The organism is Spirochaeta thermophila DSM 6192 (genome assembly GCF_000147075.1).
Classification (GTDB): domain Bacteria; phylum Spirochaetota; class Spirochaetia; order Winmispirales; family Winmispiraceae; genus Winmispira; species Winmispira thermophila_A.
The window spans coordinates 1,609,195-1,664,461 of the sequence record NC_014484.1 but is presented as its reverse complement, the minus strand read 5'-3'; the positions used below and the strand labels follow the sequence as shown (position 1 = coordinate 1,664,461).

The 55,267-nt window shown below is 62.8% G+C and carries 56 protein-coding genes and 1 pseudogene (2 of these 57 running past the window's edge); 28 read left to right on the top strand and 29 right to left on the bottom strand.

Annotated features, from left to right (window positions below):
• Both STHERM_RS07595 and STHERM_RS07590 read left to right on the top strand, forming a co-directional pair.
• On the top strand, positions 1-119 hold the final stretch of the coding sequence (locus tag STHERM_RS07595) for a hypothetical protein (protein WP_237223219.1). The gene continues 1,333 nt to the left of window position 1, outside the view; only the last 119 of its 1,452 coding nucleotides appear in the window; the start codon falls outside the window, past its left edge; it ends in the stop codon at positions 117-119.
• A gap of 10 nt (positions 120-129) precedes the next feature.
• Entirely contained in the window at positions 130-699 is a 570-nt protein-coding gene (locus tag STHERM_RS07590; RefSeq protein ID WP_013314307.1) for a discoidin domain-containing protein, read from the top strand.
• Positions 700-777: 78 nt separating this feature from the next.
• On the opposite strand, the gene STHERM_RS07585 is transcribed toward STHERM_RS07590, so the two are convergent.
• From STHERM_RS07585 to STHERM_RS07555, 8 genes are all read right to left on the bottom strand, one after another.
• Positions 778-1,731: a SufB/SufD family protein gene (locus STHERM_RS07585; protein ID WP_013314306.1), complete on the bottom strand. Its 954-nt coding sequence runs from the start codon at positions 1,729-1,731 to the stop codon at positions 778-780.
• Positions 1,728-2,468: an ATP-binding cassette domain-containing protein gene (locus STHERM_RS07580; protein WP_013314305.1), complete on the bottom strand. Its 741-nt coding sequence runs from the start codon at positions 2,466-2,468 to the stop codon at positions 1,728-1,730. Before STHERM_RS07580 ends, STHERM_RS07585 begins: the two co-directional genes overlap by 4 nt.
• A 133-nt stretch (positions 2,469-2,601) precedes the next feature.
• On the bottom strand, positions 2,602-2,994 hold the full coding sequence (locus tag STHERM_RS07575) for a nucleotidyltransferase domain-containing protein (RefSeq protein WP_041623433.1): 393 nt from the start codon (positions 2,992-2,994) through the stop codon (positions 2,602-2,604).
• Positions 2,939-3,286, bottom strand: coding sequence for a HEPN domain-containing protein (locus STHERM_RS11490; RefSeq protein ID WP_071650359.1), 348 nt, complete (start codon positions 3,284-3,286; stop codon positions 2,939-2,941). The genes STHERM_RS07575 and STHERM_RS11490 overlap by 56 nt, the downstream gene beginning before the upstream one ends.
• Entirely contained in the window at positions 3,177-3,749 is a 573-nt protein-coding gene (locus STHERM_RS11955; RefSeq protein WP_041623432.1) for a hypothetical protein, read from the bottom strand. Before STHERM_RS11955 ends, STHERM_RS11490 begins: the two co-directional genes overlap by 110 nt.
• Before the next feature lie 80 nt (positions 3,750-3,829).
• Complete coding sequence (locus STHERM_RS07565) at positions 3,830-4,474, bottom strand: AAA family ATPase (protein ID WP_013314301.1); 645 nt, start codon at positions 4,472-4,474, stop codon at positions 3,830-3,832.
• A 15-nt stretch (positions 4,475-4,489) separates the two neighbouring features.
• Positions 4,490-5,380, bottom strand: coding sequence for a nickel/cobalt transporter (locus STHERM_RS07560; protein WP_013314300.1), 891 nt, complete (start codon positions 5,378-5,380; stop codon positions 4,490-4,492).
• Between the two features lie 3 nt (positions 5,381-5,383).
• The gene (locus STHERM_RS07555) at positions 5,384-6,037 is read right to left on the bottom strand and encodes a DUF1007 family protein (RefSeq protein ID WP_041623429.1); all 654 of its coding nucleotides are present in this window, start codon (positions 6,035-6,037) and stop codon (positions 5,384-5,386) included.
• Positions 6,038-6,147: 110 nt separating this feature from the next.
• Here STHERM_RS07555 and STHERM_RS07550 point away from each other — a divergent pair, with 110 nt between their 5' ends.
• The 6 genes from STHERM_RS07550 (at position 6,148) to STHERM_RS07525 (ending at position 10,183) form a co-directional block, all read left to right on the top strand.
• The gene (locus STHERM_RS07550) at positions 6,148-6,558 is read left to right on the top strand and encodes a DUF134 domain-containing protein (protein ID WP_013314298.1); all 411 of its coding nucleotides are present in this window, start codon (positions 6,148-6,150) and stop codon (positions 6,556-6,558) included.
• Positions 6,559-6,602: 44 nt separating this feature from the next.
• Positions 6,603-7,976, top strand: a complete 1,374-nt coding sequence (locus tag STHERM_RS07545; RefSeq protein WP_013314297.1) for a sigma-54 interaction domain-containing protein — start codon at positions 6,603-6,605, stop codon at positions 7,974-7,976.
• Positions 7,977-8,142: 166 nt separating this feature from the next.
• Entirely contained in the window at positions 8,143-8,508 is a 366-nt protein-coding gene (locus tag STHERM_RS07540; RefSeq protein WP_013314296.1) for a NifB/NifX family molybdenum-iron cluster-binding protein, read from the top strand.
• Positions 8,509-8,556: 48 nt separating this feature from the next.
• Positions 8,557-8,892 carry a DUF5320 domain-containing protein gene (locus STHERM_RS07535; RefSeq protein WP_013314295.1) on the top strand — a complete coding sequence of 112 codons (336 nt, stop codon included), beginning with the start codon at positions 8,557-8,559 and terminating at the stop codon, positions 8,890-8,892.
• 98 nt (positions 8,893-8,990) lie between these two features.
• Complete coding sequence (locus STHERM_RS07530; protein WP_013314294.1) at positions 8,991-9,365, top strand: NifB/NifX family molybdenum-iron cluster-binding protein; 375 nt, start codon at positions 8,991-8,993, stop codon at positions 9,363-9,365.
• A 2-nt stretch (positions 9,366-9,367) separates the two neighbouring features.
• The gene (locus tag STHERM_RS07525; protein WP_013314293.1) at positions 9,368-10,183 is read left to right on the top strand and encodes an MBL fold metallo-hydrolase; all 816 of its coding nucleotides are present in this window, start codon (positions 9,368-9,370) and stop codon (positions 10,181-10,183) included.
• Between the two features lie 6 nt (positions 10,184-10,189).
• Here the strand turns inward: STHERM_RS07525 and STHERM_RS07520 are convergent, their stop codons facing one another.
• Positions 10,190-10,387: a DUF6485 family protein gene (locus STHERM_RS07520; RefSeq protein ID WP_013314292.1), complete on the bottom strand. Its 198-nt coding sequence runs from the start codon at positions 10,385-10,387 to the stop codon at positions 10,190-10,192.
• A 113-nt stretch (positions 10,388-10,500) separates the two neighbouring features.
• On the opposite strand from STHERM_RS07520, the gene STHERM_RS07515 reads away from it, so the two are divergent.
• Positions 10,501-11,409, top strand: coding sequence for a DMT family transporter (locus STHERM_RS07515; protein ID WP_013314291.1), 909 nt, complete (start codon positions 10,501-10,503; stop codon positions 11,407-11,409).
• Between the two features lie 14 nt (positions 11,410-11,423).
• Here STHERM_RS07515 and STHERM_RS07510 read toward each other — a convergent pair whose 3' ends face one another.
• Entirely contained in the window at positions 11,424-13,892 is a 2,469-nt protein-coding gene (locus STHERM_RS07510; RefSeq protein ID WP_013314290.1) for an FAD-dependent oxidoreductase, read from the bottom strand.
• Between the two features lie 189 nt (positions 13,893-14,081).
• Here STHERM_RS07510 and STHERM_RS07505 point away from each other — a divergent pair, with 189 nt between their 5' ends.
• Positions 14,082-16,496 carry an endo-1,4-beta-xylanase gene (locus STHERM_RS07505; protein WP_013314289.1) on the top strand — a complete coding sequence of 805 codons (2,415 nt, stop codon included), beginning with the start codon at positions 14,082-14,084 and terminating at the stop codon, positions 16,494-16,496.
• A gap of 70 nt (positions 16,497-16,566) precedes the next feature.
• Here STHERM_RS07505 and STHERM_RS07500 read toward each other — a convergent pair whose 3' ends face one another.
• Positions 16,567-17,151 carry a septal ring lytic transglycosylase RlpA family protein gene (locus STHERM_RS07500; protein WP_148223890.1) on the bottom strand — a complete coding sequence of 195 codons (585 nt, stop codon included), beginning with the start codon at positions 17,149-17,151 and terminating at the stop codon, positions 16,567-16,569.
• Positions 17,152-17,252: 101 nt separating this feature from the next.
• Positions 17,253-18,422, bottom strand: a complete 1,170-nt coding sequence (locus tag STHERM_RS07495; protein WP_013314287.1) for an iron-containing alcohol dehydrogenase — start codon at positions 18,420-18,422, stop codon at positions 17,253-17,255.
• A gap of 150 nt (positions 18,423-18,572) precedes the next feature.
• Here STHERM_RS07495 and STHERM_RS07490 point away from each other — a divergent pair, with 150 nt between their 5' ends.
• The 6 genes from STHERM_RS07490 (at position 18,573) to STHERM_RS07465 (ending at position 25,006) form a co-directional block, all read left to right on the top strand.
• On the top strand, positions 18,573-18,779 hold the full coding sequence (locus STHERM_RS07490; protein ID WP_013314286.1) for a hypothetical protein: 207 nt from the start codon (positions 18,573-18,575) through the stop codon (positions 18,777-18,779).
• 166 nt (positions 18,780-18,945) lie between these two features.
• On the top strand, positions 18,946-19,917 hold the full coding sequence (locus STHERM_RS07485; protein ID WP_237223216.1) for a LacI family DNA-binding transcriptional regulator: 972 nt from the start codon (positions 18,946-18,948) through the stop codon (positions 19,915-19,917).
• 48 nt (positions 19,918-19,965) lie between these two features.
• Entirely contained in the window at positions 19,966-21,240 is a 1,275-nt protein-coding gene (locus STHERM_RS07480; protein WP_013314284.1) for an ABC transporter substrate-binding protein, read from the top strand.
• 72 nt (positions 21,241-21,312) lie between these two features.
• Positions 21,313-22,407, top strand: a complete 1,095-nt coding sequence (locus STHERM_RS07475; RefSeq protein WP_013314283.1) for a carbohydrate ABC transporter permease — start codon at positions 21,313-21,315, stop codon at positions 22,405-22,407.
• A complete protein-coding gene (locus STHERM_RS07470; protein ID WP_013314282.1) occupies positions 22,404-23,303 on the top strand; it encodes a carbohydrate ABC transporter permease in 900 nt (299 codons plus the stop codon). The genes STHERM_RS07475 and STHERM_RS07470 overlap by 4 nt, the downstream gene beginning before the upstream one ends.
• A gap of 62 nt (positions 23,304-23,365) precedes the next feature.
• Complete coding sequence (locus STHERM_RS07465) at positions 23,366-25,006, top strand: alpha-glucosidase (RefSeq protein ID WP_013314281.1); 1,641 nt, start codon at positions 23,366-23,368, stop codon at positions 25,004-25,006.
• A gap of 64 nt (positions 25,007-25,070) precedes the next feature.
• Here STHERM_RS07465 and STHERM_RS07460 read toward each other — a convergent pair whose 3' ends face one another.
• The 6 genes from STHERM_RS07460 to STHERM_RS07435 form a co-directional block, all read right to left on the bottom strand.
• Entirely contained in the window at positions 25,071-27,533 is a 2,463-nt protein-coding gene (locus STHERM_RS07460; RefSeq protein ID WP_013314280.1) for a heavy metal translocating P-type ATPase, read from the bottom strand.
• Between the two features lie 117 nt (positions 27,534-27,650).
• Complete coding sequence (locus STHERM_RS07455; protein WP_013314279.1) at positions 27,651-28,106, bottom strand: cation transporter; 456 nt, start codon at positions 28,104-28,106, stop codon at positions 27,651-27,653.
• 53 nt (positions 28,107-28,159) lie between these two features.
• Positions 28,160-28,810 carry an SHOCT domain-containing protein gene (locus STHERM_RS12710; RefSeq protein ID WP_013314278.1) on the bottom strand — a complete coding sequence of 217 codons (651 nt, stop codon included), beginning with the start codon at positions 28,808-28,810 and terminating at the stop codon, positions 28,160-28,162.
• 93 nt (positions 28,811-28,903) lie between these two features.
• A complete protein-coding gene (locus STHERM_RS07445; RefSeq protein WP_013314277.1) occupies positions 28,904-31,150 on the bottom strand; it encodes a methyltransferase domain-containing protein in 2,247 nt (748 codons plus the stop codon).
• A 47-nt stretch (positions 31,151-31,197) separates the two neighbouring features.
• Positions 31,198-32,133, bottom strand: coding sequence for a hypothetical protein (locus STHERM_RS07440; RefSeq protein ID WP_013314276.1), 936 nt, complete (start codon positions 32,131-32,133; stop codon positions 31,198-31,200).
• Complete coding sequence (locus tag STHERM_RS07435; protein WP_013314275.1) at positions 32,123-32,416, bottom strand: hypothetical protein; 294 nt, start codon at positions 32,414-32,416, stop codon at positions 32,123-32,125. The genes STHERM_RS07440 and STHERM_RS07435 overlap by 11 nt, the downstream gene beginning before the upstream one ends.
• Positions 32,417-32,555: 139 nt before the next feature.
• On the opposite strand from STHERM_RS07435, the gene STHERM_RS07430 reads away from it, so the two are divergent.
• A complete protein-coding gene (locus tag STHERM_RS07430; protein WP_013314274.1) occupies positions 32,556-32,948 on the top strand; it encodes a DUF302 domain-containing protein in 393 nt (130 codons plus the stop codon).
• Positions 32,938-33,561, top strand: a complete 624-nt coding sequence (locus STHERM_RS07425) for a class I SAM-dependent methyltransferase (protein WP_013314273.1) — start codon at positions 32,938-32,940, stop codon at positions 33,559-33,561. Before STHERM_RS07430 ends, STHERM_RS07425 begins: the two co-directional genes overlap by 11 nt.
• A gap of 14 nt (positions 33,562-33,575) precedes the next feature.
• Here the strand turns inward: STHERM_RS07425 and STHERM_RS12035 are convergent, their stop codons facing one another.
• Positions 33,576-33,953, bottom strand: a complete 378-nt coding sequence (locus tag STHERM_RS12035; protein ID WP_237223214.1) for a hypothetical protein — start codon at positions 33,951-33,953, stop codon at positions 33,576-33,578.
• Positions 33,954-33,962: 9 nt separating this feature from the next.
• Between STHERM_RS12035 and STHERM_RS07420 the strand changes: the two genes are divergently transcribed.
• A complete protein-coding gene (locus STHERM_RS07420) occupies positions 33,963-35,882 on the top strand; it encodes a copper-translocating P-type ATPase (RefSeq protein WP_202795451.1) in 1,920 nt (639 codons plus the stop codon).
• A 103-nt stretch (positions 35,883-35,985) separates the two neighbouring features.
• Here the strand turns inward: STHERM_RS07420 and STHERM_RS12560 are convergent, their stop codons facing one another.
• Complete coding sequence (locus STHERM_RS12560; protein WP_257719902.1) at positions 35,986-36,114, bottom strand: hypothetical protein; 129 nt, start codon at positions 36,112-36,114, stop codon at positions 35,986-35,988.
• Between the two features lie 184 nt (positions 36,115-36,298).
• Between STHERM_RS12560 and STHERM_RS07415 the strand changes: the two genes are divergently transcribed.
• From STHERM_RS07415 to STHERM_RS07400, 4 genes are all read left to right on the top strand, one after another.
• Positions 36,299-36,700, top strand: a complete 402-nt coding sequence (locus tag STHERM_RS07415; protein ID WP_013314271.1) for a cytochrome b5 domain-containing protein — start codon at positions 36,299-36,301, stop codon at positions 36,698-36,700.
• Positions 36,700-36,912 carry a hypothetical protein gene (locus tag STHERM_RS07410; protein WP_013314270.1) on the top strand — a complete coding sequence of 71 codons (213 nt, stop codon included), beginning with the start codon at positions 36,700-36,702 and terminating at the stop codon, positions 36,910-36,912. Before STHERM_RS07415 ends, STHERM_RS07410 begins: the two co-directional genes overlap by 1 nt.
• 93 nt (positions 36,913-37,005) lie before the next feature.
• Positions 37,006-38,394, top strand: coding sequence for a dihydrolipoyl dehydrogenase (gene lpdA, locus STHERM_RS07405; protein ID WP_013314269.1), 1,389 nt, complete (start codon positions 37,006-37,008; stop codon positions 38,392-38,394).
• Positions 38,395-38,504: 110 nt separating this feature from the next.
• Positions 38,505-39,734 carry a glycerol-3-phosphate acyltransferase gene (locus tag STHERM_RS07400; protein WP_013314268.1) on the top strand — a complete coding sequence of 410 codons (1,230 nt, stop codon included), beginning with the start codon at positions 38,505-38,507 and terminating at the stop codon, positions 39,732-39,734.
• Here STHERM_RS07400 and STHERM_RS07395 read toward each other — a convergent pair.
• On the bottom strand, positions 39,731-40,486 hold the full coding sequence (locus tag STHERM_RS07395; RefSeq protein ID WP_013314267.1) for a glycosyltransferase family 2 protein: 756 nt from the start codon (positions 40,484-40,486) through the stop codon (positions 39,731-39,733). The two genes, STHERM_RS07400 and STHERM_RS07395, sit on opposite strands and share 4 nt — an antisense overlap.
• Positions 40,487-40,537: 51 nt before the next feature.
• Positions 40,538-40,915, bottom strand: a complete 378-nt coding sequence (locus tag STHERM_RS07390; protein WP_013314266.1) for a response regulator — start codon at positions 40,913-40,915, stop codon at positions 40,538-40,540.
• 129 nt (positions 40,916-41,044) lie between these two features.
• On the opposite strand from STHERM_RS07390, the pseudogene rsgA reads away from it, so the two are divergent.
• Positions 41,045-41,497 (top strand): annotated as a pseudogene (rsgA, locus tag STHERM_RS11485) (GTPase RsgA); the annotation flags it as partial.
• Positions 41,498-41,614: 117 nt separating this feature from the next.
• On the opposite strand, the gene STHERM_RS07385 reads toward rsgA, so the two are convergent.
• Genes STHERM_RS07385 through STHERM_RS07365 form a run of 6 tightly spaced genes read right to left on the bottom strand, consistent with a single transcriptional unit; the run spans position 41,615 to position 49,015 of the window.
• The gene (locus STHERM_RS07385; RefSeq protein WP_013314264.1) at positions 41,615-42,211 is read right to left on the bottom strand and encodes a LysE family translocator; all 597 of its coding nucleotides are present in this window, start codon (positions 42,209-42,211) and stop codon (positions 41,615-41,617) included.
• 56 nt (positions 42,212-42,267) lie between these two features.
• Positions 42,268-43,866, bottom strand: a complete 1,599-nt coding sequence (locus tag STHERM_RS07380; protein WP_013314263.1) for a 6-hydroxymethylpterin diphosphokinase MptE-like protein — start codon at positions 43,864-43,866, stop codon at positions 42,268-42,270.
• Positions 43,863-44,369, bottom strand: coding sequence for a hypothetical protein (locus STHERM_RS11875; protein ID WP_052295673.1), 507 nt, complete (start codon positions 44,367-44,369; stop codon positions 43,863-43,865). Before STHERM_RS11875 ends, STHERM_RS07380 begins: the two co-directional genes overlap by 4 nt.
• Entirely contained in the window at positions 44,357-45,325 is a 969-nt protein-coding gene (locus tag STHERM_RS11870; protein ID WP_052295672.1) for a hypothetical protein, read from the bottom strand. The genes STHERM_RS11875 and STHERM_RS11870 overlap by 13 nt, the downstream gene beginning before the upstream one ends.
• Positions 45,326-45,331: 6 nt before the next feature.
• Positions 45,332-46,384 carry a hypothetical protein gene (locus STHERM_RS07370; RefSeq protein ID WP_013314261.1) on the bottom strand — a complete coding sequence of 351 codons (1,053 nt, stop codon included), beginning with the start codon at positions 46,382-46,384 and terminating at the stop codon, positions 45,332-45,334.
• A gap of 3 nt (positions 46,385-46,387) precedes the next feature.
• On the bottom strand, positions 46,388-49,015 hold the full coding sequence (locus STHERM_RS07365) for a hypothetical protein (protein WP_013314260.1): 2,628 nt from the start codon (positions 49,013-49,015) through the stop codon (positions 46,388-46,390).
• Positions 49,016-49,173: 158 nt separating this feature from the next.
• Here STHERM_RS07365 and STHERM_RS07360 point away from each other — a divergent pair, with 158 nt between their 5' ends.
• Entirely contained in the window at positions 49,174-49,647 is a 474-nt protein-coding gene (locus tag STHERM_RS07360) for an FtsB family cell division protein (protein ID WP_237223212.1), read from the top strand.
• Here the strand turns inward: STHERM_RS07360 and STHERM_RS07355 are convergent.
• Positions 49,620-50,879 (bottom strand): DUF1015 domain-containing protein, encoded by a 1,260-nt coding sequence (locus STHERM_RS07355; RefSeq protein ID WP_257719901.1) that lies wholly within the window; start codon positions 50,877-50,879, stop codon positions 49,620-49,622. The genes STHERM_RS07360 and STHERM_RS07355 overlap by 28 nt on opposite strands.
• A gap of 448 nt (positions 50,880-51,327) precedes the next feature.
• Between STHERM_RS07355 and STHERM_RS07350 the strand changes: the two genes are divergently transcribed.
• The 3 genes from STHERM_RS07350 to STHERM_RS07340 form a co-directional block, all read left to right on the top strand.
• Complete coding sequence (locus STHERM_RS07350; protein ID WP_013314257.1) at positions 51,328-52,833, top strand: alpha-N-arabinofuranosidase; 1,506 nt, start codon at positions 51,328-51,330, stop codon at positions 52,831-52,833.
• Positions 52,826-54,316 carry an alpha-N-arabinofuranosidase gene (locus tag STHERM_RS07345; protein ID WP_013314256.1) on the top strand — a complete coding sequence of 497 codons (1,491 nt, stop codon included), beginning with the start codon at positions 52,826-52,828 and terminating at the stop codon, positions 54,314-54,316. Before STHERM_RS07350 ends, STHERM_RS07345 begins: the two co-directional genes overlap by 8 nt.
• A 136-nt stretch (positions 54,317-54,452) precedes the next feature.
• Positions 54,453-55,267 carry the 5' portion of a sn-glycerol-1-phosphate dehydrogenase gene (locus STHERM_RS07340; RefSeq protein WP_237223210.1) on the top strand. Its footprint extends 250 nt past the window's final position, so the window shows 815 of its 1,065 coding nt (coding positions 1-815); its start codon is at positions 54,453-54,455; its stop codon lies off the right edge, out of view.

Below are 55,267 nucleotides of genomic sequence, written 5' to 3'. Positions count from 1 at the left end.
TAGAGAACGTCATCCGGAACACCACTCTGGGGCTCACCTGGGAGTCGAGGAACCTCCTCGACGAAGAGGAAGGACCCGGACTGGGTTCCGCCTATGTCTATGCCGAGATCACATTCTAGGGAGGATCGTATGAAAGGATGGACGCGTCGCCTTGCCTTTGGCCTGCTCGTTGCCTTGGTGCTTGCAGGATGTGCGGTGACCAGCGGTGCCGTGAAGGAAGGCGCCCAGCCTTCAGCCGCAGCAGGCCCTTCTGAAGCCGAGACCGATCCCTACGCAGGGTACAAGAACCTCGCACTCGGAAGCCCCATCAAGGCCAACAACCACATCTACCAGTTCACCGCCGACAAGGCCGTGGATGGCGATGTACTCACCTACTGGGAAGGCGGGCCGAACAAGTATCCCAACGAGGTGGTGGTGGACCTGGGTGCCGTACACACCATAAAGGCCATCCGCATCAAGCTCAATCCTGCCCGTATCTGGCAGCCGAGAAAGCAGACCTTTGAGATTCTCATAAGCGACGACGGAGAGAACTTCACCGTGCTCGCACCATCGGCCGACTACGCCTTCCACCCGGTCCAGAACAAGAACACCGTCACCATACCGGTGGAAGGGCAGGGAAGGTACCTCAAGCTGGTGTTCACCGCCAACACCGAGGCCACGGCCGGCCAGATCGGCGAGCTCGAGGTCTTCGGAGAGTAGCCGACATGCCTGTATCCCTCCTGTGGACGCCGGGAGAGCTCCCGGCGTCCTTTTGCAAGGAGGCGTCGGGTGCAGCGCCTACCCTTCTGCGAAGAGGGCCCGTATGATCACGTCGGTGGCCTCCTCCTCGGTGAGCCCCCGGGCCATGAGGGTCTGCAGCTGTTTTGAGTCGACCGAACCGATGGCAGCCTCGTGCGTGATGTGCGCCGCCGGGTCCTCCACCTGAATGAGGGGCACGGCCCTGGCGACGGCCCTGTCCTGGACGATCTCCTTGCAGTCCACGTGCCCCCTCGCCCCGGGCGCCCGGGCGGTAAGCTCGTTGATCACCTCGGCCCGGGCCTCGTCCTTCACCGCGATGTGCGTCATGAGGACGGCGGTCGCATCCACGCCGTTGAGCGATGCCGCCTCGCGCACCTTTATCGTGTCGCGGCGCTTGCCGTACACGTACGTACGCAGGTCCACGCTGCTTCTCGCCTCTGCCTCCACCTCGTAGTCGAGGTCCACCACCCCCGCGCACCCCTCCACCAGGTAGAACTCGCTGAAGAAGCGTCCCCCTTCCTTCACCTTCACCCTCGTCTTGGGGATCACCACCACCCCGCCTTCAGGCCCATGGATGTGTTTCTCCACGTACCGGTACCTCGCACCTTCGCCTACTACGATGCGGGCATCCATGAGGTGCCGGATCTCCCTGGCATTGGGGAAGGTGCAGTGGGCCTGAAAGGCCACCGAGGAACCGGCCTCGAGGACTACGTGCATATCGATCTTCTGGATCCCTCGCTCTCCGGTCATCCCGAAGCACAGATGCACCGGCTTCTTTATGCGCGCCCCCTCCTTCACCACCACTTCCACCCGGATCCCATCTCCCCCTTCGACCTGCAGCGGAGAGGTTCGGACCTCGAGCCCCTCCACCGCGCCCTGGCTCACCACCCTTCCGCCATGAATCGCAAGGTGGGCCTGGTCGGGGGCATAGTGTGCCATCCGCAGAGAGGCAAGGAGGGCCTCGAGCAGGGCCTTGTCGTCGTTGGTGCTCATGCGCTGCCTACCTCACCGGGAACAGGATTGTTGGGATGGTTGCAGGGGTAGCACCGTGAGGAGAAGTAGGGGAGGATCTCCTCCACGGTACCCTCCCTGAGGAGCGTACCATTACACAGGAGGAACCCGCGATCGGCCTGCCTGAGCACCTGGGCGCTGTGGGTCACCAGGACCACCGTGGTCCCCCGGTCCTTCAGGTAGCCGATGAGGCCGAAGATGCGTTCCACCGCGTCGATGTCCACCCCGGAGTCGGGCTCGTCGAGCAGGGCCAGCGTGGGCCTCATGGCCACCACGGCGGCCAGCTCCACCCGCTTGCGCTCTCCGCCGGAGAGGCTCTGGTCCACCTTGCGGTCGAGGTAGCGAGCCGGGTCGAGCCCCACGAGCGAGAGGGCCTCTGCGGCCTCTTCCTCGGTGTGTCCCCGGGCCGACAGCCTGAGGTACTCACGTACCGAGAGACCGTCGAAGCGGGCAGGCTCCTGCCATGCGAGCGTGATGCCGAGGCGTGCCCGCTCGTCGATCGAGAGCGGGGTGAAGGGCTGTCCCTTAAAGAGGATCTCGCCCTCTATCTCCCGATACCCCGGAAGCCCCATGATCACGGCGGCGAGGCTGCTCTTGCCGGCGCCGTTGGGGCCCACCACTGCGTAGACATACCCCGCCTCGATATCGAGCGAGAGGTCGTCGAGGATGGGCTTTCCCTCTTTTGTGAGGGAGAGGTGACGGATCGAAAGAAGTGCCATCCGGATCCTTGTCGTAATGAAGATGGAGGAAATATATAACTTTTTACCCAAATGGATCAAGGCCTCCCGGAAGGTAGACGCTCCCCGGCGGCCGGCGATGCGGCCTTGTACCCGCCGCTTAATACGGCGGTACTCACCCCGCGATGAGGGCCTTCACGTCCATCCCCTCCCGCGCCCACAGGACGGTACCACCCTCGAGCGCCGTGCGAGCGAAGGGCTGTCCCCGTCGAACCTCTTCGACGGTGTAGACGAACACATCGATGTCTACAGGGAACTCCTCCGGTCGGTAGTGTGCCGAACGGTCGAGGAACGGCACCGGGGTGTCCCTCACCACCACGAGCAGGTCCACATCGCTTCCCACGCCGAACCGATCGGTGTTGAACGAGCCGAACAGCACCACTGTCTCCACCTCGGGCCGCTGTTGGAGCTTCTTCACGTAGTCATCCAGTGCGCGTTGGATGAGGGTGCGATCAACCGAGTAGATGACGAGCGAACCGAAGGATCTCCTCTGAATAGCGGAGGGCATCCTCTGCCTCCTTTCGCGTGTAGAACTCGGTGGGAGCCCCTTCCGGAAGACCATTGGGGTATCTGGTAGGGATATAGTGTTTGTCGAGGACGCGTGCAGCCTCGATCAGAGAAGGGGAGATGTCTATTCCTTCTTCTTTGAGATGTTGGAGCATATACGTGAGAGTATGGCCCCATACCGGCTCAAGGCGGTGGTCGTAGACTGCCTTCAGCGCCTTTTCGGCCGCCTGATGGGCCGCAAAGCACGCCCACTCGTAGTCGCCCGCTTCGAGGGAGTGCTGCGCATGCCGCAGGTCGGCCTCGGCCCTTGCCCACGCCGGTTCTGCCCATCTCGTGGGAGGAGATGATGAAGTAGGGGATGTAGGTGACGGCCTTTCCGAGGAGGGTGATGTGGAAGGTGAAGGGCTGTCCGGGGAGGTAGGTCTCGGCCGGGGGGAGGGGAGGGGTGATGAGGTAGCCGCGGCGTTCGTTGCCGGGCTGTTCGTTGGCCTGGATGAGCCAGCACACGGGGCAGGTGGCGACGTGTTCGGAGTCCACTTCCTTCCGGCGTTCGTAGGGCACGCCTGTGAGCGCACAGGTGGTGCGGAGCATCACCGAGAGGAGGGCGCCGCGGAGCAGGGTTCCGGCTCTGAGGCCTTCCAGGTGCACCGGGGTCTCCGGGGCGCAGGTGAGGCGCATCCTCAGGGCGGTGAGGGGGAAGGTGTGTGTGGGGCTGGGGGCGGGAGACGATGCGGGTGAGCCGGGAGCGTGGGCCATCATCACCTCCTTTGGGGGTATTGTGCACAAAGAGGGGGGATTGTTCCAGGGGGAGGTGGGGCGTGTAGGGGCTTGGAGGCTCACACCGGGCCGTCACCGGCTGGGGTGTGGTGTTCGTTGTAGAGGTCGATTGCCTCGGCGAGGGCGTCGATGCAAAAATCGATGTACCCGGGGTAGAGCTCGATGAGGTGGTCGTGACGGAGCAGGGTCTTTTTTGCGAGGAGCACGGGGAAGATGCTGTGGCTCGAGACGATGACCTGGAAGTGGCGGGCGAGGGCGGGGAGGATGTGTCGCCAGAGGATGAACTGGGCGCCGAAGCCCACGTGGTGGTCCGGCTCGTCCAGAAGGAGGGCGGGGCGGAGGTCGGGGGAGAGGCGGTAGAGGGGGAAGCGGGAGAGGATGGCGTCGATGAAGGTGTTGATCGCGCCGGCCCGGATCTCGCCGTCTGAGCGGAGTTCGGGATGGGCGAGGAAGAGGTCGGAGCGCACGAGGTCCTCAGGGCTGAAGAGGAGGACGGGAGCGGTATCCCGTTCGGCGTGGTAGGTGAAGGGGAGGGGGTCGGTGATGAGCCCGGCGGCGTGGGCGAGGGTGCGGATGATGGTGGTCTTGCCGCTGCCGTTGGGCCCGTAGAGCACGGTGAGGCCCGGAGAGAAGGTGAGGGGTCTGCGCCGAATGCCGGGGAGCTTGGTGGGATAGCCTGTGGTGTAGGTGAGGGTGTGGATCATGGAGCCTCCGGGTGCTCACAAGCGGAGCAGCGATACGATGAATGGAGAGGCCATCCAGAGGGAGAAGAGGAAGATCACTCCGTAGCCTGCTGCCTCGATGATCTTCACGACCGGCCGGCTCCTCTTTCCCATGCGTGAGATGGCGGAAAACGCGCCGGTCCGTCCCGCGTAGCCGAGATACCCGAAGGCGGAGATGACCACGGCCATGCCTGCGGACATGGCGAGTACGCCTGCGAGGCCGAGGCCCTCGGCCTGCTGGGTGATGGCGAAGATGAGGAGCATGGTGGCCCCCGGGCAGGGGATGAGGCTCGCGGTGATGATGAGGAGGTAGAGTGATCTCCTGTCAGGGGGGACGGCTGCGTCATGAGGGGATGGGTGATGGTGGAGGAATGTGTGGATCAGGAATACCATGGCGAGCACGGCGAGCAAGAGGAAGGTGATTCCCTCGAGGTAGAGGCCCGCACGTTGGGAGACGATGAAGAGTGAGGTTCCTGCGGTGAGGAGACGGTAGAGCAGGATGAGGATCACCGCGGTGCCTGCATGGAGGAGGGCCGAGAGGGAGCCGAGGGCGAGTGGATCCCACGGCCGGGCAGGGTGGGAGACGAAGGTGCTGAAGATGATGGTCTTTCGGTGCCCGGGCCCCAGGGCGTGCAGGAATCCGTAGAGAAAGCTCACGAGGATGAACATCCAGAAGACGCCCGGTCGGCCTTCTTCCCGAAGCCTGGCGATGAGATCACCGATCTTCTCCCGGAAATCGAGTTGTGCCTCGAGGAGCCGGCGGGGCATCCACCCCCCCGAGGGGAGCGTGGTGATGGTATGGGGGGTATCGGATCCCACGAAAGGGTTGGCCTGGCCGTAGAGGAGGGAAGGGGAGAGAAGGAGGAACCACAGGATGATGTGTCGCATGGCTTATTGCCCCCCGGGGAAGACGAGGTGGACTTCTTCAGGGTAGGCTGTCTCAAGCCCGGGACGCCATTTGGTGTGGATGGTGGTGTCGGTCACAGGGCCGTAGGGATCGTAGTATATGGGATAGTTCTTGTTTTCCTGGATGTTCCACCGGGGGAGAGGAGCCCCTTCCCGTTTCTGTACCACCACCACCGGCTCTTCTTCCTGGTACTTCACTGCACAGAAGTACGAGGGGTCGAATATGGAGACGTAGAATTCCCCGGTGAAGCCCTCTGGGAGCGGAACGTAGAAACGGTAGTGTACGTTGTTGTCCTTCTGTGAGGCAGTGAAGTGGAGGACCTTGCGAGGGTTGGTCCTGGTCTCTCCTTGTCTGAGGAAGACAAAGAAGCCGTAGTGTTCCAGGTTGATGAATGCATTGTCGTGGATGAGTCGAATCTCCTGTTCGTTGAAGGTGCCGTCGCGGTCGCGGTCGAAGTCGTGGATGATCGATGCCGAGAAGAAGCGATCGAAGTCCCAGTCCACCCAGAAGCCCGGACACCGGGCACCTTCGAACTCGAAGGTGAGACGGGTGATAATGAGCATGTGTGGGTGCGCCGTTGCGTGAAGACTACCGAAGAGGAACACCACCGGGAGGAGCGTGCGTCTGAGGAAGTACATGCTGTGATGATAGCCGAAAGATGGGCTCAGGGACAAGCGAGTAATGAGCATTTGACAAAAACCCGAAGCCTCCGTATGTTGAACACAGATCCGGATGAACGGAGCACGGTATGCCACGACCTGCACGACCAAGACGCGTGATGTCTCTTCCCCGGCATCTGGTGTACAAGCCGGCAGGGGTGCCTTTGGCGGAGTTGGCGGTGGTAGGGCTCTCGCTGGACGAGTGTGAGGCGCTCAGGCTCGTGGACCTGGAGGATCTCTCCCAGGAGGATGCGGCCCGGCTCATGGGGGTCTCTCGGCAGACCGTCTCTTCCATCGTGCGGACTGCGCGCCGGAAGGTGGCCGAGGCCCTGGTGACCGGCAAGGCGCTCAGGGTGGAGGCGGGACCGGTGGACTACCCCGCGCCGCTCCACTTTCGATGCAGGAAGTGCGGCCACCAGTGGGAGGGCTCGCTCGCACCCGAGTCGGTGAAGGCCCGAGGCTGCGGCCACGAGGAGTTCGTGGAGCTCTCCTCCTCGTGAGGAACCGGAGACCCGGGAGAGCATTCGCCGGAGAGGGGGTGAGGATGGGACGATCCACGTCCGATGGGCGATCCCACTACGAAGGTCGGAGGGAGGGGTTCACGTTCGAAACGCTCGATCTCCTCAATACACTCCCTGACGGTCTTTTCGTCGTGGATGAGGCGTGGCGGATCGTGTATTTCAATGAGACGGCCGCCGAGATCACCGGTGTGTCCCGCGAAGAGGCAGAGGGGAGGCCCTGCTGGGAGGTCTTCAGATCGAGCATGTGTGAGGGGGGATGTCCCCTCCGAGAGGCCATGAGGAGAGGGGCTCCTGTACGGGAGAGAAGCGGATACATCGTGAGCGCAGAAGGGGAGCGTATCCCGGTGGTGGTCTCTTCCCAGGTGGTGCTCCACAGTGAGGGGGGCATGAGGTGGGGTGTGGAGCTCTTCCGTCCGGTGGGGGAAGGTGGGACAGACGGTGCCGACCCGGCGGGGGACGAGCTTCTCACCAGGAGTCCTGCGATGAAGCCGGTGGTGGAGCTCCTCCCCGAGGTTGCCCGTACGGAGGCGGTGGTACTCATCACGGGAGAGACGGGTACGGGCAAGGAGGTGGTGGCGAAGGCCATCCATCGGCTCAGTCCTCGACGGGAGGGGCCGTTCGTGCCCGTCCATTGTGCAGGGTTGCCGGAGTCGCTCCTGGAGGCAGAGCTTTTCGGCTACAAGCGAGGGGCCTTCACCGGGGCCGATCGTGACAAGCCGGGCCGTTTCGCCCTCGCGCGGGGCGGTACGCTCTTTCTCGACGAGATAGGGGAACTTCCTCTCCACCTGCAGGTGAAACTTCTCCGGGTGCTCCAGGACAGGATGTACGAGCCGGTGGGTGGGCTGAGGCCCGAGAAGCTGGATGCGAGGATCCTCGCGGCCACCCACCGGGATCTCGAGGAGGAAGTGAAGGCCGGGAGGTTCAGGGAGGACCTCTACTACAGGCTCAACGTGGTGAGGATCCACCTCCCCCCGCTGCGGGAGCGGAGGGAGGACATCCTCCTCCTGGCCGAGGCCTTTCTCGCCCGGTTCACCGGGGTCTACGGACGGGACATCAGGGGCTTCAGTCCCGAGGTGGTGGAGGTGTTTCTCCGGTATTCCTGGCCGGGGAACGTGAGGCAGCTCGAGCACGTGGTGGAACGTGCGGTGATCGTGTGCCACGAGGAGTTCATCCGGCTGGAGCACCTGCCTGAGGAGCTCGTGAGGGAGGCGGGTGTGGGGGAGAAGGGGGAGGGCGGGGGCCTTCGGACGGAGCGGGAGCGTGTGGAGAGACGACGCATCCTCGAGGCGATTGCGGCCTCCGGGGGATCGGTGAAAGATGCGGCGCGGCTCCTCGGTGTGCACCGGAGTACGCTCTACCGGAAGATGCAGCGGCTGGGGATTCGGCAGGAGAGGTGAAGGATCTGTTGCGGGTATGCGACAGGAGGAGACAGAGGTGTCGCATGAGTGCGACACAGGGCGTACGAAAGAAGGGTCGTAGGGGATGTAAGTCATTTTATAACCGGAAAAAGCCGCTTACTCTCGCGTGGCACGAAACTTGCTATCCAAGATGAGGAGTCGTACGATGCGCGTTGCGATTTCCGAGTGGAACGGAGTGGTGGCCCCGGTGTTCGATACCTCACAGAGGGTGCGGATCTTCGACGAAGGGAGCGGAGACGGGGAGGCGAGGGAATTCTCGAGTTCCCTCCCAAGTGCAAAGGTGTACGACCTTCTGGGATGGGGGGTGGACGTGCTCATCTGTGGGGCGATCTGGCGGCCCCTCGAGGCCATGCTCGAGGGCTCGGGGGTGAGGGTGGTGAGTTTCGTGCGGGGTGGGGTGGAGGAGGTGTGGGAGGCGTGGAAGCGTGGCGAGCTGGGGGCAGGGGGGTTCACGATGCCGGGGTGCAGGCGGGGGAGAGGGTGCAGACGGCGCAGACGGATGTGGCATTGAGCGGCCCTGTAGGGGCCTGCGCATATTTCGAGAAGAGAGGAGGCTGATATGCCTTTCGGGGATCGAACAGGACCGGCGGGAGCCGGACCCAGGACCGGTCGGGCGGCCGGATACTGTGCAGGGTTTGGCATGCCCGGCTATGCGAACCCGTGGGGTGGAGGCGGATGGGGCCGTGGCCGGTGCCACCGCTACTGGTACCACCTCACAGGGCTTCCGGGCTGGGCCAGGGGCTGGACGGCCCCGGTGGCCCCTGGATGGTGGACGCCTCCCTCTCCCGAGGAGGAGCGGAAGATCCTCGAGAGCAGGGCGGCGGCCCTGGAACGGGAGATGGAGGCCCTGAAGAAGCGGCTGGACGAGCTCTCCAAGGGATCCGAGGAAGCCTGAGGAGGCGGGGAGACCCCCTCTCCCCGCCCGATCGGAACGATGTGAGAGATGTTGCGGAGAGGGTTCTCTCGCACATAGGTCTTGGATAGGAGGTGTTCATGCGTATCGCGATACCGCTCGAGAGAGGAAAGGTTGCGTCACACTTCGGTGGATCCGAACGGTTCTGCATCATCGAGGTGGACGAGGAGGGGAACGAAAGGTCGTACGAGGAACTCGTACCCCCTCCTCACGAGCCCGGTGCCTTTCCACGTTGGCTTTCAGGCTTGGGCGTGGAGGTGGTGATCACCGGTGGGATCGGCACGAGGGCCCTCGGGATGCTCCGGAGGCTGGGTGTGGAAGTGAGGACGTGCGCCCCTTCCGAGGAGCCCCGGGCGGTGGTGAGGGCGTATCTGGGGGGACGTCTGCCGGAAACGGATGAGTCCTGTGTTGGTCATCACCACGATCATCATCACCACCATCACCACTCGGACTGAGTATGGAGATCATCATCCTCGTGGACAATCGGGCGCCCTCGGGGCTGCAGGGGGAGCACGGGTTCTCTGCGCTCGTGCGTACGGGGAACGGTGCGGTGCTCTTCGATACGGGTGCGGGCAGGGCCCTCTCCCATAATGCCCGGCGTCTGGGGGTGCGGAGGGAAGAGATCCAGGCGGTGGTCCTCTCTCATGGTCACTACGACCACACAGGAGGGCTCACGTGGTGGGAGGGAGGTGGTCCTCCCAGGATCCATCTTTCCCCCTATGCGGTCCAGTCTCGGTACAGTGTGAGGGGTGGGGATGCGAGGTCCGTTGGGATGCGCGATGAGGTGCGTGCGTGGGTGAACAGCCTTCCTCCCGAGCGTCTCGTGTGGATCACGAGACCGACCCAGGTGGTGAAGGGCGTGTGGGTCACGGGGCCGATTCCGCGGACTTCCCACGAAGATACCGGAGGGCCGTACTTTCTCGATGAGGAGGGACGTTTCCCCGATCCTCTGCCCGACGATCAGGCCCTGTGGATGGAGACAGAGGAAGGTGTGGTGGTGATCTCGGGATGCGCCCATGCAGGTCTCATCTCGACGCTCGAGTATGTGCTTCGGGAAGCAGGGGTACAGGATCTCAGGGCGGTGATCGGAGGGTTCCACCTCATGCACGCATCCCGGGCCCGCCGTGCCTACACCGTCGAGCACCTCGCACGGCTGGGCGTACGAACCGTGGTCCCGTGCCACTGCACCGGAGAGGAGGCGGCCTCGTCCCTCTCCCGGCGGCTCGAAGGCCGTGTGGTTCCCGGGGAGGTGGGGCTCCGCCTCTCGTTCTAGGCCTTCTTATGCCCGGCCCGTGACCTTGAGGTAGTACTCGATGGAGCGGTTGTAGGTCTTCTCCGCTTCAGGAGGGAAGTAGCAGGCAGGAAGCTCGCCCATGCTTCTGTGGTAGGCGAGGCACTCGCAGCAGATGCCTTTCCTCGAACACGGGTAGGTGCAGTTACACCGGGCCTTGTTCTTATCGATGGTACAGGTACGCATCGCCTGCCTCCTTCTCGCTATTGGGATGGGATGGGTCTTTCCAACCGTGACACGTGATGGGAACGGCCGCCTCCATACTAGCAATTGGAGGGCCTTTTTTCTAGTATCACGCCATGGATAGGGACAAGCTCGTCGGCGTGGCGGCCATGCTCTTCTCCGTGGTGGTGTGGGGCATCTCCTTCGTCTCCACGAAGATAGTCCTTGCCGCCTTCGGCCCCATGATGCTCGCCTTCATACGGTTCGCCGTGGGTGTGGTGGTGCTCGCGCTCCTCCTCCGCCTCCAGCGGAAGTCCCTGAGCGTCCGGCGGGGGCAGGGTGCCTTGCTGATCGCCGGAGGGGTGATAGGGGTGACGCTCTACTTCTACTTCGAGAACACCGGGCTGCTCCACCTGCCGGCCTCGGATGCCTCGCTCATCGTTGCGAGCATACCCATCGTCTCTCTGCTCGTCGAGGCCGTGGTCTTTCGGCGGGGGATGGGGGTGAGGGAGGTGGTGGGGGCCCTGCTTTCCTTCGCCGGGGTGTACCTCATCGTACGCGAGGGCCTCAGGCTCACCGGCCGGCCTGTGGGCTACCTCCTCATGGCCGGCGCTGCGGCGAGCTGGGTGGCCTACGGCTTTCTCTCCCGCCCCGTGCTCGAGGCGAACGACCGCCTGGTGGTGGTTTTCTGGCACTTCGTGGCCGGGACGGCGGCCTTCCTCCCTTTTCTTCCTGGAGAGGCCCAGAACCTGGAGGCCGTGCATCTCGGGGTGATCGGTCACCTCCTCTTCCTGGGGGTGGGGTGTTCGGCCCTGGCCTACTGGACGTACCAGGTGGCCCTCCATCGGTTGGGAGTGGCGGTGGCCAATGTCTTCATCAACCTCATCCCCTTCGTCACCGTGCTCACGGCCATGGTGGTCCTCGGGGAGGCCCTCTCACCCCTCAAGTGGGTGGGAGGTGCGGTGGTGATCGTGAGTGTCTCGATCGCCCTTCTTCCCGCGAAGCCAAAGAAAGGCCGGCTCCCGGGGGAAGCCGGCCCGGTATAAGGAGCAGGAGGCCTCTAGATGAAGAGGTTGATGGTGCTCCTGGATGCCGCCTCCATGTAGGTGGCGACCCCTCCTATCTCGATGCCGTCGATGAGCTCTTCCTTGGTGACGCCCATCACGTCCATGGACATCTGACACGCCACGATCCGGACGCCGGCCTTGAGCGCCGCCTCTCTCATCTCCTCGAGCGAGGCGATCTTCTTGGCCTTCATCCTTCCGCGCATCATCCGGGCCCCTATGCCGCCGAAGTTCATCTTGGAGAGCCCGAGCTTGCCTGAGTGCGAGGGGAGCATCCAGGAGAAGAGCCTCCCCATGAGGTCCTTCCTCACCCGCGGTTTCTTGCGCTTCTTGATGATGTTGAGTCCCCAGAAGGTGAAGAACATGGTGGTCTTCTTGCCTGCGCTCGCAGCCCCTTGCGCGAGGACGAAGGCGGCGAGGGCCCTGTCCAGGTTGTCGGAGAAGCAGATGATGGTGGCACCCTCGCCCTGGGGTGCAGGCTGTTCCTGCGCACCGTGGGGGCCGGCCTTCTCCACCACTGCGGTGATGACCCCCCGTTCCTGCTCCAGGCTCACCAGCGTGTGTCCCGTCATGGAGCACCAGGCCTCCACGTCGCGCGCGAATCCCGGATCGGTGGCCTTGAGCACGATGCGGTCGCCCGGGGAGGCCTCGTCGATGGCCTGCTTGAGCCGCATGATGGGCCCGGGGCACTGGAGGCCGCACGCATCCACCTCGAGTCTGCGCACCTCGAGCACACCCTGCCGGCCCGTGCCACGCTGGTAGAGGATGTCGTCCTTCTCTATCACGTCCCCCTCGAAGATGTCCTCGTTGCCCTGCTTCTGTGTGACGTGCTGGTAGGTCTTGTACCCGCCCGAGAGGTTGTAGACCTCGGTGTACCCGTGCTGCCTGAGGATCCGCTCCGCCACATAGGCGCGGAAGCCCACGCCGCAGAAGACCGCCACCTTCCGGTCCCTGGGGATCTCCGCGATACGGGCGCGGAGCTGCTGCACCGGGATGTTCACCGCTCCCTCGATGGTGCCCAGGGCGTACTCTTCGGGCGTGCGCACGTCCACCAGGAAGTACTCGTCCTGCGGTGCATTGAGGATGTCGTACCAGTGTATGTGCCTGCTCTTCCCCAGGAGCACGTTCTCGGCCACGAACCCCACGATGTTCACCGGATCCTTTGCCGAGGAGTAGGGCGGGGCGTAGGCGTGCTCTATCTCGGTGAGCTCCGTCACGGTACCCTTCCGCTGGATCACCGAGGCGAGCAGGTCGATCCGTTTGTCCACGCCCTCGTACCCCACGATCTGGGCGCCGAGCACCCGTCCGTCATCGGGCGAGAAGATGAGCTTGATGGTCATGGGCTGGGCGCCGGGATAGTAGCCCGCATGGGATCCCGGATGCACGATCACCGCCTTGTGGGGGATCCCCTCCTCCTTGAGGACCTTCTCGGGCATGCCCGTGGAGGCCACGGTGAGGTCGAAGACCTTTGCGATGGCCGTGCCGATGGACCCCTTGTAGGTGTACTTGTTGCCCTCCACGATGTTGTTGGCCACGATACGACCCTGCTTGTTGGCGGGACCGGCCAGGTAGGTGGGCATCGACTTGCCGGTGATGGGGTTGGGGAACTCGATGGCATCGCCCACGGCGTAGATGTCGGGATCGGAGGTCTGGAGATACTCGTTCACCTTGATGCCGCCTCTCGGCCCGAGCTCGAGCCCTGCCTCCTTGGCGAGCCGGCTGTCGGGCCGCACACCGATGGAGAGGAGGACGAAGTCGCACACCAGGGTACGACCGCTCTTGAGCCGTACGCGGAGCTCGTCGCCGGTGCGTTCGAAGGCGCTCACCGCATCGCCGAGGAAGAAGGCCACGTTCTTGGTCTTGAGGTGCTGGTGGACCTCGGCGGCCATCTCGAAGTCGAGCACGTTCATCACCTGGGGGGCGAGCTCCACGATGGTCACCTTGAGCTCCCGGGAGTGGAAGTTCTCGGCCATCTCGAGCCCGATGAACCCGGCCCCCACGATCACCACCCTGCGGGGCTTCTTCTCTTCTATGAAACGCACGATGGCGTCGGTGTCGTCCACCGATCGCAGGGTGAAGATACGCTCGTCCCCGATACCGGGAATGGGCGGGCGGATCGGTTCTGCGCCCGGCGAGAGGACCAGTTTGTCATAGGACTCGCGGTACTCTTCCCCGGTCTCCAGGTTGCGGACCGTGACCTCTTTCCTGGCCCGGTCTATCGTGATCACCTCGCTGCGCACCCTCACGTCCACGTTGAACATGGCCCTGAATGTCTCGGGTGTCTGGACGAAGAGCCGCTCCCGTTCCGGGATCACCCCGCCGACGTAGTAGGGGAGTCCGCAGTTCGCATAGGAGATGTACCGTCCCCGCTCGAATATGACGATCTCGGCCTGCTCGTCGAGCCTGCGGAGTCTCGCTGCCGTGGTGGCCCCCCCTGCCACGCCGCCTACGATGAGGTATTTCATGGTGCCTCCATAAATGATATTATTCTAATATAGATAAATTACTATAGTTCTAATTATAGCGAATTCATGGAAAAAGTCAAGAGACAAAATCCTTGACATATGGAAGAAACGCCCCTAAAATAATAAAGGACTTTTTAAAAAATTTTGTTTTTATTTGTTGGGATGATGGCACAGTTGAGGAGGTACGCCATGTGGACTCGACCGCTGAGCCTGGTTACGGCCGGGATCGTGTTCGCTCTTCTTGCAGGATGCACGTCCATGGAGGCGGGAGGTGCTCCCGAGCGGGTGGAGACCGACAGGATAGCACCCTCGCAGATGACCATGGTGCTCACCCCGCCCCCGCTCCGCGAGGATGCGGATGCCCTGGGGATAAAGATCGGTGTGGGGGTGAGAGAAGGCTTCTGGAACCTGCCCGATGCAGAGACGTACATGGCGGTGGCCGCCCGGGAGTTCAACATCCTCACGCCCGGGAATGTGATGAAGTGGGATTGGCTCAGGCCCTCGAAGGAGGAGTACAACTTCGAGGCTGCGGACACCACGATCCGGTTCGCCCTCGACCACGGGATGGTGGTGCACGGCCACACACTGGTCTGGCACAGCCAGCTTCCCAAGTGGCTCACGCTCGGGAGCTGGACCAAGGAAGAGCTCGAGCGGCTCCTCCGTGACCACATCAACACGGTGATGAAGCGCTACAAGGGCGAGGTGAAGATCTGGGACGTGGTGAACGAGGCCTTCGAGGAGAACGGTCAGCCGAGGACGAGTATCTGGTACAGTGTGATCGGGCCCGACTACCTCGAGAAGGCCTTCAGGTGGGCGCATGAGGCGGATCCGGATGCCATCCTCATCTACAACGACTACAACATAGAGACGATAAACCAGAAATCCGATGCGGTCTACGCCATGGTAAAGGACTTCCTCGACCGAGGGGTGCCGATCCACGGGATAGGGTTCCAGATGCATCTCACCGTGGGAGGCCTCGACGTCCTCAGCTTCAGGCGCAACATGCAGCGGTTCGCCGACCTGGGGCTCAAGCTCTACATCACCGAGATGGACGTGCGGCTTCCCATGCCGTACACGAGGGAACACCTCGAGAAACAGGCCGACATCTACCGGAATGTGGTGCGGGAGTGCCTCATGCAGCCTGCGGTGGAGGCGATCCAGATCTGGGGATTCACCGACAAGTATTCCTGGATCCCCTCGCACTTCCCCGGAGAGGGGGCTGCCCTCATCTTCGACGAGCAGTACCGGCCCAAGCCCGCCTACTACGCCATGAAAGAGGTGCTCACCGCCTATCGCATGGCGATGACCGCAGAGCGGCTCCTCGCCGTGAACCGCATGGGCGGACTCTACCAGTTCAAGGTGGAAGAGCAGAACACCACCCGAACGCCCGAGGAACGCACCGTGGAGTTCGTGGTGGACGGGAAGGTGGTGGAGAAGAAGACGATCTCCCTCCCCCCGCGGAAGGCGGAAGTGGTGACCTTCAGATACACCTTTGAGGAGAGCGGGGTGCACGAGGTGAAGATCGGCGGGCTCGAGCCCATCCGGATTGAGCTCAAAGGAGGTCTCGTCTTGAGGAAACCGCCGGTCTGGTTCAACTTCGACGGTGATCTTACGAACCTCTCGGATTCGGGTGTGAAGGCCGTGCCCGATGGCTCCCTCACCTTCGACGAAGGGGTTGCTGGGAAGGCCGTGGTGTTCGACGGCTCCTCCCGCATCGTGCTCGAGGATCCTCTCTATCAGGGCACCGGAGGCGCACAGCGGCTCGTGATACCCTCTGAGGGGGTGTTCACCATCTCCCTGTGGTACAAGCCCACCACGGATGAAGAGGGCCTCCGATCGATCTTCGACGCATCCCTCAACCCCATCTACTTCGCCCTCTTCACGAGTCCTGCGGGACTCGCGTGGTACTACGAGGACGAGACCGATGCGGACTTCCAGATGGATGTGGAATACCCCTTGGAGAAGGGGAAGTGGTACCACATCGCGGTCACCGGTGGGTTCAATGCAGGGACGATTCCCATGAAGGTCTACATCAACGGAGAGGATGTGGCCTCGAAGGATGTGACACCGGGGAAGAGCGGTACGCTCTCGCAGCTCGTGCTGGGAGCGGACGCCGATCCCACCTACTTCCCCGACCATGGACCGCTCGTGGGTCTCATAGACGACCTGCGTATCATCCCCAGGATCCTGAGCCCGGGTGAGATAGAGGAGCTTGCCGAGACACACGAGTTCAAGATCTCGGCGAGTGGCATGCACACCACCGAGTGGCGGCCTCTCTCCGCCGCGATCTCATCCCTCGAGGCGAACGCCCGCGTGAGGGAAGGGGATGAGGTGAAGGTGAAGATAGAGGTCTCGGACGACCAGGAGACCATCAAGGATACGGCCGAGATCACCCTGAAGGACGGACGTCACTCCTACCCCGTGCGTCTCTCGCGTGGTGCCTTCGTGCGGATTGTCACCGAACTCTCGGGTGAGACCCCTGTGGTGAACCTCTACAGGCTCTCGCTCAGGGACGGAAAGACCCTGGTGTGGAGCCTCGAACCTGAGTGGAAGAAGGGAAGCTGGTCCAGTACCGTGGGGATTGACGCCCTCGTGGAGCAGTGACGCCCTTTACGTCTCATACCCTCCTCGGGAAGGGCGATCGAAAGATCGCCCTTCTTCTTTGAGGCCCCTCCTACCGCCCCTCCCACCTCACCGCCCCCAACCCCATCCCCCCAAGCCGCCTCCGCGCCTCCTCCACCTCCTGCACGGCCACCACCACCCGGTAGACCCCCTCCTCCCCTCGGTGCACCTCCGGCCAGAACCCCTCCCGGGCGAGCCGGACCCCCAGCCGGAGGGCGTTCGCCTCCTTCCGGAAGGCCCCCACCTGCAGGTACACCGGCCTCTCTCCCTCACCACCCTGGGGGAACCCCTGCCTCGCGAGGAGTTCCACCTTCACGTGGGCCGTCCCCTCCTCGAGGAACCCCAACATCTCGGCTGCGCGGCGCGAGAGATCGATCACCCTTCCCTCCACGAACGGCCCCCTGTCGGTGATCCGCACCACCACCGCGTGCCCCGTCTCCCGGCACCACACCCGCACCAGGGCGCCGAACGGCAGGCTCCTGTGCGCCGCCGTCATCTCCTCGGGATCGTAGACCTCGCCCGAGGCCGTGGCCTTGCCCGCGAACCCGGGCCCGTACCACGAGGCCACCCCCTCCTCGTACCAGGACTGGGCGGCGAGGATCCCCGCACACAGGAAAAGGACGCACACGCCCCTCATCGCTTTGAGGTATCGGCAGAACATGCCGCATCTTCAAGTCTCCACCCTCCTAACGAGAAAAGGCCGCCCCTCCGGGCGGCCCGCACGCCGTCACCTCACGCCTACTCGAGGGCGAGCGTGAGGATCTTCTCTATGTCGTCCGTGGAGAGCTGCACGAAACTCCCCACAGGCCGCTTCCCGTCCCGCGTCTTCTCGGCCATCTCCCTGATGCGGGAGCCGTCGATACCCGCCTCCTTGAGCCGCACCGGCAGCCCCATGTCCCGGTAGAACTGCTCGAGCCGACGGACACCCTCGCGTGCCGTCTCCTCCGGATTGTCGAAGTAGTAGTCCATCCCGAACACCCTGTGGGCGAACTGGGCGATCTTCTCGGTGCGCTTCGGGAGCACGTACTTGAGCCATGCGGGGAACACGATACTGAGCCCCGCGCCGTGGGCCAGGTCGTAGATACCGCTTATCTCGTGCTCGATCCCATGGCTCGTCCAATCACCCTCACGACCTGTGCCGAGCAGGTCGTTGTGTGCCACCGTACCCGCCCACATGATCTCGCTCCGGGCATTGATGTCGTTGGGATCCTCCTTGAGCCGATAGGCCTGGTGGATGATGGTGCGCATCACCCCCTCGGCCATGCGGTCGGTCAACTCCACATGGGGTACCGTGGTGAAGTAGCGCTCCATCACGTGGGCGAGCATGTCGCTTATGCCGCACGCCGTCTGATACCACGGGAGGGAGAGCGTCCACTTGGGGTTGAGTATGGCGAACTGCGGCCTGAGGATGTCGTAAGTGATCCCGCGCTTGAGCTGGCCATCCTCCTTGGTGACGACCGAGCTCCCGCTCGTCTCGCTTCCCGCCGCAGGGATGGTGAGCACCACGCCCACCGGGAGGGTCTCCTTTGGCTGGGCCTTCCCCGCATAGAAGTCCCACACATCGCCCTCGTACTTCACCCCGGCCGCGATCGCCTTGGCCGAGTCGATCACACTCCCGCCGCCCACCGCGAGGATCCCGGTCACCCCCTCCTTCCTGCACAGCTCGATGCCCTCATGGACCAGGCTGAGGCGTGGATTGGGCTTCACCCCGCCGAGTTCGACCCACTCCACCCCTGCATCCTTCAAGGCCTTCACCACCACGTCGTAGAGCCCGATCTTTTTGATGCTCCCTCCCCCGTAGTGCAGGAGTACCTTCCGGCCCAGGAGAGGAATGTAGGAGGGAAGTTCCTTCTCGGCCTCGAGACCGAACACCACCCTCGTATAGTTCCAGAACGTGAAACTCTTCATGTCGCCTCCCTAATATAGAGTGCCTGTTATAATGTATTGTACCATAAACATAACGATATTTCGAAAAAAAGGCCACATCTTCCACTTTTCCTTTGCATTCCAGGAAGGACTGCACTATACTGATAAGGAGATCCCTCCAGGAGGCCCCCTATGAAATTCGGAGAGTTCCTGGTGTCCAAGGGGTATGTCACCGAAACCCAGGTGGACGTGGCCCTCATGATTCAGCGGGAGCGGATGGAAAAGGGCCAGGAGCATCTCAGGGTAGGCGAGATCCTCGTCGCCCTCTATGCACTCAACCATGATACTCTCAAGAAGGCCCTCAGGGAGTATGCAGAGGCAGGCCTCACCGTAGGCTGATCGCGGTTCCCTCCGGACAGGCCCCCGTTTCTGGGGGCCTGTTTCTTTTGTGCCGGATATGACGATTCGTGCTTGACAGCCGGTGCGTCTGTGGTATAATGAAAGAGTATTCATGAAAGCACTTTCATACAGGTGAGGCATGTCCAGGCGTCCTACCATATACGACGTGGCCAGAAAGGCCGGGGTGAGCATCTCGACGGTCTCGCGGGTGGTCAACTCTCCCTCACGGGTGCGGCCCTCGACCAGGGAGAAGGTCAGAGCCGCCATTGCGGAGCTGGGTTTCGAACCCGCAGCCGATGCAGCCGCACGAGCGCGGAAACACCTCCGGAGGGTAGGGGTCCTCACCCCCTTCTTCACGGAGGCCTCGTTCGTCCAGCGTATACGCGGTGTCTCCGACGTACTCGGCCCCGAGAACTTCGAGGTGATCATCTATACCGTGAAGAGCGAGACCCACCTCGAGGAGTATCTCGAGTTGCTCTCCATGGGGGGGCGTGTGGACGCCCTCGTCTCCCTCAGCCTCATGATGGAAGGGCCCCTCCTCGAACGCCTCATCGATCTCCGCGTTCCTGTGGTATCGGTGGAGAGCGCCCTGCCCGGCTGTTCGTCCGTGCTCATCGACAATAGGGAGGGAGGGAGGCTCGCCGCCTCCTACCTGCTCTCGAAGGGATACCGTCGGTTCTCCTTCATAGGAGAGTTCTCCAGGCAACGCTTCACCTTGGATGCCACCGAGCAGCGTCTCGAGGGGTTCCTCTCCAGGCTGGAGGAAGAGGGGATCCCCCGGACCTCGGTCCGTGTGGCCATGTGTGAGTTCGAAGAGCACACGATCCAGGACCAGGTGGAGGAGTTCGTGGCCCACCACGCGGTGGGGGAAGCGGTCTTCGCCAGCTCGGACATCGTGGCCGCCCGTCTCCTCTCGGCCGCCCGCAACAGGGGTATCGGCGTTCCGGGCGAGCTCGCCATACTGGGATTCGACGACCTCGACATGGCCGGCTACCTGGGGCTTTCCACCATCTCCCAGGCGCTCGACCAGTCGGGGATGATCGCCGCGCGTATCCTCCTCTCCCATCTCGAGAACTCTGAGCTGCCGGCCCAGAAGGTGTTTCTCGAGCTCTCGGTGGTGGAGCGATCCACCACCTGACGATACGGGATCGTTGATCCTGCATATCTCTCAAAGAGGAGTGTAGTAATGAGACGTGTCGCACTGTTTCTCCTGGTGATCTCCTCGGCCTGCAGCCTGCTCCTTGCCACCGGCACGCAGGAGCAGCAGCAGACAGGCGGCCGTGTGGTGCGCGTGTTCGGCGCGTTCCGAGGTGAAGAAGCCGCCCGCTTCGAGGAGGCCATACGGCCCTTCGAGGATCGGACCGGGATCGATGTGGTCTACGAGGGATCGCCCGAGTTCGAGACCCAGATCTTCGTCCAGGTGGAGGCGGGAACCCCGCCCGACATCGCAGCCCTTCCGCAGCCGGGACTCATGAAGCGGTTTGCGGGCAAAGGCCAGATCATCCCCCTCCCCGCCGAGGTGGTGGCGAAGATAGACCAGAACTACAAGCCCGTGTGGAAGGAGCTCGGTTCGTACGAGGGCAAGGTGTACGGTGTCTTCCACCGGGTGAACATCAAGAGCCTCGTCTGGTATCCCAAGAAGTTCTTCGAGTCGAAGGGATGGAAGATCCCCGCCACGTGGGACGAGCTCATGGCCCTCACCGAGCAGATAGCCGCAGAGGGATACGCGCCCTGGTCCATCGGCATGGAGAGTGGGACGGCCACGGGGTGGGTCGCCACCGACTGGATGGAGGACATCATGCTGCGCACTGGGGGACCCGAGGTGTACGACAAGTGGGTGAACCACGAGATCCCGTTCAACCACCCGGCGGTGAGACGCGCCGGTGAGATCATGATGCAGATATGGGGCAACGAACGCTACGTGCTTGGAGGACCGCAGAACATCCTCACCACCAGGTTCCAGGATGCCGTGCTCCCGCTGTTCGAGAATCCTCCCAGGGCCGTCCTGCACCGGCAGGGGAACTTCGTGACCGGCTTCATGCCCGAGGAGATCCAGGCCAACCTCGACGAGGAGGTGGGAGTCTTCGCCCTTCCGTCCATCGATCCACGTTGGGGAACCCCCGTGCTGGGCGGCGGCGACCAGTTCGTGATGTTCAGGGACACCCCCGAGGTCCGTGCATTCCTCGAGTTCCTCACCACGTGGGACTCCGCAAAGATCTGGGCTCAGGCCGGCGGGGCGCTCTTCCCCTACAAGAACCAGGACCTCGACGACTACAGCTCCCAGCTCGAGCGGAAGATGGCGGAGATCCTCGTGAACGCCGACGTCTTCAGGTTCGATGCCTCCGACCTCATGCCCGCCGAAGTGGGTGCCGGAACCTTCTGGACCGGAATGGCCGACCTGGTCTCCGGTGTGCCTCTGGAGACCGTGCTCGACCAGATAGAAGCAAGCTGGCCCAGGTGAGACCCGAGCCAGCTCCGTATGCCGAGGCCGAAGCCCCTTGGGCTTCGGCCCCCTTCCTTCATGGAGGAAAGTATGCAGGGTTCTCATGATATTCGCAATACGGGGGTCCTGGCGTCGAGGATGGCAGGCGGGATCATCCTCCTCGTGGTGACGGTCTTGTGGTTCTCCGCAGGGTTCTCCCTCCTCAAGGTGATGCGTGAGGCGAGACTCCTCATGACACTGCTCGCCATCGTGTGGGGATGCGGGGTCCTCCTCGGTCTCTTCCTCTCGGCCCGCTCCCTGGTGCGCAGCCTTCCCATGGCCTGGCAGAGGAGGATCGTCCCCTTCGTGTTCGTGGGTCCGGCGGTCCTGGTGATGGGTTGGTACCTCTTCCTTCCCATCGTGCGCACGTTCTACCTGAGTTTCTTCGACCGGATGGGCTCCGGATTCGTGGGGCTTTCCAACTACCTCTACATCTTCACCGACAGGACGATGCGCATCGCCTTCGCCAACAACCTCATATGGCTCGTGGTGGGGACGGGTCTGGTGGTCTTCTTCGGCCTGGTGGTGGCCCTCCTGGCCGACAGGATGCCGTTCGAGCGCACGGCGAAGACGCTCATCTTCCTCCCCATGTCCATATCGTTCGTCGGGGCGGGGGTGATATGGCGATTCGTCTATGCCTACCAGCCCCCCGGCTCACCCCAGTACGGCGTGCTCAACGCCCTCGTGGTGGCCCTGGGAGGTGAGCCGCAGAACTGGATCGTACTGAGGCCGTGGAACACCTTCTTCCTCATCGTGATACTCGTATGGCTCTACACCGGATTCGCCATGGTGATCTTCTCGGCCGCGCTCAAGGGTATCCCCAAGGAGCTCAGGGAGGCGGCCCACATCGACGGGGCGGGAGAATTCGTCACCACCGTGAAGATACTCATCCCCTGCATCAAGGGGACCATCGTCTCGGTATCCACCACCATCATACTGGTGACGCTCAAGATCTTCGATATCGTCTACACCATGACGAACGGGCTCTACGGGAGCGAGGTGCTCGCGAGCCAGCAGTACAAGCAGATGTTCAAGTTCCTCCACTACGGGAGGGGATCGGCGATCGCGGTGGTCATATTCCTGGCCGTGATCCCCATCATCTGGTACAACCTCAGACAGTTCGGGAGAAGGGAGGTCTTCAAATGAGAGAGATGTCCACGGTGCGACGGGTGGGCATGGGACTCGTCCTCGCAGTGCTCTGCACGGTCTGGACCATACCCACCTTGGGGCTCTTCATCACCTCCTTGCGGCCCAGGGAGGAGGCCACGAGATCGGGATGGTGGACGGTCTTCTCTTCTCCAGGCGAGCTCACCTTGGAGAACTACCGCCAGGTGCTCGCAGGGGCCGACTACTCCTACACCACCCGCGACGGCAGGAAGGTGACCGTACGGGGTGACAACATGGCCTCTGCCTTTCTCAACAGCCTCGCGGTGACCGTCCCCTCGGTGATCATCCCCATCTTCCTCGCCGCCCTCGCGGCCTACGGCTTCGCTTGGCTCGAGTTCCCCGGAAGGAAGCTCCTCTTCACTCTCATCGTCTCGCTCCTCGTGGTGCCGCTCCAGGTGGCCCTCATTCCCATCCTCAGGGACTACCAGAAGATAGGCCTCAACGGCACCTTCCTGGGTATCTGGTTGGCCCACACCGGGTTCGGACTTCCCCTTGCCACGTACCTGCTCTTCAACTACATCTCCACCATCCCCAGGAGCATCATCGAGAGCTCGCTCATCGACGGCGCCGATCACTTCCAGATCTTCACCAGGCTCATCGTACCGCTCTCGGCTCCGGCGCTCGCGAGTTTCGCCATCTTCCAGTTCCTCTGGGTCTGGAACGACCTCCTGGTGGCCCTGGTGTTCTTGAGCGGCGTGGGTCAAAACATGGAGGTGCTCACTCAGCGTCTCCTCAACATGGTGGGTACCCGGGGACAGAACTGGCACCTGCTCACGTCGGGTGCCTTCGTCACGATGCTGCTCCCGGTGATCGTCTTCCTCGGGTTGCAGAAGTACTTCGTGCGTGGTCTCATGGAGGGATCCATAAAGGGTTGAAGCCCGGGACTCATGTGATTCCCACGGATTCTATTCTCGAAGGTGAGAAGAAAGGAAGGAGTATGTCCCGACAGTGGTGGAAAGAGGCGATCGTCTATCAGATCTATCCGCGCAGTTTCATGGACAGCAACGGCGACGGGATCGGGGATCTCAGGGGGATCATTCAGAGGATCGACCACCTCGCCTCCCTGGGGGTGGACGCCGTGTGGCTCAACCCGGTGTACCGTTCTCCCAATGTGGACAACGGCTACGACATAAGCGACTTCTTCTCCATCATGGAGGAACTCGGCACCATGGAGGACTGGGAGGAGCTTCTCCATGCCCTCCATGCGAGGGGCATCCGTCTGGTCATGGACCTGGTGCTCAACCACACGTCGGATCAGCACCCGTGGTTCATCGCCTCCCGTGCCTTGAGGGACAACCCCTACCGGCACTACTACATATGGCGTGATCGACCGAACAACTGGCGATCGCTCTTCGAGGGGCCGGCCTGGGAGTACGACGAGGCCACGGGGGAGTACTACCTCCACGTCTTCGCCAGGGAACAGCCCGATCTCAACTGGGCGTACCCGCCGCTCAGGGAGGAACTCTATCGCATGGTCAACTGGTGGCTCGACAAGGGGATAGACGGATTCAGGCTCGACGCGATAAGTGTGATCTCGAAGCACCCCGATTTCCCCGACGGCGATGAGGTGGGGCCCGATGGGCTTGCCCCGGGGACGCCGTACTTCATGAACGGCCCGCACCTCGGGGAGTATCTCGAGGAGCTCTACCGGCGCTGTTTCCATGGAAGGGATCTCCTCACCGTGGGGGAGTGTGCGGGTGTCCACCCGGACGACCTTCCCCACCTGGTCGGCGACGACAAGGCCCTCAAGAGCATCTTCTTCATGGATCACATGTTCCTCGACCTTGGGCCCGACGGCTACCGGTTCGGCAACCCGTACCCCTATCCCTGGCGGTGGTCGCAGTTCAAACGGATCGTGTACACGTGGTACAAGGCCTTCTCCCGTGCCGGCTGGATGAGCTTCTACCTGGGAAACCACGACTTCCCCCGTTGTATCTCGCGCTTCGGCTGCGACGGAGAACACTGGCTCGCCTCGGGCAAGATGCTCGCCACCCTGCTGCTCACCATGCCGGGTACCATCTATCTCTACCAGGGGGATGAGATAGGGATGACCAATGCCCACTTCACCTCCATCACTGACTACCGGGATGTGGAAACCCTCAACTACTACCGTCGGGCCATGGAGGAGGGGAGGGACGAGGGGGAGGTGATGGCCGAGATCATGGCGAGGAGCAGGGACAACGCACGGACTCCCATGCAGTGGTCGGCGGAGACACAGGCGGGATTCACCACGGGCGAACCCTGGATACCGCTTAACCCCAACTATCGAACCATCAACGTGGCTCAGCAGGAGCGCGACCCCGACTCCCTGCTCTCCTACTACAGGCGGCTCATCCGCATGAGGAAGGAACACGTCGACGTCCTGGTCTACGGCGACCTCCTGATGCACGATCTCGACTCGGACCACCTGTGGGTCTACGACCGGACGGCAGGGCACGGTGGATTCAGGATCGTGCTCAACCTCACCCCTGAGGAACAGGAATGGGAAGAAGGGGATGCTGCCCTCGTCCTCTCCTCCCTGGGGGATGCGGAGACCGGAAGGCTCCGGCCCTACGAGGCGCGCATCTACAGGATCTAGCCTCCCATGCACGTAAAAAAGAGAGGGGCGCTGTGCCCCTCTCTTTCCTGGAGGCGTTTTCCCGTTACAGCCGCACCCGTCTCAGTCGCAGCGAGTTGGTGACCACGTTCACCGAGCTTATCGCCATGGCGATCTCTGCGATCACGGGGTGGAGCAGCCCCAGTACCGCGATGGGTATGGCGATCACGTTGTAGAAGAAGGCCCAGAAGAGGTTCTGCCGGATCTTGCGGAACGTGGCGCGCGAGAGCCCGATGGCCCGCGGCACTCCCAGCATGTTCTCCGAGACCAGGGTGATGTCCGCCGACTCTATGGCGATGTCGGTACCCGTGCCGATGGCGATCCCCACATCCGCCTGGGTGAGGGCGGGGGCATCGTTGATCCCGTCTCCCACCATGGCCACCACCCGGCCCTGAGCCTGAAGCTCCCTGATGACCCTGATCTTGTCCTGGGGCAGGAGCCGGGCGCGCACCTCGTCGATCCCCACCTGGGAGGCGATGGCCCGGGCCGCCCGCTCGTTGTCGCCGGTGAGCATGATGCAGCGGATCCCGAGCTCCTTCAGGGCCTCCACCGCCTCCTTCGAGGAGGGCTTGAGCGTATCCGCCAGGCTCACGAGCCCCACGAGGCTCCCGTCCTGCGCCACCCACACCACGGTCTCGCCCCTACCGTAGGCCGCCTCCGCCTCCCCCGCGAAGCCCTCCGTCGCCACCCCCTCCTCCTCCAGCCACTCCTGCCTCCCGGCCAGGACCACGCTCCCCCCCACCACGCCGCGCACCCCCTTGCCCGGCACCGCCTCCACCCCCTGCGCCTGCGCACCCCCGGCCCCGCGCTCCTCCGCCCACGCGCACACCGCGCGCGCGAGCGGGTGCTCCGAAGCCGACTCCACCGCCGACAGGAGCCGCGCGAGCTCCTCCTCGCCCCCCGGCGCCCACACGCCCACCACCCGGGGCTTCCCCTCGGTGAGTGTCCCGGTCTTGTCGAAGACCACATCCTGCACGCTCTGGGCGATCTGGATGGCCTTGCCGCTTCGTATCAGGATCCCGTGCTCGGCCCCCAGCCCCATACCCACCATGAGGGCCGTGGGCGTGGCGAGTCCCAGGGCGCACGGACATGCGATCACCAGGGTGGCGATGGCGGCGAAGAGGGCCATGGACACCACTCCCCGCGAGGGATCCACCCATGGGAGGAAGCCCGCCGCCCAGCGCACCACCTCGCCGAGCGCCTCGGGGAAGAGGAGCCACACCACGAAGGTGGCGGCAGAGATCGAGAGCACCACCGGCACGAACACCGCCGTCACCCTGTCGGCGAACTCCTGGATGGGCACCTTGCTCGCCTGCGCCTCCTGCACCATCCGGGCCACCTGCGAGAGGAAGGTCTCCTTGCCCACCTTCTCGATACGCACCGTGATCGCCCCCTGCTGGTTCACCGTGGCCCCTATCACCTGATCCCCCGGTCCCCTGTCCACCGGCACCGACTCACCGGTGGCGATCGACTCGTCCACCGCGGTATGCCCCTCCACGATCACCCCGTCGGAGGGGATCTTCTCGCCCGGCCGTACGAGCACCAGGTCTCCCTTCCTGAGGGCCTGTACCGGCACGTCCTCGATCTGCCCGTCCTCCCGGATCCGGTGGGCCACCTTGGCCCCCAGCTCGAGGAGACGCCGTATCGCCTGTGAAGCCCTCCCGGTGGCCACCAGCTTGAGGTAGTTGCCGATGAGGTGGATGGAGAGGATCATAGCCCCCACCAGGGAGAAGTCCTCTATCTCCACCCCCGCCTTGCGGAGCACACCTGTGGCGAGCGAGGCGAGGGCCCCTATACCGATGAGCGAATCCATGGTGAACGAGAGGTGTCTGAAGGCGTACCACGTGGACCTGAGGATAGGCCACCCCAGACCGAGCACCACCACCCCTCCGATCCCCAGCTCCAGCCAGGAGGTGAGCTCCCCGGGCAGAAGTGAGAGCCCAAAGAACATCCTCATCACCATGAGCACGGCCACAGGACCGGTGAGCAGCCATGCCGCGAGAAGCCTGCGCCGTTCCTGCCTGAGGTACCGCTCCTCGGCATCCTCCTCCTCTTCCCACAGGAGCCTGTAGCCCGCCTCCTCCACCGCGTGGGCGAGCACCTCGTCCGGTACCTCCTCCTCCAGCACCACCCGCGCCTCGCCCGAGGCAAAGGAGACCTCGGCCTCCTGCACACCCTCCACCTTCTCGAGGGCCCGCTTCACCCGCTGGGCGCACGAGGTGCAGCTCATCCCCTCCACCCGGTAGGTCTTCACCGCCACCTCTCCCACCTCTGCGAGCCGGGCGCGGTAGCCTGCCTCCTCCACCGCCTTGAGGAGCTCCTCCATGGCAACCGCCCCTTCCACCACCACCTTGGCCCTGTGGGACGGAAAGTCCACCTCGGCCTCCCGCACGCCCTCGCGGGAGAAGAGCGCCTTCTTCACCCGCTGGGCGCACGAGGTGCAACTCATCCCCTCTATATCGAGCACAAGGGGCCGCACCCCTCTCATCTCTCTCGTTCGTTCGGCCATGACCACTCCTTCACATGATATTCAAGTAAGATACAGACAAAGATACACAGACAACTCCCTCCCGTCACCCGGGAGGGCCTCTCTCATCGAAAAAGGGGCGCGAGCGCGCCCCTTCACTCACGAGGCGATCTTCGCCGTGTAACCCGCCTCTTCCACCGCCTTCACCAGGGCCTGTGGATCCACCTGCCCCTCTACCTCCACCTCTGCACTTCCTATCCTTACCTTCGCATCCTTCACGCCCTCCTGCTTCACGAGGGCACTCTTCACCGACATGACGCAGTGGTCACACGTCATGCCTTCGATCATGAGGCGTATGGTCGTCGCCATCCCGGAACCTCCCGTGGTAATGGATTGGTATGCCTGCAGGTACTCGTCGTACTCACCTGCAGGGACTGCCGCCTCCTCCGTAGGGAGCCTCCTCTTCTTTGCCGCAGAAGAGGAGCCCGGCTGCTTGCCGGGGAGGTTGCAGCAGTCCAGGGTACCGGCAGTCCCGAAGGTCCGGGTATTCTCCCTCGCGAGGGAGTCGATCCAGCGCCGTAGGCCCTCTTTGAGTGACGAAAAAAGTCCTGCCATACGCGCCTCCTCCGGAGAGCGCCGCCCCTCTCTTTAGCGAGGAGAGGATGTCTTTAGGAGGAGAGGATGCGGCTCTTCAGACGTTCGTACTCCTCCTCGGTGATCTCGCCCCTCGCGAGACGAGCCTTGAGCACCGAGAGAGGATCCTCCTGCCCTCCCAGCGATCGGAAGATACCCCGATTCTGCTGGACGAGCACGATGAGTGCGGCGATAATGCCCGCAAGGATGAGAAATCCAAAGATCATCATGATGATACCTCCGTATCTGTACCAGAAGGTGCCGGGCTGGCCCCCGGCCCATCCGTACATCATCCAGGGGCCCATACCGGCCCCCATCATGCCAGGGCCCATCATGCCCCAGCCCCAGACATCCTCCCTGCCGTTCACCAGTGCCACCAGGTAGCGGTAGCCCATGGCCCTGTGGATGACGGCGAGGCTCTCCGAACCCTCGCCCCCCATCATGGCATCCATGATCTCGTGCGCCTCGCCGGGGTGTGCCTCTTCCATCACCGCATCGCCCAGCTCCTCGAGGAGCTCAGGCGCCACCCTGTCGGGATCCACGTCCTGAATCCGCTCTACCCCCTGGGAGGCCATGATCTCCTGGAGCACCGCCTCCACACTGAGGCCCTCGTGCCCCTCCTCATCGGCCGCCATCCCCAGAAGGGGGGAGAAGAGCACCACCCCTATCAAAAGCCATCGTTTCATACGTCCTCCATGGATATATGATACTAAAATCTACAATAGAAAACAAGGAAAGCCATAAAATGTTACACGCTTGCATACAAAAATTGTCAGATTTCATGAAGCATCTTTTCTCAAATCCTTACTTGATAACCCAAAAAGCGCTGCACCCAGGTATCCCCCGGCGGCGAGGAAGAGAAGGGAGCTGAATCCCCACTGTACTGCGAACAGGAGGCCTACCCCCCCTGCGATCATGCTCCCCGCACTGTTGAGGGCGATGGCCTCAGGCGCGAGGCGTGATCCTACACGGTCGAGCAAGGCGGGGAAGAGCATCCCCATGAAGCCGAACTGGGCTATGGTGAGGAGGGAGACCAGCACGGTGGTGAGTGTGCCCCGGACAGCTCCAAAGAGAAGATCGTCGAGGACGATGATGGCGAGAAGACCTGTGAGGGTCCCCAGGCTGCCTGTGAGGATCCGCGTGCGGCATCTCCATGTCCTTGTGAGGAGGCTTCCCAACCCGGTGGAGAAGAGGATTCCTGTGAGGATGAGCGAGAGGACGAGGGAACCCTGGCCGAAGAGGAATCCCACGCGCTGTATGAAGAACATCTCCACTACGAGGAAGGAGAGGCCAATGAGGGGGAATGGCGCAAAACCTGTCCCGCGCCCCGCAGGGAGCCTCCACGAGAAGCGGACGAGGAGGGCCACTCCCAGGAGAAGAGGTATGAGCATTTCAGGTCGAACACCTTGATCGAAATAGTAGAGAAAGGGACGGTCGTCGGTGACCGGATCGATCCTGGAGGGAGAGGCCTCCACCAACTGCCTCAGGGCTACGTGGCCGTGAGCGAGGTGCTGGAGCCCGGGGGTGTACATGGGCACGAGGAGCGTCTTCCCCTCAGGGGTGACGACGGGGTGCGTCATGGAGCGGTCGGGCAGGTAGCTCAATCCTGGAGGCGCCCCCTGGGGGGAGAATACATGGACGAGCCGCTCCAGGCTCAGTGTCTCTTCTCTGGTGAGCCTTCCCTGTCTGATGAGAAGGATAGGGTGATGACCACCAAGGGAGAGCACCGCTACCTGTTGCATCGCAGCTTCCACGCTTCCCGCGTGTTGTCTCAGGGACTCAAGGGAGGTGACGAGTATCCTCATGAGCTCTACCGCGTTGTGTCCCACGATGAGGAGGAACCCACCCGGCTTCAGGCGCCGCAGGTAGGTGTCGAAGGCCTCCTTTGTGAAGAGATAGTCTTCTGCCATCGCGATGGTGTGCATTCCCCTGAGTGAATTGATGAGGGCCATGGAGATCACGATCACGTCGTACTTCTCGTCAGACGTGAGAAGAAAATGACGTGCCTCATCCTGAACGAGTCTCACCTGGGGATGAGAGGTGTAGAGAGCCCCGTTGAACGCGCTGTACTCCTTTGTGAATGCGATGAAGAGAGGATTCATCTCCACCGCGGTCACGCGGGAGAATCCGAGGGAGAGAAGTGAGGTCACATCCACGCCCCCTCCGCTCCCTATCACGAGGGCATGATCCTTCTCTAGATCTGGGAGTACGGAAAGGGGCCACGTCACCCCGGGATTCACCTTTCTCATGGTCTCCAGGGCCGAGTGCTCTCCCATACGTTCTGGATACCTCACCATGAGGGTCCCCGAGTTGCCGTCTATGAACATGGCCCTGCTCCCATCCGGTGCCTTGAGGACATCCACCCTTCCGAAGGACTTCCACCTCGTCGCCTCGAGCTGGTAGCCGCGCTCCGTGAGGAAGACACTCATAGACTTTACCCTGTCGTGGAGCCCGGGTGGGGGGAGTACTGTGGACAGGGCGAGGAGTCCGATACCCAGGATCCCTCCTGCGAGGAGAACGGGTGGACGCCGGGTCTCGAGGAGGCCTATCGCCCCCAGGATGGGGAGGAGTCCCACACTTGTCATGATCCCCAGGGCTTCCATGGAGGCAGTAGCTCCGAGTGCCCCAACCCCCGCACCTAGCAGGTCGGCTGCATAGAGGAGGCCGTAGCGACCGGGAGCGAGACGATAGATCCTGGCGGACGCCGAGCCTAAGAGGATGAACTGGAGGAGAGCCACTGCGAGGAGGAGAGGGGCCGACTGGAAGAGATAGGAGAGGAGGAGGAACAATCCCAGGAGAAGGGGCCATGCGAGACTGGTCCATGCCTTTACGTGTTCCACCAGCGCGTGCGCCTTGAAGGAGAGATAGGCGCCGATACCCAGTCCTGAGATGGCGAGAGACACGATCACGTAGACATAGTTGGGGGCAAAGAAGAAGGAGAATACACGCGTGTAGAGTACTTCGGTCATGAGGACGGTAAGGCTTATCGAGAAAAGACGTGCCATGGACTTCTTCACAGTTGTCATCGAGTGCTCCTTGGTGAAATGATGGGTGGGAATGGAGGCATGATCACTCAAGGTGTCTCCTGGCTTCCTTCTATCTCCCACAGGAACGTGAGGAGTGGATCTCCATACACATCGGTGATGGTGAGCTCCAGATGCGCGCTTGGTGTGCTCAGTCGTGGGAAGATGAGCCTCCCTCGTCTATGGTGTCCTCCCGGAGGACTCCCTTCCCAGGTATGGGCGCGATACCTTCTCCCGCCTTCATCCTGAAGCACGGCGATCTCCCGGGGGTCGAAGTCGAGGGAACCTACGTGGGTGTCGAAGGAGACCTCGAATGAGAGGTCATCCTCCCAGATGAAGGGGAGGGGTTTCACGGTGATGGCGACCCCGCTCAACTCCTTTGTCTGTGGTTCGAGTACGATCTTCCGTTCAGCGGTGAAGGGGAGATCCGGCCTCTCCTCCGCCCCGAAGAGAAATCCTAACGGGAGAAGGATGAGGGAGACCGCAAGGATCGCGTTTCGAAGAGGCCTCATCCGCCAGCGGAAGATCCGCTGGAGCACTCCGCCTTCATCGTAGAGCCGTGCCTGCTGGATGACACTCAACATGTGGACGATTCCGAAGATATTGGCGATAAGGGCCACGAGGAGGAGCGGCACCTGGTAGCGGGTGAGAAACACGGAGACCCCCGAGATGCCCAGAAAGGGGAGAAGATCCGTGAGGTGGTGGGCACAGCAGGCGAGCATGCTCCCTGTGGAGATGGTTCCCGAGGCTGCCACTCCTCCGGTGAAGGGGGTTTTCGTGTTCCTCACATAGGCGCGCATGTATCCTATGAGGCCCACCTGAACCCCAAAGGTGATGGAGATGAGGAGTATCCACCACCAGCGGGCGAGGAAGAGTTGGAGGGCGGCCTCGGGCCCCTCCAGCAGGAGCAGCGTGAGGCCGTACAGGACGAGGAGCCCCCACGTCCCGAGGAGTCCGAGAAGCAGGCCCTTCCCCTTACTCGTCATGAGATCCTCCATGGTATTCGAGGAGCAGGGGCTTCTCCTCTTTTTGAGGAGTGTCCGTGCGGGCCCCTTCCTCCTCGTTGTGACGCACCATAAGGGGGATCATGCCGAGGTGGAGGAGGGGACAGAGGAGAAGGAAGAGCGTGAGCAGCCATCCCCGATCGAGGGATGAGGGAGCGAGGAGAAAGACCCCTCCCAGAAGCGCCATGGGAAGCACACAGAGCGCCATCATCCACCAGGGATGACGGTGTGGATGGGAAGGAGAGGAATGGGTGTGGGGGGCCATGTGGAACCTCCTAATATGATCAAAATACTTTGTTTCTAAAAACATGTAAGAAGGCGAAAGTTACAAATTTTCTTTAGGATAGCGCCTCGGGACCAGCAGTAATTTTGACAGCCGTCATTGCGTGCAGTATACTTGTTCCATGGATACTCCCTATGCCATGAAGAAGACGGTTGCGAGTGGGGTCCACGAGGCCTGTGAGGCGGTGAAGGAGGCCCTCTCCCGCGAAGGGTTCGGCATCCTCTGTGAGATCGACGTGCAGGCCACGCTCAGGGCCAAGCTCGGAAAAGAGGTGGAGCCCTACGTGATTCTCGGGGCGTGCAACCCGCCTCTCGCCCACGAGGCCCTCTCGCTGGAAGAGGACATCGGGCTCATGCTCCCCTGCAATGTGGTGGTGTATCGAAAGGAAGGTCACACCGTGGTGGCGGCCATACGGCCCACCAGGGCCATGGAGGTAGTGGGGAACCCACGCCTCCTCGAGGTGGCATCCCAGGTGGAGGAGAAGCTCGCGCGGGTGATCGAGCATGTCGGATAGGGCTACCGCGCGTACGCGACGCAGGTACGACAGGTTCGCCCGGTTCTACGACAGGGTGGAGGCGTGGGTGGAGGAACGGCTCTTCGCCCCCTGGCGGCGCGAGACCCTCTCACAGGTCTCGGGGAAGGTGCTGGAGATAGGGGTGGGCACGGGAAAGAACCTCCCCTACTATCCCGAGGGGGTGGAGCTCGTGGGGATCGATCTCAGCCCGAAGATGCTCGAACGCGCAAAGGCCCGTGCCGAAAAACTGTCCCGTGAGGTCACCCTGCTCGAGATGGACGCACAGGAGCTCTCGTTTCCCCCTGCTACCTTCGATTTTGTGGTGGGGACGTTCGTCCTCTGTTCCATCCCGGACCCGGTGAGGGCCCTGAGAGAGGCTGTCCGGGTGCTCAAGCCAGGGGGGAGGCTCATCTTCCTCGAGCATGTGCTCAGCAGACACCCCCTCATCGCATTCTGGGAGCACCTCCACAATCCTCTCACGAGGAGCCTCTTTGGATTCAACGTGAACAGGGATACCAGGGGCAACATCCTGAAGGCAGGACTCGCGCTCGAGAGAGACGAGATCCTCGGCCTTGTTGATGTCTTCAGACGCTTTGTGTGCGCTCTCCCTTGAAGGAGGCCTATCTATCATGAAGGGAGGAACGTATGACCCGTTATCGATGTCCTACCTGTGGTATGACCTTCGAGCAGGAAGGGGTGTGTCCTATGGACGGGACGCCCCTCGTACCGGCTCCTGAGGAATCTCCCCATTCGAGGGGCGGAATGGGCTCCCTTCACGAGGATGCTCCCGCGTCCCATCGGCACGATCACGGATCGGCCCCGACGCACTCCCCCCATGGCAATCACCCTCCCCACCATGAGGGGCACGAGGACCATGAGCACCACGGGGGGGTCACCGGAGAGACCGGGCACGCACACCATGAGCACCATACAGGGCACTCCGGAGAGGCCGGGCACGCCCACCATGGACATGAGCACCACGGGGGGCACGATCATGCGGAACATCACAAGGCCATGATCCGCGACTTCAGGAGGAGGTTCTTCGTCTCGCTTCTCCTCACCCTTCCCATACTGGCCCTCTCGCCCCTCATTCAGGAGGTCTTCGGTTTCTCTTTCGACCTTCCCGTTCAGGAGTACCTCCTGTGGGCCCTCTCGAGCCTTGTCTTCTTCTACGGCGGGTGGCCCTTCCTTGTAGGGGGACGAGACGAGATTCAGCGCAGACAACCCGGGATGATGACCCTCATCGCCCTCGCCATCTCGGTGGCCTATGTGTACAGCACCGCGGTGGTCTTTGGGCTTTCCGGAAAGTTCTTTTTCTGGGAGCTCGCCACCCTCATCGACGTGATGCTCCTGGGCCATTGGATCGAGATGGCCTCCGTACTCGGGGCCTCACGTGCGCTGGAGAAGCTCGCCCAACTCCTGCCTGACACCGCCCACAAGGTGGAGGGGGAGGAGGTGGTGGACGTGCGTACCTCCGAGCTTGCCGCTGGTGATCTGGTACTCGTGAAGGCGGGGGAGAAGATCCCTGCGGATGGTGAAGTGGTGAAGGGGACCAGCTATGTGAACGAGTCCATGCTCACAGGGGAGTCCGTGCCGGTGAAGAAGGGACCTGGGGATGGGGTGATAGGTGGTTCGGTGAACGGAGATGGCGTGCTCACGGTGCGCATCACCGGTACGGGCGAGGACTCCTATCTCCAAAAGGTGATCCACCTCGTCGAAGAGGCGCAGCGGACCAAGTCGAAGACCCAGCGGCTCGCCGATAGGGCGGCGCAGTGGCTCACCTTCATCGCCATAGGGGCGGGATCCCTCACCTTTGTGCTCTGGATGGTCTTCACAGGGGATCTCGCTGCTGCCATCGAGCGGATGGTCACGGTGATGGTCATCACCTGCCCCCACGCCCTGGGGCTCGCCGTACCCCTGGTGGTGGCGGTCTCTACTTCACTTTCGGCCCGCAACGGGCTTCTCATACGGAACCGCACGGCATTTGAGAACGCGAGGAAGATCTCCACCGTGGTCTTCGACAAGACCGGCACCCTCACCGAGGGGAGGTTCGGTGTGGCAGGGGCGGCGGCCTTTGTGGGATCCGAAGAGGAGCTGCTCACCCTGGCGGCCTCGCTCGAGCGCAATTCCGAGCACCCGGTGGCGCGGGGGATAGTGGAGGAGGCCGAGAAGAGGGGCCTTGCGCCTCTCCCTGTGGAGGACTTCTCCGTGAGGAAGGGCGAGGGGGTTGAGGGCGTGGTGAACGGGAGGAGGATCGCCCTCCTCAGCCGTCGCGCCCTCGAGGAGGGGGGGTACACGGTTCCCGAGACCGAGGGTTCCCACATAGGCACGCTGGTCTACGTGGTGGAGGAGGGGAAGGTGCGAGGGGCCGTTGTGCTCGCCGACAGGATACGGCCGGAGTCTCGTGAGGCGGTACGCACACTCCAGAAGAAGGGGATACGGTGCTGGATGCTCACCGGCGACAACAGAAAGGTGGCGGAGGCGGTGGCGAAGGAACTGGGTCTCGATGGGGTGTTCGCCGAGGTCCTTCCCCATGAGAAGCAGGAGAAGGTGAAGGAACTCCAGGCCAAGGGCGAGTTCGTCGCCATGACCGGAGACGGGATCAACGACGCCCCGGCGCTCGCCCAAGCGGATGTGGGGATCGCGATCGGTTCCGGCACGGACATAGCTGCAGAGACTGCCGATATCATCCTGGTACACGACAGCCCGGCGGACGTGGCGGCCCTCATAGAGTTCGGACGGGCCACCTATCGGAAGATGGTGCAGAACCTCCTCTGGGCAACAGGCTACAACGTGGTGGCGATTCCCCTTGCTGCAGGGGTCCTGTATCCTCTCACCGGCCTCCTCCTCTCACCTGCCGTGGGGGCGGCCCTCATGTCGCTGAGTACGGTGATCGTGGCCGTCAATGCGAGCTTCCTCAGGGTGAGGCGTTGATCGGCCGGGAGTGGCCTGGGGGCAGACAAGGGTCGCCCACAGGTGTACTCTCCTCCATCCCCCGTTGAGAGGGGGAACCGAGGCACGGGGAGCACCGAGGGCCTCACTTCACGCCGTAGGCCGCGAAGATGCTCACCGAGGCGCTCCCGCACCCGCAGGCCGCGCAGCAGGTTTCGTCTTCCATGGCATCCCACTGAGAGGCCACTTCGTCGAAGTACCCGTTGCCGGTCATGGTCCCCTCCTATGGCGTGTCCGACTGCTCCACAGTAGAGGAATTCTTCCAGCGTGTGAATCCCCTCACGAGATCGCGTGATCGGATGCCGTGGAACTATGGTCCGTAAATCTTACTGAAATACTGGATATTTTTTGCAGAAAGGATATATTTTACTAGTGAATCCTCGTATGAAGGAGCGTTCATGAGACGGGTACCGATAGTGCTCATCCTCTTTGGACTTGTCATCCTCTCCGGAGGGGCCCTACTCACGGCCCTCGGCGCAAGAGAGGGTGCGGAGCCGAGCCCCCGGCCCGAGGCGGCCTCCCCCTCGCCGGCAGACCTTCCCTTTTACACCATGGAGGAGGTGGCCCGGCGCGCCGAGGCCGGTGAGTGCTGGATGGTGATCCACGGCAAGGTCTACGACCTCACCGAGTTCGTGGCCCGGCATCCGGGAGGCAAGGCCATACTCGAAGGCTGCGGCACGGATGCCACCGAGCTCTTCGAGACCAGACCCATGGGCTCGGGCACGCCCCACTCCGAGAGGGCGCGGGCCCTCCTGGAGACCTACCTGGTAGGCTACCTCAAGGAAGAGGAGACGCGCTGATGTTCCTCTCGATCGCCTACTACCCCATTCTGGGTAAACCCCTCATCTTCTGGCTGGGCGTGGTGAGTATCCTCTCCCTCATCATCACCGTGGGATTCGCCTATGCGGCGCGGAGACGGAAGATCCCCCTCACGTGGCACATGCGGATGGGGAAGCTCACCCTCCTCCTCGCGCTCCTCCACGGACTCCTCGCCCTGGGGGCGTACCTCTAGTTCTTCCTGGTCGAAGAAGGAGGCGAGGGGCGACTGCTTGTCCCTTGGGACGTAACGGAGTACCTTTACACAAACACCGAGACAGGAGGTTCTATGTCCTATCAATATGATCTCGTGGTCCTGGGAAGCGGTCCCGGGGGGTACGTGGCTGCCATACGGGCGTCCCAGCTCGGCCTCAAGACCGCGGTGGTGGAGAAGGACAAGCTCGGCGGCGTCTGCCTCAACATAGGATGCATCCCCTCGAAGGCCCTCATCCACATGGCCACCCTCTACCGCCAGGCGCAGGAGACCCTCTCCCGCACCGGGGTGAAGGTGGATACCTCCGGGTTCGACTACGAGAAGGTCTTCTCCTACTCGCGACAGGTGGCGGACAGGCTCAGCAAGGGGGTGCAATTCCTCCTCAAGAAGAACAAGGTGGATGTGATCACAGGGGAAGGGGTGCTGGAGGATCCCCACACCGTGCGTGTGGGTGATGCCCGCTACACCGGAAAATACATCCTCGTGGCCACGGGCTCCTCGCCCCGGAGCATCCCCGGCTTCGAGATCGACGAGGAGGTGGTGCTCTCGTCCACGGGTGCCCTCATGCTCAAGGACCTGCCCCCGCGCATCATCATCCTGGGCGGCGGAGCGGTGGGGATGGAGTTCGCCTATATCTTCAACAGCTTCGGGGTAGAGGTGACGGTGGTGGAGATGCTCGATCAGGTCCTGCCCTTCATGGACCACGAGGTGGTCGAGGTGCTCGTGAAGGAGTTTGCGAAGCGGGGGATCACCATCCTCACCTCCACGAAGGCCACCGCCCTCAAGAAGACCGACGCGGGGGTGACCCTCACGGTGGAGGGCCCCGAGGGGAGCCGGGAGCTTGCAGCGGAGAAGCTCCTCGTCTCCATAGGCCGCGCCCCCAACACCAGGGGCATCGGCCTCGAGGAGATAGGCGTGCAGCTCGATGAGCGGGGCTTCGTGAAGGTGGGCGACTACTACCAGACGGCGGTGGAAGGGGTGTACGCCATCGGCGACATCCTGCCTACGCCGCAGCTTGCCCACGTGGCCTCCAAGGAGGGCGAGATCGCGGTGCTCCACATGGCGGGCAGGCCCAAGGAGAAGGTGTTGCCCCAGGAGGAGATTCCCTCCGCGGTGTACACCGAGCCGCAGGTGGCCGGGTTTGGCCTCACCGAGAAGGAGGCGAAGGAGAAGGGTCTCTCCTACAAGACCGCGGTCTTCCCCTTCAGGGGAGTGGGCAAGGCGGTGGCCGTGGGAGAGGCGGACGGGTTCGTGAAGCTCCTCTACGATCCTGAGACCGAGGAGATCCTGGGTGCCTTCATCGTGGGACCTGAGGCGACCGAGCTCGTCCACGAGCTCCTCCTCGCGAAGCGGAGCGAGCTCCTCCTCGACGACATCTCCCACATGGTCCATGCCCATCCCTCCCTCTCGGAGGGGGTCATGGAGGCGGCCCGCATGGCCCAGGGCTGGGCCATCCACGTCTAGCCTGGTACCCGTTCGGACATCTTGTGCCCTCCCCGGTGGGGAGGGTTTTTTCTTGACAGATCGCACGATGTGGGGTACCACTTGTGGAGAGACCGCACAAGGAGTCTGCCATGGATCTTCTCTACTCCGGCCGTATCTTCCTCTCCCTCCTCACGGGCTACCTCCTCGGTTCGTTCCTCCCGGCCTACTTCCTCTCGCTCGGGTTCAGGGGCACGGACATCCGCACCGTGGGCGACGGCAATCCGGGAGTGGTGAACGCGGCCCGAAGCATGGGGCTCGCCTACGGGATCGTGACCGCACTCTACGATGTCACCAAGCCCCTCATCGCCCTCTACGCAGCCTACAGCCTCTTCCGCCTCCCCCTTCCGCTCGCGTATCTGGCGGGCTTCTGCGCCATCCTGGGCCACAAGTATCCCTTCTACCTGGGGTTCAAGGGCGGACGAGGCATCGCCGCCACGGTGGGGCTCTTCCTCTTCCTCTTTGCCATGCTCCTGGTGACCGGTGTCCCACCGATGGAGAGCGTGGCCTTCTTCGCCTTTGCGGGGCTCTACGCCCTCATCTTCCTGCTCGCCACCCATGGGAGCGGCGACCTCTTCGCGGTCACCATCCTCCCCATGACAGGCCTCTGGCTCGCCCTCCATGTGGAGGACCTGCTCTCACTCGCCGTGGTCTGGGTGCTGTTGGGCATGATCTCGTACGAGGCGGCGAAGAACCTCGGCCGTGACGGGATCGCCCTCTATCCCGAGAAGAGCACCTCCTGGCGTGTGCTCGCCCGTCCCCTCGCCCTCGTCTTCATCCCCATCGATCTCTTCGTGGGCCGCTGGCTCGTCTACCTGCTCCTCGGGCTCGTGCTGGGCCTCTTCTTCGTCCTCGACCTCCTCAGGCTCCTCCTCCCCGTGATGGAAGAGCGGCTCCAGATGGAGATCGCCACGGACCTTAAGATCTTCAAGAAGAAGGAGGAGGGCCGCATCTCTTCCATCACCACCTTCCTGTTCGGGATCCTCCTGTGCTTCCTGCTCTTCGACCGGTACGTGGCCTACGCCGCGGTGGGTTTCGTGGCCCTTGGGGACATGTTCGGCAAGATCGTGGGGATCAACTTCGGCAGGCTGGTGCTCTTCAGGCGTTCCTCGAAGACCCTCGAGGGCACGCTCGGCTTCCTCGCAGCGGCGCTGGGCGTGGGATTCTTCCTTTGGGTAAGCGGGGCCCTGCCCCTGCACGTGCTCGTGGTGGGGGCCCTGAGCGCCGCGGTGGTCGAGGCCCTTCCCGGCCAGGTGGACGATAATTTCAGCGTCTCTGTGGTCTCGGGCGTCCTCATGGCCCTTGCCCTCAGGTTCCTCTAGCGAAGGGCCGGGTAGGAGGCGCGTTTCTTGAGCTCGTAGGGAAGGAAGTGGAGGTAGATCCACGTGAAGAGCTGCCTCACCCAGCCCCGCTTCTCGAACCGTCGGGTGGAGGAGAAGACCTGGTCCGTGGGGAGGTAGAAGTACCTGCCCCGCTTCTTGCAGGCCGCCAGGAGCCTGGTGTCCTCGCCGAAGGCGAGTGCCTCGTCGAACCGCACCTCGCGGAGGATGTCGCGCCGCACGATCTGGATGGAACGCGTGGTGCGCGTGACCCTGTTGGCGAAGTTGTAGAAGGCGTACCAGGCCCGTGCCTTGGGCGTCTCGGGCCAGGGTCGCAGCCGCACCATGCCGCAGGCCGGGTTGTCGGTGCGGTGTGAGAGGAGGAACTCGTTGAGTTCCCGAAGGAAGCCGGGGAGCGGGTAGGTGTCCGCATCGAGGAAGATGACCCAGTCCGCCTGGGGCGCGCATGCCGCGATCCCAGCGTTCTTGGCCCGGGAGACCCCGTGCTGTGCCACGTGGAGGATGCGCCAGTGGGGGAGGGCGGTCTCTTCCACCACCTCCCTCGTGCGATCCGATGAGCCGTTTTCCACGATGATGACCTCGAGGCACTCCTGTGGGTAGTCTTCCCGGGAAAGATGGGTGAGGGTCTTCGCGATGTATCGTTCCTCGTTGTAGGCCGGGATGATGACGGAGAAGAAGAGGGGCCTCGTCCGCCCCTCCGTGCCGGTCTCAGATGAGGGATGGGTATCTCGCATAGTGTGTGAGTCTATCAGATCGTGTGGGTGCGGGGCAAGGGAAACGTGTGCCTACCCGGCTTTGACCACCTCTACCGCGTGAAGGACCTGCTGGGGGGTGAGGGGCTTTATGAGGAGTGCCCGGGGATTGAGGGCCTTCACCTTCTGGAGGATGGGCTCGTTCGCATACCCTGTGATGAAGATGACGGGGATCCCCTGCTGGATGAGCTCCCTGCCCAGGTCGATCCCCTCGAAGTGACCGCCCAGGTTGAGGTCCATGATGACCACGTGGGGTGTGAGGGCTGCCACGAGGGACCGTACCTCATCGGGAGCGGCGACCGGGCCTTCCGCGTGATAGCCTGCCTCTTTGAGCATCTCCTTGATCGCGAGGCCCACGAGGAGTTCGTCTTCCACCACGAGGATGCGGGGAGATTCGCGTGAGTCTTTCATCCCCTCACCCACGGTAACCGAATAAAGCCGGACTCTTTCCTCTCCCCTCCGGGAGGGAAGACTGACGCCTTGACATATTTGGTATACTCCTCCTTACTCCTTGTTCGACTTCATTTTACTCCGGTTTTGATGAGATGTCAAAGTATTTCTTCACGCCGAGCCCTCTTCTTCCAGGAGAAGTTCTGCTGCGAGTCTGGCGGCGGTGCCCACTACCTCGGCGCATTTCGTGGCGTGATCCGGGATTTCAATCCCAACAGACTCGAGCGGTACCTCGCCGTCTGCCGCTCCGCCGGGGTGGAACCGATCGTCGTGTTGAGCAAGGTGGATACGGTATCCGGGATGCGGGTGGAAGAGGTCACGGGGCAGGTACGGCGGCGTCTCGGGGAGATCCCCCTCGTGGCGATAAGCAACACCACACGTCGGGGGTATGGGGACCTGATGCGACTCCTGAAGAGGACCAAGACGTACTGCATGCTCGGCTCGTCCGGGGTCGGGAAGTCGACGCTGGTGAACAACCTCGCCTGCCGGGCAAGGATGAAGACCGGGGCGGTGAGTGAGCATACGAAGAAGGGGACGCATGTGACCGAGAGGGCCGCCTATGAGAACTACCTCAGGGTGAGGAAAGAGCAGGGATACTTCGGAGCCACGCTGAGAGGGCACCTGGACTCTTCATCCCCCTGGGGTGAGGGTCCGGGCCCCTCATCGCAGGGCGTGAATCCAGAGGGAGAGGGCGGTGGAGGCGAGGAGTACGGCGAGGGTGATGTTGAGGGCGAGTCTCGCCCGCTCGTTGCTCATGCGGGTGCGGATGGCGCTTCCTCCCAACGCCCACAGGGAGACTGAGAGGAAGGTGATGAAGGCGAGGAGGAGGGATGAGGTGAGGGGCCAGGGGATGGTCTTTGGGAGGTTTCTCAGGAAGGTGGTGTGGAGGGCAAGGGCGTAGATGAGGCCTTTGGGGTTTACGAACTGGAGGAGGAGTCCGGAGGGGAATCCGAGCGGGGGGTGGGGTTTGGTTTCCACGTCGTACTGGGCCTTCAGGATGTGAACGGCGAGCCACAGGATGTAGAGCCCGCCGAGGAGGGAGATGGGGACCTCGATCCAGGAGAGGTGCTGCAGGATGAGGGTGGAGAGGAGGGAGGCGATCGTGAGTAAGATGAAGAATCCTGTGCTGATACCCAAGAGATAGGGCAGGGTGTTCCGGTACCCGTGCGAGAGTGCCATGGATGCACTGCTTATGTTGTTCGGTCCCGGGGTGAGGCTGGTTATGAGCACGAAGGTCGTCGTGGCGATGAGGTCCATGAGGTCTCCTGATCGTGAGGGTGTGAGGGAGGTTATATCATGAAGAGGTGGGTATGTCAGCGTGGGGGGAAGGGGAGGTGATCCAGGAGGTGGATGGCGGTGGTGAGGGTCTGGCGGCTCGCTTCCTCGAGGGGAAGTCCGGGGGTACGGCGCTCTATCGAGGCGAGAAGGGGGAGGAGGGTGGTCCAGAGGGTGCGTGCCTCGTCCGGGAGGGTGTCGAACTGGAGGCGCGAGAAGAGGGGTGGGAGGTCGTCGAGCGAGGCCCTGTAGGTGGTGATGGTCTGGGAGATGGCCTGTGGTGCAGGCGGTGGGGGGAGGGGGTGGGTGGGGGAGGCGGGGGCGGTGATGCGGAAGGTGCCCGGGGCTGTCGCTTCCACCGTGCAGCCTGCCTCGGCGAGGGAGGCGAGGAGTGTGGTGCGGTAGTGGGTGAGGAGGGGGCTGGTTGGTGGGTCGTCGGTGCCGTGGATGCGGGTGAGGGTGAGGCCGAGGAGGCCGGTGAGGAGGGGGGTGGTGCGGGTGCCCTGTGAGAGGAGGTAGGGCCAGAGGAAGGTGCCGGGGGGGTAGGGGAGGAGGTGGGGGTAGGCGAAGTCGGTGCCGGCCAGGAGGATCTCGCGGGCGCCGTGGGAGAGGGCGAAGAGGGTGAGGGTGGCGGCCACGTTGCCGGTGTGGGAGGGGATGGAGGGGAGGGGGAGGTGTGCGGCGAGGTATCGGTGGAGGGGGTGGGGGCCTGCGGCGAGGAGAGGAGAGGGGAGGGTGCGGACGAGGGAGGGGGGGGCGGCGAGGTCGAGGAGCACGGGGAAGGTGGGGGTTGGGAGGCCTGTGTAGTGGAGGAGGGTGTAGGGTTGGCAGTCGATGCTCGCGGCGAGGAGGGGGGTGAGGCCGTGGTGGTGGAGGAGGGGGAGGCTGGTGTCGGAGGCGAGGGTGGGGAGGTGGGCGAGGGAGGGGAGGGTGCGGAGGAGGGAGGGGCCTGCGCCGGTGATGGCGAGGCGGGGAGGGAGAGGGGGGAGGGGGGTGTTTCGGGTGAGGTGGGGGAGGTTGAGGAGGGTGTTGCGCATCCAGGTGGTGCCGAAGCGTGCCTGGGTGGCGTAGTCGGTGTGCATGGCCTCGAGCGTGGTGAGGGTGGTGGTGAGGAGGTGGTCGAATGCGTCCGGGTGGAGGAGGGTCCTGGATCGGAGGGGGATGACGGTGTAGGTGAGGTCGAGCGAGGGGATGAAGAGGCGGCTTATGGTCCGGGAGAGGAGGTCCGGGGAGGGGTCGAGGAGGAGGTGGATGCGGGGGTGGGCGAGGATCGGGGAGAGGTCGATGAGGGAGAGGAGGGCGGCGAGGAGGGAGGGGTCGTGCTCGAGGACGAGGATGTGGTGCACCCCGGGGGTGTCGAGGAGGACGGTGAGGTGGTAGCCTGCGCCGAGTCCGAGGACGATGCAGCAGCCTCTGGGGTGGTGGGCTTCGATGAGGCGCCGTGCTTCCCGGTGTGGGTCGATGCGTGAGTGGAGGGTCCGGATGCCTGTGGGGGTGGGAAGGGTGGGGACGGCCTCGCCGTGCGGGGTGCGGGTGAGGGTGAGTCCGGGGTGTGGTGGGGTGTGGGCGATGAGCCGGGCGAGGGAGGGGTCTTTGGCGCCGAGGGCCTGGAGGTTGCGGGCGAGCGTGGTGTTCATGTCTCGAGTCCGTAGGTGTGGCGGAGGATGTGGAAGAAGGTGCGGACCTCCTCGCGGAAGGTGCGGGTTTTCTCAAGGGTGACGGGCGGGGTGAGGAGGTGCCTGAAGGGAGGGCCTCCCAGGAGGAAGCCGAGTTCCGTGAAGCGGGGGTCGTCGGGGGAGAGGAGGGTGCGTTCTTCGAGGAGGTGGAGGAGGTCTCGGAGGATCCGCCTGCGGGTGGTGAGGGGTGGGGCGGGGTGTGGGGTGAGGTGGAGGGGGTGGGGTGCGGTGGTGGGCTCGGGGAGGGTGGGGGTTTCCTGCCAGCCGGGGAAGTGGTGGGGGGATGGGGTGATGCGGATGAGGGTGTGGGTGGGGGATGGGGGGTGGGAGGCAAACCAGCCGGCGTAGGTGGTGAGGGATTCGCTGGTGTGCCAGGGGGTTCCGGGGATGGGGCGGGTGTGGAGGAGGATGGGGGTGTGGCGGAGGTGGAGGAGGGGGGTGGTGCGGGTGGCTACGGTCTCCACGAGGGGGTCGAAGGTGTGGGGGCGTACGTGTTGCCAGGGGGGGAGGATGGCGAGGTCGAGTCCGGCCGTGAGGATGCGTGTGGCGCCGAGGGAGAGAGCGAGGAGGAGGGCGGTGCCGGCGACGGTGCCGTGGGGGCTGAGGCGGATGTGGGGGAGGGGGAGGAGGGAGAGGAGGGTCTGTTCGAGTGGGCTGTGGAGGGAGAGGGGGATGAGTCTGGCGTGTGGGGTGAGGGCGGCGGTGAGGGGGGCGAAGAGGGGGTGTCGGGTGGGAGGTGGGAGAGGTGGAGGCGGGCGTAGGGGGAGCCGTCGGTGGCGACGGCGGCGTGGGGGCGGATGCGGTGGGCGGAGAGGGCGGCGAGGGAGGAGGGGAGGGCCCAGAGGTGGTAGGGGGTGTGGGCGAGGGAGGGGAGGAGGGGGGTGAGGGAGGGGCCCGATGCTGCAATGAGGAGCTCGGGTGGGGGAGTTTCGGGAAGATAGTAGGTGTCGAAGATGAGGGTGTTCCGCACCAGGTTTCTGAGCCACCGCCTCCCCGAATGGAGGGAAGTGAGGATGGTGCCTGTCCTCTCCCTGACGAACTGTGCTACCAGGTCCCTGATCGTGCGGGAGGTATCCGGCCATATCCTGGCGGAGGGGGGCCATTCCAGCACCACGAGGCCGGGGACGAGGGTGTCGTGAATGTGCCGGGAGAGGAATCCCTCCACTGTCTCTGAAGTGCCGGGATACCAAAACGGTTCGGCCCCCTCGGCCTGTGAGGCGGGCTCCGGATCGTAGAATATACGGATCACCGGGATGTCGGGGAAACGTTCCTTGATGGCATTGAAGACATGTCCCTCTCCTGCACCGAGGAGGAGTATGCACGAGGGATGTGTCTTCCTGAGGGGTTCCTGCGCCTCTATGAATCGGAGTGCTTCCCTGCGTGGATCATAGGCGGAGTGGAGGCGGGGTCTCTCAGCCATGGACGTTCATGAAAAGAGTCGGGTATAGAGTGCCTCGGGGGGGGCCTCCCCTTCGGCGGGGGATGTCCAACGTGCCTGGAGGGCCACCGTGCACTGTCCGCCTCCTATCTGGAGGCAGAGCCTGTGCCATATCTGGTGGAGCACGAGTTCCACGTCCACGTCCTCGCCTGTGATTTCCAGGAGGAGGTGCTCACGATGGATGGCGAGGATGTTCCCTTTGTCCTTGAGGAGCCGGTTCACGAGTGCCGTGATGCACCCTGTGGTTCTCCTGTAGAAGAGGTCCTGGACGCTCAGGTCCAGTTTCTGTTGGAGGGGGGTGAGGGAGAGGGTGGCGAGGGAGAGCGGGCCGTGGTCTTCTTCGAGTATCGATGCGATCCGCTCCTCGCAGTCTTCCTTTCGGAGGGCGAGAGGTGGGTCTTCCTCCAGGATCTGGAAGAGGTGTTGCACGTCCCGGATGTGTGGCGTGCCCAGTTCCCTGAGTATGGTCGTGAGGGTCCCGATCTCGGAAGGGGAAGGGGGCCTGTTCGGTCCCTCGATTACCACGAGACTCAAGGGGAGGAAGAGCCGTTGCTCCGTGAAAGGGAGCAGAAGGATGCGGGAGGGGCTGGTCTTCGGGAAGATCTTTTCCTGTACGGGACGTCCCTCCGAGGGATCGGTGGAGGTGAGGAGGTCCACCACCTCGTCCCGTGAGAGCTCGGGAGGTTCTTCCCCTCCCCGGACGATCCAGGGGAGGTACCGCGTCCCCGCGAGGTCCGGAGCGTACCACACAGCCTTCTCGGGATTGAGGATACGCAGGAGCGCACGGAATGTCTCATGAATGTAGAGGAGGCATGCAGGGGTGGTGGTGAGGGTATGGATGAGGTATTCCAGCTGGTCCTGGAATCCTGGGGGTGACGATTCCCCGGGGCCCGGAGCGGCTGCCTGCGGCGTCTTTTTTTTTTCGTCTTGGGAGGGGGGTGAGAGCCGTGCGGCCCCTTCCCTATAGGCTCGTGCCTTCGAGTAGAGTCCACCACCTCCCTGTTGCTCTTTGAGTGTCTGCACTTTGTGGAGCAGTCCCATCGGTTACGACTCCAGACCGAGCTCTTCGAAGAGTCGCTTGTAGGTGTCGAAATAGGGGGATCGGGCGAATTCCTGGATCTTTTCCTCGGGAAGGGCCTCGAGGAGTTGGTCCATGTAGGAGAGGACGGCCCTCAGTTCCTCCTTCAAGGTGTCGGGGAGTCCGGTTCCCTCTCCCCCCGCGCCCCGCTCGCTCTCTTCCTTCTGGAAGGCCTCCTCCGCCACCCGGGAGACTTCTTCCATGTCCACTTCTTCCGGAAGGGATGGCTCCATCTCTACGGGTTCGGCAGTCTGGAGGAGGTCCTCTTCGGGCTGGAGCTCCTCGGGTTCCTCGACGGGTTCTTCCGTCTCTTCTCGAGGTGCGATGCTGAGTTCGAGTTCCTCCTCGGGCGGGGTTTCGGGCTCCTCTTCCGGGGTGATTCCCTCATAGGCCCCGTAGGCCTCCGCTTCTTCGGGTTCCTCTGTGATCTCGAGCTCCATCTCTTCTTCGGGGATCGCCTCGAGTCCTTCTATCGCGCTCTCCTCTTGCGCCACCTCCTCCATGGGGGCGGCCTCGAGTTCCTCGAGTGAGATCTCCTCCACGGCGGGCGGGATGGCCGTCTCGGAGGGGCCCTCTTCTTCCAGGGCCTGTTCCTCCGTTTCCTCTGTTTCCTCGGAGGGTTCCATCTCGAGTTCCTCGAGGGAGATCTCTTCGAGTTCCTCCTCGGAGGGGAGTGGGATCTCCTCTTCCACCTCGGGGATTTCTTCGGTGCTGAATTCCTCGAGTTCCTTGTTGTACGCCTCTATGATGTCCTCGGTTTCCGGTGTTTCCTCGTCCATGGAGAGAGGTTCTTCCACTTCTTCTCCGGTGAGGCCCTCTTCTTCCTTCTCTTCGATTTCCGCGGTGTTGAGGATGTTCTCGAGCTCTTCCCCGGTGAGGGCGATGGTCTCGTCCTCCTCTTCTTCGTCGAAGAATCCGCCTCCGGAGGGGAGGGCGGCTTCCTCCTCCCGGGAAGGGGTTTCCATCTCCTGGAATGCGCCGGTCTCCTCCATGGAGGAGGGTTCCTCTCCTGCCTGTGGTTCTTCCACGGCCGGGAAGGGTTCTTCTTCCGGAGGTGCGACGGGCGTCGAGGTGCTCCTCAGGGTGGAGAGTTCCGCCTTGAGGGATGCGAGTTCCTGTTTTATGGCGGCGAGTTCTTCCTCGATCCTGCTCAGGAGGTTCTCTTCGGGAGAGACTTCAGGCGGGGCCATGGTGTGGGGCTCCGCCGGTGTCTCCCGTGTCTCTTCCTCGCTCAGCGGGGCGCTCATGGCCTCGGCTACCGCGGCGATGTCGCTGAACTCCTCTTCGGGGGGGAGCTCGGGAAGTTCCGCGGATTCGAAGGGTTCGGAGCCCACGATGGGTTCCTCGGGTGCGGCTTCTTCAGGCGGGAGGATGGGTTCGAACTCCTCGTAGGTCTCTTCCGCCACGGGAGATTCCTCGAGGGGGATGGACGGTTCCTCCATGGAGGGGGCTTCCTCGGGGTGTGCTCCCTCACCGGGTTCCTCGAGAGAGGAGGGCGATGCTTCGACGGCTTCCTTCTGGAGTTCCGAGAGGTCCAGGTCGGATTCGAGCTCGAGTGAGGAGAGGTCCTCCTCTTCCACAGCCCGGGTTCCCCCTTCGATTTCTGCAGGCTCCTCTCCCCATGAGTCGGACGGAATTTCTTCGAGGGAGAGGGTGGTTTCAGAGGGCTCCTCGCTCTGGAGGGATTCGGAGGCCGGTTCGAGGGGAGGTGTGGGTGTCTCCTCTTCAGGGGAGGGGATCTCCTCGAGGGAGAGCGATTCCTCCGAGAGTTCTCCGAAGGGTTGCTCCTCCGGTGAGGGTGGGGTCTCTTCTTGCTGCGGGGGTTCCTCCGGGGGAAGGGCTTCTTCGGCGAGGAGGTCGGAAACGGGGATTTCCTCCACGGCCGCTTCGTCGCGGATCTCTTCCGGAGGGGTGCCCTCTTCCTCTCCCAGATCGATCTCGAGGAAGTCTCCGGCTTCGAGATCGCCGGAGAAGGTCTGCTCTTCGTAGGAGGACGGTTCTTCGGGCTCGAGTTCTTCTATCTCGAATTCTTCGAGGTCCACGTGCGGTGTGGCTTCTTCCCCGGTTTCTTCTTCGAGAGAGGGTTCGGGGGCCTCCTCGACGGAGGGTTCCTCCAAGGGTTTTTCCAGCGCGGATGTTTCCCGGGTCGTTTCCTCTTCGAAGAGTGGCTCTTCCGTCTCTCCGGAGGGGAAGGCCTCCAGGGTGGTCTCCCCTGCCTCCTCCTCGAAGGGAAAGGCCTGGAGGTCTTCGTCGAGCGTGGGTTCGGAGAGGGAGGCGCTAGAGGGCTCTTCGCCGGAGGGCTCTTCGAAGGGGGGTTCGAGGTCCTCGATCGAGGTCTCTTCCCCGGGGGCTCCACCTTCGAGGGAGAGTCCTTCGATTTCGGGATATTCGGTGCCTTCTTCTATGCCTCTGTTCTCGAGTTCGGAGAGGATGGCCTCTTCTTCCTCGGTGAGGCCGCTCTCTTCGGGGAGGACGAGTTCCTCTTCGTCGAAGGCGTCTTCGGGGATGTCCTCGGGTCCGGCTTTCACCCAGACCCCGTATTCTTCGAGGTTGTCTTCTGAGGGTTGAAGATCTTCTCGGTCCCGATCGGTCATGTACTCTCCCGTGCTGGGGCTGTTTTTTTCATCTTCGGCATGAGGGTCTCTCCATTTAAGTATAATGGTATGCCACTGCGTGTGCAATGTCAATGCGGAACACAGGATGCGGCTCCGAGATTAAGTCTCTGCGGGTTTCTACCGTAAGATAAGTGATGATGTGGCGCGTGTGGGTCTCCGTATGGGTATCGGTGGTGCTCTATCTGTCGCTCTCGCTCTTCTTCGGGAACCAGGGGCTCCTGGCGTACGCCCGGGTGTCCCGTGCGGTGGGGGCGATGGAGGAGAACCTCCGCGAGCTTTCTTTCATCCAGAACAGGCTCCAGGAACAGGTGCGGCTCCTCTCTTCCAGGGAGGAGGTGCGCAAGGAGGCCCGCCGGCTCCTCCTGGTGGGTGAGGGGGAGGGGGTGATCGATGTGCTGGGGCTTCCTGTACCGCAGGATCCGGTGAGTCCGGGGGCGGTGATCTTCTTCCAGGGTGCCGAGAGGGATGTGCGTCCCCTCCTCAGGGGGGTGGCCGTGAGTGTGGGGTTGCTGGTGTTCCTGCTGTCGTGGTTCGTGGTGCCGGCGGGCGAGCGGAGGAGGAGGGAGGGGGCTTCGTACGGGGTTCACAGGATGCAGCGGGCCTCGAGGTAGTAGCGTTTCTCTTCTGGTTCTCCGAGTGAAAAGCTTTTTCTCGGGAGTACGGTGCGGCGGGAGAGTGCCTCGAAGATGGTTTCCCGGGGGATGGGAGGGAGGAGGATGGCGGTGCCTTGGGGTGCGAGGTCCATGGTGTGGGTGAGGCCGTGGGTGTAGTCGATGTGAACCCCGGGGTGCCCTTCGAGGAAGGTGTCGAGGAGGGGTTGAAGGGTCTCCACGGGGAGGGTGGGGGTGGGGAGGAGGAGGTGGTGAGCCCGGGTTCCGTCGAAGAGGACGGCGGAGGAGGGATGGGTGTGGAGAAGGGTGGGGATGTCGTCGGGTGAGATGGGGCGATGGGTGGTCGCGTGGGGGGCGAGGTGGTCGAGAAGGGCGGGGAGGGGGGCGGCGAAGAGGATGCGGTGTATGGGTTCTATGGCGAGGCCGGGGTCGTGGATGCTCACCACTTCCACGAGGCTGTACCGGGCGGGGTGGGTGGGTGGGGCGCCTGCACGTAGGTGTTCTTCCCACAGGGTTTTGGCCGTGGCGAGGGAGTGATTGCCGTCTCCTACGGCGGCGATGATGCCCTGCTCGGCGAGGAGGGGGAGGGTGCGTTCCAGGTGGGGAAGGATCTCTTCCTCGGGGATGAAGGCGCCGGTCACGGTGCCGCCTCCGAGCATGAGGGGGGTGTGGTAGAGGGTGCGGCGGGGGGTGAGGGGGGCGATGAGGGGGGCACGGCGGTCGTCGACGAGGAGGAGGGTGTGGGGGAGTTCGAGGGGGGCGCCGCGGCGGATGCGGAGGCGGGGGGGGATGCGCTCGGGGACAGTGGCTTCGGTGGGGATGATAGAGGCGGAGGCGGGGTCCTGGTAGGAGTAGGCCTCCAGGTCCACGGAGAGGAGGAGGCCGGTTCTGGTGCGGCCGTAGGGGGTGGTGCGGCGGGTGAGGACGGCGCCGGGGGGGAGGGGGCGGAGGAGGCGGGAGTCCAGATAGGTGCGCATGGTGTGGTGGATACGGGCGATGCGCGCCTCGAGGTCGGGTTCGTCCAGGTGGACTTCGGGGAGGATGAGGTGGAGGGTGGAGGGGGCCTCCCCGACGATGCGCTCCACCTCGCGCCAGTACTCGGGCTGGGAGGTGAACTGATCGCAGGCGATCACGGCCCAGCGATGGAGGTCGATGTCCTCGCGTGGGAGGAGGATGGTGGTGGGGAGGAGGGGGAGACGTGGAAGTGCGTCCGGCGATGTGCTCTTGCTCATGCGCATACAATAGTGATCTCGTTCAGGGATGACAAGGTGTGCGTGTCTGTGTTCTACGAAAAAGTTGATACTGAGTGAAATATCCTTGACACGGACCCTGGGGTGGTATAATAATATGGCTAATGTATCCAATAGATTGATATTGAACATTAAAACAGATAAAATCCGGACACGGAGCCTTTTCCTCCGTGCGGTGATGTTGAGACAAGGAGAAGAGGTGTATGAGGCAATCCCGATCCTTCCCAAAGAGGAGGTTCCGAGGCGTCGATCTCACACGTGCACTGCGATGACCGTGCGCCCGGAGCGTACGGAAACGGGTCCGAGCGGGCACCTGGGGTGCGTCTCTCCTTCGTAACTGACGGGAGGAAATCCCTATTGTAGGTACGAGGGGATGGTGTGCATCTCGTGAGGCTCCACACTATAAGATACTTTTGATTTCGGAGGCATCATGCAACAGGCGAAGATCATTCTCGATCGTGATTTCGTGATCGGAGAGGTGGATCGGTATCTCTACGGTTCGTTCATCGAACACCTCGGTCGAGCGGTCTATTCCGGGATCTATGAACCGGGGCACCCGGATGCCGATGAGCAGGGATTCAGGAAGGATGTCCTTCAGCTGGTGAAGGATCTGGGAGTCACCATCGTGAGGTATCCCGGGGGGAATTTCGTCTCCGGCTACAACTGGACCGACGGAATAGGGCCGAAAGAACGTCGCCCACGGAGGCTCGAGCTCGCCTGGCATTCCATCGAGACGAACGAGGTGGGCATAGACGAGTTCGTGGACTGGGCCCGCAAGGCGGGTGTGGATGTGATGGCTGCTGTCAACCTCGGGACCGGTACCCCTCAGGAGGCGGGGTACTTCATCGAGTACTGCAATCACCCGTCTGGTACGTACTGGAGCGATCTCAGGATCGAGTACGGACACAAGGATCCTCATTCGATCAAGGTATGGTGCCTGGGAAACGAGATGGATGGTCCTTGGCAGATCTGCCATCTCGAGGCAGACGATTACGGCAAGAAGGCCCTTGAGACGGCGAAGATCATGAAGTGGGTCGATCCGGAGATCAAGTTGGTGGCGAGCGGGAGCTCCACCTCCTTCATGCCCACCTTCCCGGAATGGGACAGGATGATTCTCGAATACCTCTACGACCATGTGGATTACATCTCCCTCCATCGCTACTACGAGAACGAGGGAGATGTGGGCGATTTCCTGGCGTCTTTCATCGATATGGATCGGTTCATCCGTGCGGTGGTTGCCACGGCGGATTTCGTGAAGGCCAAGAAGAGGAGCGCCAAGTCGCTCATGCTCTCGTTCGACGAATGGAATGTGTGGTATCAGAAGAAGCTGAAACTCATGCCCTGGGAGACGGCACCTCCCATCCTCGAGGACAGATATTCGTTGCTCGATGCGCTGGTGGTCGGGGGGCTGATCGCTACATTGATAAACAATGCGGATCGGGTCAAGATGGCGTGTCTGGCTCAGCTTGTGAACGTGATCGCACCCATCTATACTGAACGGGGGGGGAGGGCCATCAAACAGACCATCTACCATCCTTTCCAGCTCGCTGCCGCGTATGGAAGAGGTGAGGCCCTCAAACCCATCGTGAAGGCGCCCACCTATGGAACGAGGACCTATGAGGAGGTGCCCTTAGTCTATCCTGCCGCCACCTACGATGAGGCCTCGGGTGACATCACGGTGTTCGTGCTCAATACCTCCCAGGAGGTTCCCGTGGAGGTGGAGCTGGATTTCCGTTCTTTCGATGGGGTTTCCTTTGTGGAGCATATCGTCTTGGATGGCCCCGATCTCCACGCGATCAACACCTTCGAGGAGCCGGACAAGGTGCACCCCCGTCGGGAGAAACGTGTGGAACCGATGAAAACGGATGTCTTTTCGGTTGCTCTCCCCAGACTGTCGTGGAACGTGCTCAGGTTCAGGAGGAAGCGTGATGAATAGAGTCATAGTGTATCCGGAGCCCTCGTGGAAGATTCCACGAGAGATCTACGGTCACTTCGCAGAACATCTCGGGCGGTGTATCTACGAAGGGATATGGGTGGGGGAGGATTCCCCCATACCCAACATCAGAGGGTACCGAAAGGATGTGGTGGAGGCCCTGCGAAGGATAAGGATTCCCGTGCTTCGCTGGCCCGGGGGATGCTTTGCCGATGAGTATCACTGGAAGGATGGGGTGGGACCGAGGGAGAGCCGGCCCAAAAGGGTCAACACCCACTGGGGAAGGGTGATCGAGACGAACCACTTCGGTACGCATGAGTTCCTCGACTTCTGTGAGCTTTTGGGGTGTGAGCCCTACGTGGCTGCCAACGTGGGGAGCGGGACCGTGCAGGAGATGGCGGAATGGATAGAGTACATGACCTTTTCCGGTGACTCCGAGATGGCGGAGTGGAGGAGGAAGAACGGCCGGGAGGCCCCCTGGCGGCTCAAGTTTCTCGGTATCGGGAACGAGACGTGGGGGTGTGGGGGCACCATGCGTCCCGAGTTCTACGCCGATCTCTACAGGCGGTACCGCACCTATGTCCGTGATTACGGAGAGGAGCCCATCTACAAGATCGCCTCGGGTGCGAACGTGGACGACTACCGGTGGACCGAGGTACTCATGAGAGAGGCGGCCCACCTCATGGACGGGCTCAGCCTCCACTACTACACCGTGCCGGGCACCTGGGAGGAAAAAGGGGCTGCGACGGGTTTTGGCGAGGAGGAGTGGTTCGAGACCCTCAAGAAGGCGCTCTTCATGGAGACGCTCGTTGTGCGGCACGGCACGATCATGGACCGGTACGATCCGGAACGAAGGGTGGGGCTCATCGTGGACGAGTGGGGCACCTGGTACCGGGTGGAAGAGGGGACCCATCCCGCGTTCCTCTATCAGCAGAACACCATCAGGGATGCCCTGGTGGCGGGGATCCACCTCAACATCTTCAACCGTCACGCCTACAGGGTGAGGATGGCGAATCTCGCCCAGCTCGTCAACGTGCTCCAGGCCCTCTTCCTCACCGAAGGTGAGCGTACTGTCCTGACCCCCACGTACCATGTCTTCGATCTCTATGCCCCCCACCAGGAGGGGGAGCATCTTCCCCTCCGTTACGAGGGAGACGAGTACCGTATGGGAAAGGAGACGATTCCTCTCGTGAGCGCGTCCGCATCGAGAAAAAGCGGGAGGATCCACCTCACCCTGTGCAATCTCCATCACGAGAAACAGGTGGAACTCACCTGCGAGTTCATGGGCACCGCCGTCACCTATCAGGGAGGACGTATCCTCAGTGCGGAGACGATCGATGCTCACAATACATTCGAAGATCCGGACAGGGTCATGCCCCGGCCCTTCGATGGAGGAGTTGTCTCGAAGGAAGGGGTGGTGCGGACGGCCCTTCCTCCCAGATCCGTCGTGGCCTTGAGCTTCTCATCCGAGGAAAAGGGGGGGTGACGTGGGAACGGGGGGGCCGGTGGCCAGGACTGGGTCGATGGGAGAGGGGGTCTGTGCCTGTGGAAGGGTGCATGAGAGCAAGGTGCAAAGCGTGCGTATCTGTGAAGCCTCCTGTGAGGAGGGACTCCTTTCCTTTTTGAAGGGTTTCCAGCTGGAAGGGGATGTGTTGTGCGTGGCGGATGAGTACACATGGGAGGTACAGGGGAAGGAGCTATACCGGGTGCTCAGGGGGCGCGTGGGGCGATCCGTTCGATCGTTTGTCTTTCCGGGTCGGAAGAGACTTCATCCTGATGAACACGCCGTGGGATCGCTCACGATTTCCGCACATTCCGGGGTGGGCATGATCGTGGCCGTGGGCTCCGGGACTCTCAACGATATATGCCGATTCGTCTCGTTCGTGCTGGGCATCCCATATGTGGTGGTGGCGACTGCTCCCTCGATGGACGGCTATGCATCTTCCGTGAGCCCTCTCCTTGTGGATGGAAAGAAGCAGACCTTTCCCGCTCATGTGCCGCTCGGTGTCTTTGCGTCACGGAGGGTGCTCCAGGATGCACCGTCGGAATTGATCCGGGCCGGAGTGGGAGACATGATAGGAAAGAAGACCGCCCTCACGGACTGGCGGCTCTCCCACGGGAGGAGGGGGGAATACTACTGTCCAGAAGTAGCATCCCTCATGGAGCAGGCGGTGGATGCGGCGCTCGACTCCCTTCGATCCGGAGATGGGACGACAGCCGTGGACGTTACTGCCCTCATGGAGGGGCTTGTCCTTTCCGGCCTTGCGATGGAATACGTGGGCAGTTCCCGTCCCGCCTCCGGCTCGGAACATCACCTCGTGCACTACTGGGAGTACAGACTCCTCGATGCGGGGGTGGAGCCTCCCTTTTTCCATGGATCCGCCGTAGGCGTCGCCACGCTGTGTATCGCCCACTGCTATGCCTTCATGAACGCGCG

Bases quoted from the DNA above. Each gene is read 5' to 3' on its own strand.
- STHERM_RS07445 (WP_013314277.1), bottom strand. From the start codon at position 31,150: ATGACAACTGTGAAGAAGTCCATGGCACGTCTTTTCTCGATAAGCCTT.
- STHERM_RS07585 (WP_013314306.1), bottom strand. From the start codon at position 1,731: ATGAGCACCAACGACGACAAGGCCCTGCTCGAGGCCCTCCTTGCCTCT.
- STHERM_RS07430 (WP_013314274.1), top strand. From the start codon at position 32,556: ATGGATACTCCCTATGCCATGAAGAAGACGGTTGCGAGTGGGGTCCAC.
- STHERM_RS07475 (WP_013314283.1), top strand. From the start codon at position 21,313: ATGCAGGGTTCTCATGATATTCGCAATACGGGGGTCCTGGCGTCGAGG.
- STHERM_RS07520 (WP_013314292.1), bottom strand. From the start codon at position 10,387: ATGCGTACCTGTACCATCGATAAGAACAAGGCCCGGTGTAACTGCACC.
- STHERM_RS11955 (WP_041623432.1), bottom strand. From the start codon at position 3,749: ATGGCCCACGCTCCCGGCTCACCCGCATCGTCTCCCGCCCCCAGCCCC.
- STHERM_RS12560 (WP_257719902.1), bottom strand. From the start codon at position 36,114: ATGACCGGCAACGGGTACTTCGACGAAGTGGCCTCTCAGTGGGATGCC.
- STHERM_RS07515 (WP_013314291.1), top strand. From the start codon at position 10,501: ATGGATAGGGACAAGCTCGTCGGCGTGGCGGCCATGCTCTTCTCCGTG.
- STHERM_RS12035 (WP_237223214.1), bottom strand. From the start codon at position 33,953: ATGTTCCGCATGATCGTGCCCCCCGTGGTGCTCATGTCCATGGTGGGC.
- STHERM_RS07460 (WP_013314280.1), bottom strand. From the start codon at position 27,533: ATGGCCGAACGAACGAGAGAGATGAGAGGGGTGCGGCCCCTTGTGCTC.
- STHERM_RS07465 (WP_013314281.1), top strand. From the start codon at position 23,366: ATGTCCCGACAGTGGTGGAAAGAGGCGATCGTCTATCAGATCTATCCG.
- STHERM_RS07370 (WP_013314261.1), bottom strand. From the start codon at position 46,384: ATGGGACTGCTCCACAAAGTGCAGACACTCAAAGAGCAACAGGGAGGT.
- STHERM_RS07345 (WP_013314256.1), top strand. From the start codon at position 52,826: ATGAATAGAGTCATAGTGTATCCGGAGCCCTCGTGGAAGATTCCACGA.
- STHERM_RS07395 (WP_013314267.1), bottom strand. From the start codon at position 40,486: ATGCGAGATACCCATCCCTCATCTGAGACCGGCACGGAGGGGCGGACG.
- STHERM_RS07575 (WP_041623433.1), bottom strand. From the start codon at position 2,994: ATGCCCTCCGCTATTCAGAGGAGATCCTTCGGTTCGCTCGTCATCTAC.
- STHERM_RS07580 (WP_013314305.1), bottom strand. From the start codon at position 2,468: ATGGCACTTCTTTCGATCCGTCACCTCTCCCTCACAAAAGAGGGAAAG.
- STHERM_RS07525 (WP_013314293.1), top strand. From the start codon at position 9,368: ATGGAGATCATCATCCTCGTGGACAATCGGGCGCCCTCGGGGCTGCAG.
- STHERM_RS07560 (WP_013314300.1), bottom strand. From the start codon at position 5,380: ATGCGACACATCATCCTGTGGTTCCTCCTTCTCTCCCCTTCCCTCCTC.
- STHERM_RS07410 (WP_013314270.1), top strand. From the start codon at position 36,700: ATGTTCCTCTCGATCGCCTACTACCCCATTCTGGGTAAACCCCTCATC.
- STHERM_RS07495 (WP_013314287.1), bottom strand. From the start codon at position 18,422: ATGAAGAGTTTCACGTTCTGGAACTATACGAGGGTGGTGTTCGGTCTC.
- STHERM_RS07590 (WP_013314307.1), top strand. From the start codon at position 130: ATGAAAGGATGGACGCGTCGCCTTGCCTTTGGCCTGCTCGTTGCCTTG.
- STHERM_RS07420 (WP_202795451.1), top strand. From the start codon at position 33,963: ATGATCCGCGACTTCAGGAGGAGGTTCTTCGTCTCGCTTCTCCTCACC.
- lpdA (WP_013314269.1), top strand. From the start codon at position 37,006: ATGTCCTATCAATATGATCTCGTGGTCCTGGGAAGCGGTCCCGGGGGG.
- STHERM_RS07565 (WP_013314301.1), bottom strand. From the start codon at position 4,474: ATGATCCACACCCTCACCTACACCACAGGCTATCCCACCAAGCTCCCC.
- STHERM_RS07500 (WP_148223890.1), bottom strand. From the start codon at position 17,151: ATGAGGGGCGTGTGCGTCCTTTTCCTGTGTGCGGGGATCCTCGCCGCC.
- STHERM_RS07440 (WP_013314276.1), bottom strand. From the start codon at position 32,133: ATGACGAGTAAGGGGAAGGGCCTGCTTCTCGGACTCCTCGGGACGTGG.
- STHERM_RS07400 (WP_013314268.1), top strand. From the start codon at position 38,505: ATGGATCTTCTCTACTCCGGCCGTATCTTCCTCTCCCTCCTCACGGGC.
- STHERM_RS07385 (WP_013314264.1), bottom strand. From the start codon at position 42,211: ATGGACCTCATCGCCACGACGACCTTCGTGCTCATAACCAGCCTCACC.
- STHERM_RS07390 (WP_013314266.1), bottom strand. From the start codon at position 40,915: ATGAAAGACTCACGCGAATCTCCCCGCATCCTCGTGGTGGAAGACGAA.
- STHERM_RS07535 (WP_013314295.1), top strand. From the start codon at position 8,557: ATGCCTTTCGGGGATCGAACAGGACCGGCGGGAGCCGGACCCAGGACC.
- STHERM_RS11870 (WP_052295672.1), bottom strand. From the start codon at position 45,325: ATGGCTGAGAGACCCCGCCTCCACTCCGCCTATGATCCACGCAGGGAA.
- STHERM_RS07470 (WP_013314282.1), top strand. From the start codon at position 22,404: ATGAGAGAGATGTCCACGGTGCGACGGGTGGGCATGGGACTCGTCCTC.
- STHERM_RS07350 (WP_013314257.1), top strand. From the start codon at position 51,328: ATGCAACAGGCGAAGATCATTCTCGATCGTGATTTCGTGATCGGAGAG.
- STHERM_RS07545 (WP_013314297.1), top strand. From the start codon at position 6,603: ATGGGACGATCCACGTCCGATGGGCGATCCCACTACGAAGGTCGGAGG.
- STHERM_RS07415 (WP_013314271.1), top strand. From the start codon at position 36,299: ATGAGACGGGTACCGATAGTGCTCATCCTCTTTGGACTTGTCATCCTC.
- STHERM_RS07365 (WP_013314260.1), bottom strand. From the start codon at position 49,015: ATGACCGATCGGGACCGAGAAGATCTTCAACCCTCAGAAGACAACCTC.
- STHERM_RS07480 (WP_013314284.1), top strand. From the start codon at position 19,966: ATGAGACGTGTCGCACTGTTTCTCCTGGTGATCTCCTCGGCCTGCAGC.
- STHERM_RS07550 (WP_013314298.1), top strand. From the start codon at position 6,148: ATGCCACGACCTGCACGACCAAGACGCGTGATGTCTCTTCCCCGGCAT.
- STHERM_RS07510 (WP_013314290.1), bottom strand. From the start codon at position 13,892: ATGAAATACCTCATCGTAGGCGGCGTGGCAGGGGGGGCCACCACGGCA.
- STHERM_RS07425 (WP_013314273.1), top strand. From the start codon at position 32,938: ATGTCGGATAGGGCTACCGCGCGTACGCGACGCAGGTACGACAGGTTC.
- STHERM_RS07380 (WP_013314263.1), bottom strand. From the start codon at position 43,866: ATGAACACCACGCTCGCCCGCAACCTCCAGGCCCTCGGCGCCAAAGAC.
- STHERM_RS07540 (WP_013314296.1), top strand. From the start codon at position 8,143: ATGCGCGTTGCGATTTCCGAGTGGAACGGAGTGGTGGCCCCGGTGTTC.
- STHERM_RS07530 (WP_013314294.1), top strand. From the start codon at position 8,991: ATGCGTATCGCGATACCGCTCGAGAGAGGAAAGGTTGCGTCACACTTC.
- STHERM_RS07505 (WP_013314289.1), top strand. From the start codon at position 14,082: ATGTGGACTCGACCGCTGAGCCTGGTTACGGCCGGGATCGTGTTCGCT.
- STHERM_RS07360 (WP_237223212.1), top strand. From the start codon at position 49,174: ATGTGGCGCGTGTGGGTCTCCGTATGGGTATCGGTGGTGCTCTATCTG.
- STHERM_RS07455 (WP_013314279.1), bottom strand. From the start codon at position 28,106: ATGGCAGGACTTTTTTCGTCACTCAAAGAGGGCCTACGGCGCTGGATC.
- STHERM_RS12710 (WP_013314278.1), bottom strand. From the start codon at position 28,810: ATGAAACGATGGCTTTTGATAGGGGTGGTGCTCTTCTCCCCCCTTCTG.
- STHERM_RS07355 (WP_257719901.1), bottom strand. From the start codon at position 50,879: ATGAGCAAGAGCACATCGCCGGACGCACTTCCACGTCTCCCCCTCCTC.
- STHERM_RS07555 (WP_041623429.1), bottom strand. From the start codon at position 6,037: ATGTACTTCCTCAGACGCACGCTCCTCCCGGTGGTGTTCCTCTTCGGT.
- STHERM_RS07435 (WP_013314275.1), bottom strand. From the start codon at position 32,416: ATGGCCCCCCACACCCATTCCTCTCCTTCCCATCCACACCGTCATCCC.
- STHERM_RS07490 (WP_013314286.1), top strand. From the start codon at position 18,573: ATGAAATTCGGAGAGTTCCTGGTGTCCAAGGGGTATGTCACCGAAACC.